Origin of the sequence: Microbispora sp. NPDC046973 (assembly GCF_040644495.1) — a bacterium.
GTDB lineage: Bacteria > Actinomycetota > Actinomycetes > Streptosporangiales > Streptosporangiaceae > Microbispora.
This window is the reverse complement of the sequence record NZ_JBEYWQ010000003.1, coordinates 285,569-341,405: the sequence shown is the minus strand read 5'-3', so window position 1 is coordinate 341,405 and position 55,837 is coordinate 285,569. Positions and strand designations below refer to the sequence as shown.

Below are 55,837 nucleotides of genomic sequence, written 5' to 3'. Positions count from 1 at the left end.
TCCGGCAGCGGGCAGGAGATCAGCGGCGCGGCCGGCGACCTGCTCCTGATCGCGACGGGGCGTCCGGCCGGTCTGGCCGGCCTGTCCGGCCCCGGGTTGGACGTCCTGGCGGCACGGATGCAGGGCCCTGCGCCCCTACACGGCCCGTGAGCGTCGGCGCGGGCCGTCTCACCTGTGGGAGGGACGCTCCATCGGCGGGGGGTCCCCCGGCAGGCGGAGCGTGCGGTGGACCATCTGGTGCAGATGGCTGCGGAAGCGCCACAGCGCGCCGGGATGGTCGTGGTCGTAGCGCCGGCCCGACCGGTCGTACACGCCGCTCTGCACGAAGCTGTGGACGCACCAGATCACCGAGTTGATGGTGTAGTCGACGTCCACGTCGGGGGCGGTGACCAGGGGGGCGATGGTGTCGATCACGAACTGTGCCGCCGGCGCGGCGTACATCGGCTCCAGCTCGGGGATGTCGGTGGCGTCGGAAAGCCACCTGTGGGTGTAGAGCGCCGGATACTCCGGCTGCTTGCGGCAGAAGTCGATGTAGCGGTCGAGGAGCCGGTGCAGGGCGAAGATCTTCTGTTCGGGCGAAGCGCTGACGATGTCCTTGACCCCTTTTTCCAGGACGGCGTTGTGCGCGCTGTTCATGCGATCCATGACCTCGAGGTAGATCTCGCGCTTTTCGCCGAACCGCCGCCTGACGTAGGCCACATCCGTGCCCGCGGCGTCGGCGATCTGCCGCATGTCCGTGCCGTCGTAGCCCAGCCCGGCGAACAGGCGGGTCGCCACCTGGAGAACGCGGTCGGACAGGCCCTCGTCGCCCGTTCCCGTCATGCGGTAGTCGGTTCCCGCCTGGTTCCCCCCTAATCACACACTTGCCCCGGTAGACGCGATCCGGAACTGTTCCGGACGCTCGCCGGCCTTGTGAGGGCGCGCGAGGAGCAGAGATCTTCGTGGCGTCCCGACGCCTACGGAGGTCCCCTCGTGCACCGATCACGCGGTTGGAAGCGTACGTCCGCCCTGTCGGGCTTCCGGAGGGCGGAGTGAACCTCAGGTTCGGGTTGCTGGGCCCGGTCGAGATCAGGAGGGACGGCAGGCCGGTCCCGCTCGGCTCGCCCAAGCAGCGCGCCCTGCTGACCGCGCTGCTGCTCGAGCCCAACCGGGTCGTGTCGATCGACCGGCTGGTCACGGCCGTGTGGGACGAGGAGCCGCCCCGCTCCGCCGTCGCCAACGTCCGCACCTACGTCAACCGCCTGCGAAGCACGCTCGGCGAAGGCGACCGGCTGACGGCTCGGCCGCCCGGCTACGTCCTCACCGTGCACGCCGGTGAGCTCGACGTGATCGAGTTCGCCGACGCCCTGCGGCAGGGCAGGAAGGCGCTGTCCGCCGGGCAGCCGGAGGCGGCGCTGCGGCACCTGTCGGCGGCCCTCGCGCGGTGGCGGGGCGCACCGGCCGAGGACGTGCCCAGGTCGGCGGCGCTCGGCCCGCGCCTGGACGCGCTCGCCGAGCAGCGCTGCCTGGCCCTGGAGGCGCAGGCCGAGGCCCGCCTCATGCTGGGCGAGCACGCCGACGCGGTGCCGGAGCTCCGTGAGACGGTGGCCGCCCATCCCACCAGGGAGCGGCTGTGGGGCAGCCTCATGCTCGCGTTGTATCGCACCGGCGACTCCGCGGCCGCGCTGTCCGCCTATGGGCAGGCGCGCCAGTTCCTGGCGGAGGAGCTGGGCGTCGAGCCGGGACCGGAGCTGGCCGAGCTGCACCGGGGCATACTCAACCGAGACCCCGCGCTCCGGGCGGAACCCGCCCTTCCCGCCCTCGGCCCGTCCCGCGCGGCGCCTGCGCCGGAAGCGAGGCCTGTGCCCGAAGCGCGCCCTGCGCCGGAAGCGGGGCCGAAACGGACACCGGTCGCGGGTCCTGGATGTCTTGTGGGCCGGGATCCGGAGCTGCGGGAGATCGTCGCGGCGATCACCGCCTCACCCCCGCGGCCCGTCGCCGTGCACGGCCAGGCGGGGGTGGGAAAGTCGGCCCTGGCCCTGCATGCCGTCCGGACGGCGGCGCCCGGCTTCCCCGGCGGCGTGTTCCACGTCGACCTGCGGTCCCTTCCCCGGCCCGGTGCGTACGAGACGCTGACCCGGCTGCTGGGCCTGCTGGGGCTGGCGGACGACCGGATCGCTCCGGACCTCGACGACGCGGTGCTCCAGCTCGGGACCGCCACGGCCGGAAGGCGCGTGCTCGTCCTCCTCGACAACGTGACCGACGAGGGGCAAGTGCGCCCGCTGCTCGGCGCCGGTCCCGGCTGCCGGTTCGTCATCACCAGCAGGACGGTGCTCGCGGCGCTCGACGATGTCGATCACCTGCCCCTCGCCCCCCTGAGGGACGACGCGGCGTACGAGCTGCTGGTCCGGCTCTGCGGCCGGGAGCGGGTCGACCCCGAGCAGGTGAGGAGAGTGGCCCGGCTCTGCGACAACCTGCCGCTCGCGCTGGGGATCGCGGGCAAGCGACTGGCGGTCAGGCGGGAGTGGACGCTGGCGGCGTTCGCCGACATGCTGGCCGACGAGGAGCACCGGCTCGACCTGCTGACCTGCGGTGATCTTTCCGTGCGGAGCGCCCTCGACCTCGACTACCAGGCTCTGCGGCGGCGCGGGGGAACGGCGGACGGCAGCGCGCTCGCCCTGTTCCACCGCCTCGGCGAGCGAGGCATGGCCGACTGCGGGTCGGCGACCGCGGCGGCGCTCCTCGGATGCGACCGGCGCACGGCGTGGGCGGCGCTCGGCAGGCTGGCCGATCTCCGCCTGACGACGTCGACGGCTCCCGACCGCTACCGGATGAACGACCTCACCCGCCTGTACGCCATGGAGATCGCCCGAACCGCCGGAAAACGCGAGAGCGGTGATTCGGCAGCCCTCATTTAGGGTGCCGCCGCGAGAGCGGAGCGCCCCTTTGTCCAAGGGGCGCTGTTGTTCAATGGGGCGCTCCGCCGTGCTCGTCTAGCAGAGGTACTGCCACGACGTGCAGTAGCGGCCGCCGGGGATCTCCGACCCGCTGCAGCAGTAGCGCTGGACGCAGGTTGAGCCCTCGTACCAGCAGTTGATCGCCTCCGCGCGGGTGGCCGGAACCAGCCGGGCGACCATCCGGTCCGCCAGCCGCTGAATCGTCCGTGTCATTCAGTTCCTCCTTTTGAAGGACTCCTTTTCGGTGACCGACATTAGGAGTGGCTTCGATCGCGGACGTACCACTGCGATACACGACTTCCTGTATCGGCTTCACCTGGTTCACGCGTTCAACCGCCGGAGCACGACACCCGTGATCCTGCTTTCCGGGAGCAGTCCCCACTGCCGGGAGTCGGTGCTGCACGACGGATTGTCCCCGAGGACGAGCAGCCGCCCCGGTGGCACGCGGGCCTCTCCCAGCGCCTCGAAGCCCGGAGGGATCGGATCCCCCGCCACGGCCGCGGCCCGCTTGATCACCAGGTTCGTGCCGCCGTCGAGCGTGAGGCCCTCCCCCGGGCCCACCCGGGAGATGACGACGATGTCCCCGCGCCGGACGCGCCGAGCCTGCCTGCCAAACCGGCCAGGCCAACCAGGCCGGCCGGGCCGCAGCCTGCGCACGAGGACCCGGTCACCGGGCCGCAGACCGGGCTTCATGCTCTCCCCGTGCACCTCGACGACGCGCAGGGTCCGCCGGGCCGCGGTCACGGCGCCGCCCCCGAGCGCCGATGCGAGCAGGACGAGCAGGACGGGTGTCATCGTGCCCCCGAGAGCCGGTCGCGCGGGGCGCCGGCGTCCCGGTCCTCCCGCTGCCGGTATCCCTCGGCCTGAAGGGCGAACAGATGAGCGTAGATCCCGCCGCGCGCGAGCAGCCCGGCGTGCGTGCCCTGCTCGGCGACCTGTCCGCCGTCGAGGACCACGATGTGGTCCGCGTCGCGCACGGCGCCGAGCCGGTGGCTGATCAGCAGGCTCGTGCGACCGCGGCGGTGCTCCCGCAGGCCCTGGTGGATCTCGTGCTCCGCCTCGGCGTCGAGACCCGAGCTGGGCTCGTCCAGGATCAGCAGGTCCCGCTCGCCCCGCAGGTAGGCGCGGGCGAGGGCGAGCCGCTGCCACTGCCCGCCCGACAGGTGGACGCCCGCGTCGCCGCCGTCCTCCATGGGGTCGGCGAAGACACGGGACAGCATGGTGTCGTACCCCCGGGGCAGGCCGCTCACGACGCCGTGCACGCCCGCCCGCCGGGCCGCCGCCTCGATCCTCCCCCGGTCGTCCATCGCGGCGAGATCGCCCAGGCCGATGTTGTCGGCCGCGGTCAGGTCGTACTCCATGTAGTCCTGGAACACCGCCCCGATCCGCGCGCGAAGCTCCGCCGGGTCCAACTCCCTGAGATCGATCCCGTCCCACAGGACCGAGCCGCGTTCCGGGTCGTACATCCGGCACAGGAGCTTGACCAGCGTGCTCTTGCCCGCGCCGTTCCTGCCGGCGAGCGCCACCGCGGCGCCGTACGGGATGGTCAGGCTGACGCCGCGCAGGGCCCAGGGATGGCCGGGAGAGTAGCGGAACCACACGTCCTTCAGCTCGATTCCCCGGCGCAGCGGGCCCGCGCGCCGGGGCCGGGCCGGCACCGGCAGGTCCGGTTCGGCGTCCAGGACGGCGAGGTAGTGACCGAAAAGCAGCACCTGCTGGTGCGCGGTGACGAGTTCGAGGACGAGGCCGCCGGCCGCCGCCTGGACTCCGGCGACGGCGGCCACGAACAGCGCCACGTCGCCGACCCCGCCCGTGCCGTTCGCCGCGGAGACGAGAACCCACAGCAGGCCGCCCCCGGCCGCCAGCGCGGCCGTCGTGCCGGTGACGGCCTGGACGCCCAGCTCGCGCCGGTCGGTGCGGCTCCGCTCGGCGTTCGCGGCCCGCCGCTGGGCGTTCATGAGCCCGCGCAGGTGCGCCCCGATGCCGAAGAGCCTCAGCTCCTTGGCCGCCTGGACGTTGACGAGAAGCTGGCCGAAGAAGAACTCGCGGCGCTCGACCGGCCCGATGCCCCACAGCATCGCGGCTCGCCGCCGCGACAGCCAGAGCTCCGCGACCAGAGACGGAGCCGCGGCGCCGACCACGAGGACGGCCATCCAGGGGCTTATCGTCACGAGGGAGACGAGGAATCCGGCACCGGTCATCGCCGTCCTGGCGGTGCCCAGGGCCGCGGAGACCACCATGCCCGGGGTCGCCCCGCCGTACTGCTGGGCCATTCTGATCCGGTCGAGGAACGCGGGGTCCTCGAACCGGGCGAGGCCGACGAACCGCTCGGTGGCCCTGAAGAGGCTGTCCTGGGCGACGAGGCCGATCCTGCGCCCGCTCTCGTCCCTGACGTACTGGACGATCTGCGGCCCGAGCGCCGTCAGCACCCCGCACCCGGCGAGCGCGGCGCCCAGAGCCGCCGTCACGCCGGCCCCGTCCCTGCCGTCGGCGATCTCGTCGAGGACCAGCTTGGTGCACCAGGCGATCGTCACCGGCAGGACGGCCATGAGCGTGCTGAGGACGGCGAAGGCGATGGTCAGCGCCCTGCTCGCCCGCCAGGCCAGGCCGAGAGCGGCGGCCACGGCCCGCGCTCCGTCGGTGCCCCGCACCCGCGCCGTCACGCGTGCGCGGGAATCTTGTCGAGGTCCTCCAGGGTGCTCCCGCTGGCGACGACCCTCCCGCTCTCGTCGACCAGGGCGAGGGACGGGAAGCCGTTCACCTGCAGCGCCTTCGTCAGGCCGGTGCCGTGCTTCTCGATCAGCACGAGGGCGACCGGCTCCAGCGTCCGCCGCTGGTCCGCCACCTCCTCTTCCGTGCCGACGAGCACGGCCAGCACGTTGCGGCGTCCTCCGGGGAAGGATCGCGCGCGCTCGGCGAACTGCGGCAGGCGGTCGTGGCAGGCCGGGCAGTCGGGCGAGAAGACGCCGACGAGGACCGGCTCGGTCAGCGTCTCGTCGGAGACCTGGACGCCGTCGGTGCTCTCCGCGGAGAAGCCGCCGATCACCGCCCCGGGTGGGAGCACGATCGACGGGAACGCGGACGGCCTCGCCGTCAGCATCTCCTCGTGCGCCCGCAACCGCCGGATCACCCCGACCGTCAGCACCAGGTCGATCAGGCACAGGACGCCGACGCCCAGGACGAGCGCTGTCAGGAACGGCATGAGGGGCTACCTCCGTCAGGGTGAACTGGTGAAGAGACCGGCGATCTCGCCGATCGCGGACAGCAGGACCGCCGCGGCTCCGGCCGCCAGGGCGACCGCGGCGAGCCCGGCCGGGCCGAGGCCCGCGAGGGCGACTCCGGTCCCGGCGTGGACCGCCCCGGTCCCGGCCTGGATCGCTCCGGCCGCCGCTGCCACGGTGAGCACGGCGTTGCGTGCCATATGACCGGGGCCCACCGGAACGGCCGAGGCGCCGAAGCAGCGGCAGGGAACCCGCCTGCCGCGTCGCAGGGCGACGCCGATGGCCACGGTGAAGGCCACGAGCAGCCCGAGCGCGACGCAGAAACCGGCGAGCACGGTGGGCCGCCAGGCCAGCAGCGGCGCGACGGCGGCCTCGGCGCCGACGACGAGCGCCGCGACAGGCCGGGCCGGCAGGCGCACGAGGGCGCGCGTGGCCACCGTGAACTCCTCGTACGCCGCCCGCCCGCGCAGCTTGCTCACGGCGGACATGAGGAAGACGATCCCCGTGAGCAGCCGGCAGAAGGCGAAGAGATAGGCCACGGGCGTCCTCATCCCTGGTCGGGCGGGCGGGTCGCCCACCACGCTAGGAACCGCCAAGGGACGCCGGATATACGACGGCTACACGCCGCGGTGTATCGAGGACGGACGCCCCGCCCGCCTGGCGATTCCCGCTACTCGCGCATGTGGTGAGCTTTTCGTCGGAAGGTCCTGGGCTCATTCATCCAGGTACGCCTTACGGATCTTGGCCGCGCCGTACGCTCCCCGGGGGTTGCAGACCGGGCATCCACAGGGCGGCCTGCCGTGGGCGTTCGGCAGGTAACGCCACCCGGTCACCTGGTTCACGCCCCTGACGCGGTGGATCTCGCCGGCCTGGATCGGGCGCGGAACCAGCAGTTCGTATCCGCGGGCGTCCTGCTCCGCCGCGATCAGGGCGGCGGCCGCGGCGCTGCCGAGTCGGACCGGCGGGGCGTTGTAGTGGCCCACCCACACCGGCTCGTCATCCGGAATGCGGAAGTGAACGGCCACAAGAGTGCGCTGACCACTGCGCCGCAACTCCCGGCCCCACTGATACGTGATCTGGTAGGAGGGCAGCACCGGCAGGCAGTAGACGCCTGCCACATTGTTCCGCCCGAGGCTGCTGGTACGAATTCCCGCCCGCCGGATCGACCGGACGTTCTTTGCCGGGGTGAGGTGCACGAGCAAGGTCATGGTTCATCCGATCGGTGACAGGGCGGTGTGCGCGAGGCGGCGAACGCGTCCGATGGCCATTGAATCGTGCATCGGCGGGGCTGAAAACCGAATAACGGCATGTCTCTCGGCATTGGCACACCGCCGAAATCAGTTTTCAGGCGGCGGAGGAATGGCCACCGAGGTGTCCGCGCGAATTTGCCGGTGTGATGCGGGGACTGCATCATGGATGGACGTTTCGAGCCGGCGCGGCAATCGGAGTATGGCGGAAACACGGCCTTGGGCGACCGAAGGGCGACGATGAAGGCATTTCTGGTTTTCCTGGGCGTCGCCGCGGCGGGTGCGGTGATCGCGGTTCTCCTGCTGTTGCGGAGCCCGGCGGGCGGCGGCGCGGATGAGGAGCCCGCGGCCTCGGTTGCCACCGCCGCCGTCCCCGCCTCCCCTGTGGCCTCCGCCTCCCCCGCGGCCCGGAAAAGCGTGCTGCTGGATGCCGAGGGCGCCGTCCTCCAAGAGTTCTCCGGCGACTGCGCGGCCGGCGGATATCCCTACCTCTGCCGGTACGTCAGAGAGCGGCTTCTCGCCGAGGACCCGCAACTGCTCACCCGTGACGGCCTGACGATTCAGACGACGATCGACCCGCGACTCCAGCGGGCGGCGCAGCGGGCCGTCGACGCCTACGTCCACCGCGACGACCGGCAGATCGCCACGCAGGTCATGATCGTCCCGGGCGAAGGGGCCGTCAAGGCCATGGTCACCAGCCGTGACCCTGCCGGCGCACCGGGCCTCCATCAGGGCACGACGGCGATGCCCTACGCCCTGGCCGCCGCGCTCGCCGCCGGTTTCCGGTACGACGACGGCTACGTCGTCTCCGACGAGTACCGTGCCCAGCGCTACACGGCGTTCAAGGACTGCGCGGGCCGGGCCGTCGGCGATGTGCGTGTCACCCTGCACAACCGGGAGAAGGGCGGGACCCGGTTCGTCACCCTGCGGTCGGGCACCCAGGGCGCGGTGAACACCTTCTACTTGCAATTGCAGGAGAAGGTCGGCCTGTGCGAGACCGTCAGGATGGCCCAGCGGCTCGGGCTCAGGAGTGCGAATGGGAAGCCGCTCCAGGAGACAGAGACGTTCGCACTGGGGCCCAACGAGGCCGACCCCGTCTCGGTGGCCAACTCGTACGCGAGCCTCGCCGCCCGCGGACGCTTCTGCGAGCCGAGGGTGATCACGGAGATCCGCGACGGCTCAGGCGCCGGACGCCCCTTCCCCGCGCACTGCGTGCAGGTCCTGGACCCGGCGGTCGCCGACGCGGTCACCGGAGTGCTGACGGACGCCCTGGCGAAGAGCTCACTCAAGGGCGTCGGCCGCGAGGCGGCGGGCATGCCCGGCGAGGGCGACATCTACCGCACCGCCTGGTTCGCCGGTTACACCCCCGGTCTGGCCTCGGCCGTCAGCCTCGGCGACTTCCGTGACCCGGTGCGGCACCCGATGGTGGACGTCACCATCGGCGGCCGCCGCTATTCCCACGTCGACGGCACGTCGGTGCCCGGCCTGATCTGGAAGAAGGCGATGACCGAGGCGCTGCACGGAACGCAGGAGGCCCGCTTCGTCCGGCCGGACGCCGAGCGCTTCGGCGGCTGCCGCGACGCCTGCCCGAACTGACCGCCGCCGTCGGCGGAACCGGTCATCAAGACATGCCGAGGCGGCGGCACCGCACCCTTCGAGCTGCTGAGGAGCTGGCGCCATGACCGTGCGCCGGCTCTGATCGCCCGGCGCGGGGCCTTGAGGGCGACGGCGAGCAGGGCGTTCGGCCTCAGCGGCGCATGCTCTCGTCGCTCAGCTCGTCCAGCGGGGTCAGCGCGGCCGAGGCCTCGTCGTGATCCATGCCGGTCGCCTCGAGCAGATCGACGGCGATGGAGCGCAGCTGCGCGATGATGACGTTCGCCGAGAAGCCCAGGTTCTTGGGCCGCTCCCGCGCGGCGACGGCGAGCAACGCCTGCCTGGCCAGCATCGGCTCCCGGCCGGCCCCCAGTTCGAGCTGGAGCAGCAGCGCCGCCTCGGAGACTTCGCGCAGCAACTCGGCCAGCGCGACCGGTGGCGGGCTCGTCTCCCCCATCGCCGCGAGCGTGCGTCGGACCAGAACGCGTGCGTTGCGCAGCGCCAGGTCCACCGGTAGGGCGGCGGTCGTGTACCTGGCCAGTCTCGCCCGGTGATGCCAGCGCAGCGGCGAGATCCTGATGATCTCCTTGCTGTTCTCCAGCGCCGCCGCGAAATCCTCGACCGCGGTCTGGGTCCTGCGACCGCACTCCAGCGCCTCGGCCGCCAGGTCCATATCGCCCTTCTCGATCGCCTCCGCCGCCTGCTCGAGAACGGTGGAGAAGGCGTCGAGCACGCCGGACAGATGTCTGCCCGCGATGGTGAGCGGGCTGGCGGGCAGCAGTGCGACCGCGGCGAGGCCGATGATGCCGCCGGTGAGCGCGTCGGCCATCCGGTCCAGCCCGCCGGCGTCGGCGCCCGGCACCAGCATGGTCACCAGCACCGCGGACGACCCGACCTGCGACACGAACAGCTCGCCGCTGTTCAGCAGCGCCGCGATGGTCATCGCCAGGGCGATCACGAGCGCCAGCTGCCAGGGGCCCGAGCCGATCCAGGACACCAGCAGGTCGCCGATGCCCACGCCCAGACCCACGCCGACCACCAGCTCGGCCACCCTGCGCAGCCGCTGCCCGAGCCCCAGACCCACGCAGATCATCACAGAGATGGGTGCGAAGAGAGGATGGGCGTGGCCGAGCAGATGAACCGCGACGATCCAGGCCAGCGCCGCGCCCACGGCACACTGCGCGATAGAGGGCACGATCAGGCCGAACGTGCCCAGCCGTTTCCGCACCTGATCACCGAGCCACGTTCGCACTCCTCCACGATCGCGGATCTTTATGACATTGGGATCACATTTGCCCCGGATTCTTCTGATTCGAACGATTTTGGCGAAGCTAACCCACGTTGGCACGGCGGGCCGTGCCGAACCGGCGCTGGTAGGCGGCGGGGCTGATCGACAGCTTCCTGGCGAAGACCCGTCGCATGCTCTCGTAACTGGGGAACCCGGCGAGGGTCGCGGCCTGCGTCGCGGTGTGTCCTTGGTCGAGCAGAGCCCTCGCCATGTCGAACCGGATGTTCTCCACGTAGCGGGCCGGTGTCGTGGACAGCTCGTCATGGAAGAGCCGGGTGAGGTGCCGGGTGCTCACGTTGAGGTGTTTCGCGAGTTCACCGAGCGAATGGTCCCCGCCGGGGTTCGCCGTCACCACGTCGGTGATCGTGCGGATCGCCGACGAGCGGGGCGGCGGTCCCTGCAGCGGGGCCGAGAACTGGGACTGGCCACCCGCACGCTGCATGTACACCACCAAGGCACGGGCGACGTCGCGCGCCAGGCCGGGCCCGTGGTCCTCTTCGACGAGGGCGAGCGCCAGATCGATGCCGGCCGTCACCCCTGCCGACGTGTACATCGTGCCGTCACGAACGTAGATCGCGTCGGGCTCGACCCGGCACGTCGGACACCGTGCGGCGAGCTCGTGCGCGACCTTCCAGTGCGTGGTCGCGCGCTTGCCGTCGAGGAGGCCGGCGGCGGCGAGGACGAACGCCCCGGTGCAGATCGACGCGACCCGGCCGGCCACCGCCGCCGGTATCCGTGCGGCGTCCGCCAGCTCGCCGGGGACACGGGCGCGCGGATAGAGATCCGACCCGGCCACCAGTAACGTGCCGAAAGCCGACTCGGCGGAGACGGCGCCGTCCACCGCGATCCGGACCCCGAGGCTCGACGTGACGTCCGCACCGGTCGGCGACAGCAGCACGATCCGGTAGTCGGCGCCGAACCGGTTCGCCTCCTTGAACACCTCCGCCGGACCGGCGACGTCCAGCAACGTCACTCCGTCGTAGACGAGGATCGCGACGCGATGGGGGGCGGCGTCCGCCACTGCGGCTCCAGCGGAGCCGGATCCGCGCGGCGACCGGCCGGATCCCGCCGGCGCTGACCGCTCCCGGGCCGGCGACGAAGGAGGCATGGACACCGTTCATTGGTAGCACATCGTCACCGGAGATCACGGGGAAGCCTCTGGGCGGGACGGTCAGCCGGCGGCGGGCGCCGAAGCCGCCCTCCTGCCACCCCCCGGGTGGCATCGCGCGCCGCGATATCGCCCTGTCCGGATATAGGTGATTCCTGGCCGGACGCAGGCGGCGCCGCACGCCGATCGACGGGGAGCATAGAAGTCGGACACACAGCCCATATCCCGACATAACTCCCGGAAGGTCAGAGGTCATGTCAGAGGTCATCGCGGGGTTGGAGATTCCCGACACGGCGGCGGTCGCCGAAGCGACCACGCTCATTCAGGAGACGACCACCCCCCTCATCTTCCACCACTCCCGGCGGGTCTTCTTCTTCGGCCTGATTCACGCGCACACGCTCGGTGTGGAGCCGGACCCGGAGCTGCTCTACCTGGCGGCCATGTTCCACGACACCGGTCTCCTGACTCCCTTTTCCGACGTCGAGCAGCGCTTCGAGGTGGACGGCGCCGACCACGCGCGCAAGTTCCTCCTGGACCGGGGTTTCTCGGCGGCCGCCGCCGAGACCGTCTGGACGGCGATCGCGCTGCACACGACACCGGGCATCCCCGACCGGATGGCCCCCGAAATCGCGAGCACCTACCTCGGCGTCTTGACCGACGTGATCGGCTTCGGCCTGGACGGACTGGATCGCGATCAGCTGGGCGAAATCCTCGCCGTCCACCCTCGCGGGGACTTCAAGAACGAGTTCCTGCGCGCCTACGTCGACGGGCTCAAAAACCGCCCGGAAACCACGAACGGGACCGTGAACTCCGACGTGCTCGAGCACTTCCTCCCCGGCTTCCGGCGCATGACGACGGTCGAGCGCGTCCTCGGCTCAGCCTGGCCGAGTTGACCGGCGCTGCCGAGCCCTCTTTTCCGACGAACGCAATTGAAAGGATTCGGACATGCGAGCGATCACCGTGCGCGATCGTGCCGCGGGTGTCGGCGGCCTCACCCTGACCGACATGCCTTATCCCCACGCTGCCGAGAACGACGTCATCGTGCGCGTGCACGCCGCGGGCTTCACCCCCGGAGAGCTCGACTGGCCGGCAACGTGGTCCGATCGCGCCGGCCGCGACCGGACACCCAGCATCCCCGGGCACGAGCTGTCCGGAGTCGTGGTCGAGCTCGGCTACGGCACCACCGGCCTCACCGTGGGCCAGCGGGTGTTCGGACTGACCGACTGGGCCCGCGACGGATCCCTGGCCGAATACACCGCGGTGGAGGCCCGCAACCTCGCCCCTCTCGCGGCCGACATCGACCACACCGAGGCCGCCGCGCTGCCCATCTCCGGACTGACCGCATGGCAGGGCCTGTTCGACCACGCCCACCTCACGGCCGGCCAGACCGTCCTCATCCACGGCGCCGCGGGCGGCGTCGGCTCGATCGCCGTCCAACTCGCGCGGGAGACAGGCGCCCGCGTGATCGGCACCGGCCGTGCCGACGACCGCGATGTCGCGCTCGGCCTCGGCGCGCAGACCTTCCTCGACCTGGACGCCGACGATTTGCGGCACGTTGGCGAGGTGGACGTGGCGTTCGACGTGATCGGCGGCGACATCCTCCAGCGATCCACCGAGCTGGTGCGCCCGGGCGGCACCCTCGTCAGCATCGCCATGCCGCCCACCGTGCAGCCCAAGGGCGGGCGCGCCGTCTTCTTCGTCGTCGAACCCGATCGCGCCCGGCTGACCGACCTCGCCCAGCGCCTGCGGGCCGGACGGCTCATGCCCATCGTCGGCGACGTGCGATCGCTTTCCGAAACGGCCTCCGCCTTCGCCCGCCACCGCCGCACGCCCGGAAAGACGATCATCCGGGTCGCGGACGAGCCAGGCCCGTCCCGGCAGCGATGAGATGGACGTACGGAGCACCATGAAGGACCTTGAGCAGGAGCGCGACTTCGGCAGGCTGTTCCAGATGATCACCGGCCACGGGGTGGCGCAGATCATCCGGACGGCGGCGGCCCTATCGATCATCGACCATGTCGCCGGCGGGGCCCGTACCGCCGATGAGGTCGCCGAACGGGCGTCCACCCACCCGGCCACGACCTACCGCCTGATGCGGGCGTGCGCCTCGATCGGGCTGCTCGCCCACGAAGGGCAGGGCAGGTTCGCCACCACCCCGATGGGAGAACTGCTGCGCGAAGGGGTCCCGGGTTCACTGCGCGACACCACCCTCCACCTGGCGGGCTACTCGACCTGGGTGAGCTGGGCGCACCTTCCCGAAGCCGTGCGCGAGGGCAGAACGCAGGTGTACAGGGCACTCGGCATGGACCAGTTCACCTACTTCTCCCGGCATCCCGAGGAGGGCGACGCCTTCGCCTCCAGCGGGTCGAGCATGTCGGAGATCGTGGCCGCCGAGGCGGCGAGCGTGCTCGACCTCTCGGGTGTCTCGACGGCCGTCGACGTGGGCGGTGCCGACGGACGGCTCGTGCTCGGGCTGATGCAGGCCGATCCCGCACTGCACGGCATCGTCCTGGACAGGCCGCATGTGACCGTGGCGGCAGCCCGTGCCGCCGGGGAACTCGGCCTTTCCGACCGCTTCACCGCCGTGGAGGGCGACTTCTTCGACGAGGTGCCCGCAGCGGACCTGTACCTGCTGAAGTGGATCCTGCATGACTGGGACGACGAGGCATGCGTTCGCCTTCTACGCAACTGCCGTGCCGCCGCCCGGCCGGGAGCGCGTGCCGTCGTCTTCGAACTCGTGCTCGGCGAGGTCGGTACGCCGGACTTCGGCGCCGTGGCGGACATGAACATGCTGTCCGTCACCGACGGAGGCCGGGAACGGCACCTGCACGAGTATGACGCCCTGTTCACGGCCGGAGGATGGCGCCGGGTCTCCGCTCGGCTCACTCGCTCACCACTTTGGATCATGGAACTCGAGGCCGCCTGACGCCGTCCCCGTACTGCCGCGGCCGCAATGGTGATCGTGAGTCGGACTATCGAGCGCCGCCGCGCGAAGCCGGCCGCCGCGAAGCGGCCCAGGCCGAGCCCCAGCGCCACAAGCCTTCAGCGGTCGGGCACGACCTGGAGGGGATCCTCGCCCGCCGGCCCGAGCTGAAGGCACTCGCTGATCCCCGTCGCCTTCGCTTCGCGTCGGAGAGGATCTTCTGCACGGGGTGATCGACAGCGTTAGCGGACCGCCGGAGAGAAGGCCACTGCCAAGACGGGGCCGGTGTGGCCGGTGAGGGGGTCGCCGGCGGGCCGGCGGGTGGTCACGTCCCACAGCCGCACCGTCCCGTCGTCACTGGCGGTGGCGAGCAGGTGCCCGTCGGGGTGAAAGGCCACCGCGATGGTGTGGCCGGTGAGGGGGTCGCCTGCGGGCTGGCGGGTGGCCACGTCCCACAGCCGCACCGTCCCGTCACCGTCGCGGGTGGCGAGCAGGTGGCCGTCGGGGTGGAAGGCCACCGCGGTGATGGCGCCGTTGTTGCCAGTGAGGGGGCGGCCTGCGGGCTGGCGGGTGGTCACGTCCCACAGCCGCACCGTCCCGTCGTCGCTGGCGGTGGCGAGCAGGTGCCCGTCCGGGTGAAAGGCCACCGCAAAGACCCTGCTGTTGTGCCCGGTGAGGGGGTCACCGGCGGGCTGGCCGGTGGCCACGTCCCACAGCCGCACCCTCCCGTCGCCGCCGGCGGTGGCGAGCAGGTGGCCGTCGGGATGGAAAGCCACCGCGTTGATCGCGCCGTTGTTGCCGGCGAGGGGGCTGCCTGCGGGCTGGCCGGTGGCCACGTCCCACAGCCGCACCATCCCGTCGTCGCCGGCGGTGGCGAGCAGGTGCCCGTCCGGGTGAAAGGCCACCGCCAAGACGCGATCGGCGTGTCCGTTGAGGGGGTCGCCGGCGGGCTGGCGGGTGGCCGCGTCCCACAGCCGCACCGTCCAGAAGGCATCACCGGTGGCGAGCAGGTGCCCGTCGGGGTGGAAGGCCACCGCCAAGACCCTGCTGCCGTGTCCGGTGAGGGGGTCACCGGCGGGCTGGCGGGTGGCCACGTCCCACAGCCGCACCGTCCCGTCCTCACCGGTGGTGGCGAGCAAGCCTCCCGCCTGAGAGATAGAGATCTTCTCTGATGCGGGCATGGCCGTGGCGGTGAGGTGGTCCACCTGCCGCGCCAGCTCATCGCGCTCCGCCCTTAGGGCGGCGACTTCGCGCGCTAGCTGGTCACGGTCGGCGCGTAGGGCTATGAGCCGGGTCCGTAGCTGGTCAACCCGTCGACGCAACGGATGTGGCTCAGGTTCCCGAGTGCTTCGCCACAGCCGCACAGTCTCGTCGCTGCTGGCGGTGGCGAGCAGGTGCCCGTCGGGGTGGAGGGCCACCGCCCAGACGGGTTCGGTGTGGCCGGTGAGGGGGTCACCAGCGGGCTGGCGGGTGGACACGTCCCACAGCCGCGCTGTCCGGTCGTCGCCGGCGGTGGCGAGCAGCTGCCCGTCGGGGTGGAAGGCCACCGCCCAGACGATGCCGTCATGTCCGGCGAAGGGGTCGCCGGCGAGCTGACGGGTGGCCACATCCCACAGCCGCACGGTCCCGTAACCGTCGCCGGTGGCGAGCAGGTGCCCGTCAGGGTGGAAGGCCACCGCCCGGACCCAATCGCTGTGGCCGGTGAGGGGGTCGCCCACGAGCCTGCGCGTAGCCACATCCCACAACCGCACCATGCCGTCCCTGCCGGCGGTGGCGAGCAGGTGCCCGTCAGGGTGGAAGGCCACCGCATGAACGGGTTCGGTGTGGCCGGTGAGGGGGTCGCCGACAGGCTGATGGGTGGTCACATCCCACAGCCGCGCGGTCATGTCATAGCTGGCGCTGGCGAGCAGCTGCCCATCGGGGTGGAAGGCCAACGCGTCGGCGGGGCCGGCGTGGCCGGTGAGGGGGTCGCCCACGAACCTGCGCGTGACCACATCCCACAGCCGCACCGTGCCGTCCCTGCCAGCGGTGGCGAGCAGGTGCCCATCCGGGTGGAAGGCCACTGCCCGGACCCAATCGCTGTGGCCGGTGAGGGGGTCGCCCACGAGCCTGCGCGTAGCCACATCCCACAGCCGCACCGTGCCGTCCCTGCCAGCGGTGGCGAGCAGGTGCCCATCGGGGTGGAAGGCCACCGCCCGGACCATATCGGTGCCGGTGAGGAGAGGGCCCGCCGCCTGATACAGCTCCAGCGACTCTGCGGAGGGCAGCGTGGCTGGTGCCTTGTGGCTGGCTTCCTCGTCGGCTGTCAGCCACAGGGCACGGAACTCCTCAAGACGGCTGTCGTCCCCAGTGAGTGCCTCGACGATGACCTCCAGCTGGCCCCAGCGCGGCAGCTTCTGGCAGCGGATCACCGTGTGCGCGGTGGTGTGACTGACCGCGTTGTCGGCACGTCGGGCCAGCTCTCGGTAGCTGGGCTTGCCACGGTGCCGGTACAGCTCCTGCAACCGGTCGCGGAGGGCGGCCAGGGCGCCCTGGCCGGGGTCGGGCGATGAGGTGCCGGTCATGGTGGGATCGAGCATCCCAGACCGTCAGAAAACGTAAAGCCGTTTCGGGTGAACTGATCCTCGCACCCGCCCTACCCTCTCACCGGTGGGGTAGAGGGCATCAGGAATCGTCAGCGCTGCAGCTCAGTGGTGTCAGCAGCCGTCAGATGCTGTACGACTTCATCCCGTCTCGTCAAAGATCGAGCGAGATCGTCAACCGGCCTTCAGCGTCCCCCAACCTGGAGTCACGCCGCCGATTCCCCGTCGGCGCCGCCCCGGAACCCGCCGTCTGTGCAGGTGAACAGGGTGACGCGTACCGGCCCGTCGCAACCGTCGCCGGCACCGCGCCACACCGCGGGGCGCACTCCACCTGCGCGAAGGGACGCACCCCATGACGATCCTGTCTCAGCTGACCGCCGTCGGCACCATCGGCGCCCTGCTCCTCGCCATCCTCACGGTGGTCTATGTGTTCTCCGCTGACTCCGGCCGCCGGGCCCGGGCGCTGCGGGTGCTGCGCCTCCTGCTGCGCCGCTGACACCGGCACCAGCCGGTGCCGCCCCTTCCACACCGGCGGGCGGGGGCGGCCCGGCCACCTGGCAGAGCCTTCTGTCCTCAAGTAGTCACTGACGTGCAGAGTGATTGTCTAGGCCGGGAGGGGTCGGCCGACCAGGGCCGCTCCCTCCCGGGAACCATCAACGCCGATGCCCCGGCAAGACCAGCAGGGTGATCGAATTCGCCGGGTACGTCGCTGTTACCCGGCCCTGGTGCACCTTGAGATCGTCACCGCGCACGATCGAGTTGAGATCGGCCGGGCTGTAGGTGAACCGCTGGGCCGTGGCGTTGCCGTGCAGTCCGGCGATCGACAACGGTGAGGTCAGCTCACCGCCGGTCTTGTTGATGACCATCAGGGTCAGCGCCTTGTCGCGCGAGCGCTGCGCCCCGTACACCGCCAGCTGCCCTTGATCGCTGCTGGCCGCCGACACGCTCACGTCGCCGAACCGGCTCCCCGCGCCGTCATAGTTGCGATACATCCGGAACGCGTAGGCGCCGGGCTGCGTCGGCTGGGGTTCGCCCCAGATGGTCGCGAGGTCGAGACCCTCGCGCCCGAAGATGCCGAGAACGTCGGCCTGCGCCAGGGCGCCGTTGATGTCGTCCAGCGCGCCCCAGTTGTACTCGGTGATCGCGGTCTTCGTGCCGGGGTAGTACTGCGCGACCCACTCCTTCATCTTGCGGATGAACTGCAGCGGCGGCGCGTTCACGCCCGTGGGGCCGATCCAGGACTCCTCGACGTACGTCGGGTCCCACAGCGAACGCGTGGACCGCAGCCGCCACGCGTTGGACTCGGGGTCCTTCCCGCCGTTGATCTGCGGGTAGTAGTGCTGGTCGAAGTAGTTGAGCATGCGCTTGCCGCCGTGCGCGTCGCTGTAGTCCTTCATGTTCTTCAGGAACCACTGCGACAGGTTGAGCCCGCCGTGCGCGGCCGCGTCGGCGCCCGGCGCACATCCGTCGACCCCGGACGCGACCCACTCGCAGTATCCCCAGCCGGACGGGCCGAGCACCGCCGCGCTCGGGTCGGCGGCCTTGATGGCCGCGGCGGTCGCGGTGCTCTTGCTGCCCAGTTCGTCGTACGAGACCGCCTCGGGGTGCACGTCGCGATGCGTGGAGTTCCACAACACCGGCTCGTTGTCGAGCTCGTAGATCGACACGCCGCCGCGCGCCGCCGTACCGAACCGGCTCACGAGATGCGACACCATCTCGCCGTCGAACGAGGCGTCCACCGGGATCGAGGTGTCCTCGGGCACCGCCCCGGTGAGGTTCGCGTTGTTGAGCCTGCCGTTGCCGCAGCCGGCGTCCCACTGGTCGAATCCGTCTTGAGCGGGGAACCGGCTGGCAGGGAATCCGCAGGCGAACGGGTGCTGGGCGGGCGAGTCCTTGGCCACCCACCCGCTCATCGGCACGGTGACGACCTGTTTGCTGCCGCGGTCCTGGTTGGTCTTGACGAACGCCTCGACCGTGTTGTCGGGCCCGGCGACGATGTTCTCGAAGTACCAGTCGCTTCCCGTGTTGTACGTGTGGTTCTTGAAGTTGTAACGCGTGCTCGCGTTGCCGCCCCAGCGCGCCACCGGCAGGCCGATCTCGGCGGCGAACGCCGGGTCGGCGCCGTTCATGCCGTAGATGTCCGGACTGATCGCGTGCCGGGCGGCGGACAGGTCCACCGACAACGTAGGACCCGCTGCCGCCGCAGCCGGGTCCAGGGCCGACTGGGCGGTCAACGTCCCCGCCACGAAGGACACCGCTACGCCGAGCGTCGTGGCCGATCGCAGCTTCCGCCGCCGTCGTACACCCATCATCGACGCTCCCGTCAATCAGCCCATCGGTCAACAACCGAGGAGCCTGACCGGACGCTTCACCCGAGTCAAGGCGCTGCAGTCGCGCGGAGACGGGCGGCCAGGCGGTACCAAGAAATCTTGGGCCCCTGACTTGGTGCGTCTCCTGGTCAAGCCTCGGCCGCCCCGTAACGACCCGGCCGCGGTTCAAGAGGACATCCTGAAAGTTGCACACGGCCCACGAATTCGGCCGGTGGCGACTCCACAACTCCTCGACGGGGGCAGGCAGAGCGAAGCGCTCGCGGACCTTGCTGAAGAACATCTCTCGGTGCGGACAACCATCCCGGCCAAGACCGATCAGCCAGCCGACCGCCCCGACCTCCAGACGGCGCTCGTCGGCAAACTCCTCAATCCACACCCGGAACGCCTGGTCTAGGTCTATGAGGGTGGTGTCCAGATCGAAGAGCGCAAGCCGCTGCACGAGAACGCCGTAGTCGGTCACCTACGTTCCACCGCATCAACGCTGCGCCCCCACATGCCACCCCCGCCCGGACACAGTGAACCCCGCCCTCCATGTACGGAAGGCGGAGTTTCTGCATGTCAGGGGCTACTTGAGGAGCTGACGGGCCATGACCATGCGCTGGATCTGGTTGGTGCCCTCGTAGATCTGGGTGATCTTGGCGTCGCGCATCATCCGCTCGACCGGGAACTCGCGCGTGTAGCCGTACCCGCCCAGCAACTGGACGGCGTCGGTGGTGATCTCCATGGCGGCGTCGGAGGCGGCGCACTTGGCGGCGCTGGAGAAGAACGTGAGGTCCTTGACCGGGGTGCCGTGCATGGCCAGCTCCGACTTCGCGGCGGCGGCGTAGGTGAGCTGGCGGGCGGCCTCCAGCTTCATCGCCATGTCGGCGATCATGAACTGCAGGCCCTGGAAGTCGGCGATCGGCTTGCCGAACTGCTTGCGCTCCTTGACGTATCCGAGCGCGTAGTCGAGCGCGCCCTGGGCGATGCCGAGCGCCTGGGCGGCGATCGTGATGCGGGTGTGGTCGAGCGTGGCCAGAGCGGTCTTGAACCCGGTGCCCGGCTCGCCGATCATCCGCGAGGCCGGGATGCGGACATTCTCCAGGATGACCTGGCGGGTGGGCGAGCCCTTGATGCCGAGCTTCTTCTCCTTGGGCCCGAACGAGACGCCCTCGTCGTCCTTCTCCACCACGAACGCCGAGATCCCGCGGGCGCCGGCCGACGGGTCGGTCACGGCCATGACCGTGTAGTACTCCGACACCCCCGCGTTGGTGATCCACATCTTGGTGCCGTTGAGCACGTAGTGGTCGCCGTCGCGCTCGGCCCTGGTCTTCATCGCGGCGGCGTCGGAGCCCGCCTCCGGCTCCGACAGGGCGTAGGAGAACATCGCCTCACCGCGCGCGACCGGCGTCAGGTAGCGCTGCTTGAGCTCCTCCGACGCCGACAGCAGCAGCGGCACGGTGCCCAGCTTGTTGACGGCCGGGATCAGCGAGGACGAGGCGCATGCGCGGGCGACCTCCTCGATCACGATCACGGTCGCGAGCGCGTCGGCGCCCGCCCCGCCGTACGCCTCGGGGATGTGGACGGCGTGCAGGTCGGCCGCGACGAGGTCCTTGTAGACCTCCCAGGGGAACTCCTCGTTCTCGTCGGCCGCCGCGGCACGCGGGGCGATCTTCTCGTCAGCGAGGGCCCGGACCGTCTCACGGAGCATCTCGTGCTCCTCAGCGGGGGCGTAGAGAGGGAAGCTCATAACGCCGATACTAGGACGTCCGACTAGAAAGTTACCAGTCAGTACGACCCCCTCCCTGACAGAACGCCCTGACAGGGACGGGGAAGTACCGGCCGGGCGTCGACCGGGCACGTCCGGAGCCGTACCGTGGGGGCCAAGGCGCCGGTTTGCCCAGGTGGCTCACAGGGCAGTTGACTGGGCCGGTACCATGCCAGATCACAAAGAGTCGGTAAGAGGGGAGCATGCCGTGCCGTACCGCCTCACTGTGCTGGGGACCGGATACCTGGGTGCTACGCACGCGGCGTGCATGGCCGAACTGGGCTTCGAAGTGCTCGGTCTGGACGTGGACCAGAGCAAGATCGAACGACTGCAGCGCGGCGAGCTGCCGATTCACGAGCCCGGACTGCAGGAGCTCCTCCGCCGCAACCTCGACTCGGGCAGGCTGCGCTTCACCACCTCCTATGAGGAGGTGGCGAAGTTCGGCGACGTCCACTTCATCTGTGTGGGCACGCCCCAGAAGAAGGGCGAGCAGGCCGCCGACGTCTCCTATCTCGACGCGGTCGTCGACTCGCTGGCTCCCCACCTCGACCGCGAGTGCCTGGTCGTGGGCAAGTCCACGGTGCCGGTCGGCACCGCCGAGCGCCTCGCGGACAAGCTCGTACGGCTCTCGCCCGCCGGGATGCAGGTCGAGCTGGCCTGGAACCCGGAGTTCCTGCGTGAGGGCTTCGCCGTGCAGGACACGCTCCGTCCCGACCGGATCGTGCTCGGGGTCGCCTCCGAGCGGGCCGAGAAGGTGCTGCGGGACGTCTACGCGCCCCTGGGCGAGGTCCCGATCGTGGTGACCGACTTCCCCACGGCAGAGCTGGTGAAGTCGGCCGCCAACGCTTTTCTCGCCACGAAGATCTCGTTCATCAACGCCATGGCCGAGGTCTGCGAGGCCGCCGGCGGCGACGTCACCCAGCTGTCGCAGGCGCTGTCGTACGACGAGCGGATCGGCGGCAGGTATCTCAACCCCGGTCTCGGCTTCGGCGGCGGCTGCCTGCCGAAGGACATCAGGGCGTTCACGGCCAGGGCCGACGAGCTCGGCGCATCCCAGGCGCTCGCCTTCCTCCGCGAGGTCGACGAGATCAACATGCGCCGTCGCGTCCGGACGGTGGACCTCACCCGCGACATCCTGGGCGGGGCGTTCGACGGCCGCAGGGTCGCGGTGCTGGGAGCGGCGTTCAAGCCCAACTCCGACGACATCCGCGACTCGCCGGCCCTGGACGTGGCCGTGAAGATCGCCGAGCAGGGCGGGCAGGTCACGGTCTACGACCCGGTCGCCCTGACCAACGCACGGGCCGCTCACCCTCACCTCGGGTACGCCGGGTCGGCGCTGGAGGCCGCCCAGGGGGCCGACGTCGTGCTGCTGCTCACCGAGTGGCAGGAGTTCGTCGCCCTCGACCCCGAGGAGCTGGGAACGGTCGTCGCCGTCCGCACGATCGTCGACGGGCGCAACGCGCTCGACGCGGACACCTGGCGCGAAGCCGGCTGGGACTACCGCGCCCTCGGCCGTCCCTGATCTCCCCGCCGACCTCGCCGACCTCGCCGGCCGTGCTCGCCCAGGTACGGCCGGAGCGGCCGAGGAGCGCCGTCACCCCGCCCTGAGGCGGACGAGGGGCAGGAAGAGGTCGTCGACGATCTCGGCGATGACCTCCTCGGAGACCGGCCGCCCGGTCATCAGGAGTTCGTGACGGATCAGGTCGGTCGGCAGGTCCGCCAGTCGCGGAGTGAGGCGCCGAGGGTCGATCTCCCCGCGCGCGGCGGCACGGTCGAGGACCTGCTCCATCAGGCGCGGTCCCCCGCGTTCCGCCAGGAGCCGCTCCCGCAGGTCGGCCATCGTGGACTCGGTCTCCGCGAAGTACTCGCTCATCTGCATGCTCATCACCACGGCCAACTCGCCGCGCCGCTCCGACATCCACCGCAGCAGGGCCATGAGGTCGCCGCGGAGAGATCCGGTGTCGGGCACCGTGAACGGGTTCTTCCGGCCGTAGTGGGCGATCGCGGCTATCGCCATGTCCGCCCGGCCGGCCCAACGGCGGTGGACGACCGGCCTGCTGGTCTGGGCACGCGCGGCCACACCCTCGAACGTGAAGCCGCCATAGCCGACGCTGACCAGTTCGTCCCAGGCGGCGTCCAGCAACGCCTCCTCCAGTTCGGCCCCGCGCCGCCGGGTTGCGGTCTTCTCTGGCACGACTCCCCCTCAAGATGCACGAGCGCATCTTATTGACGGCACAGGATCCAGCGGATTAGATACACTCATGCATCTAATCTTCCTCCGGAGACCGGCATGAGCACACTGCGGCCGTCCGCCGCCCGGGAACGCCTCGACCCGGGATTCGTCCGGCTCTCGCTCGTCATGCTGACCGGCGCCCTCGCCGTCGTCTTCGACACGACGATCGTCAACATCGCACTGGAGACCTTGGGACGGCAACTGCGCGTGCCGGTCTCGACCGTCCAGTGGATCAGCACGGGCTACCTGCTCGCCCTCGGCATGGCGGTGCCGACGACGAACTGGCTGACCGGCCGTTTCGGCGGCAAGAACGTCTGGCTGTCCGCGCTGGCGCTCTTCCTGGCCGGATCCGTCGGCGCGAGCCTCGCTCCGGACGCACCGACGCTCATCGCCTGCCGGGTGGTGCAGGGCGCGGGCGGCGGTCTCATGCTGCCCGTCATGCAGACGCTCCTGGTCCAGGCCGCGAACGGGCGTTCACTCGGCCGCGCCACGGCGGTCATCGCGCTGCCCGCCCTGCTGGGCCCGGTGCTCGGCCCGGTCGCCGGCGGCCTGATCGTCCAGCACCTCGGCTGGCGCTGGATGTTCTGGGTCAACGTGCCGTTCTGCCTGGCCGGGCTCGCGCTAGCCTGGCGCCTCATGCCCGCGGGGGAACGCGACCGCGACGCGGCGCTCGACTGGATCGGCCTGGCCCTGCTGTGTCCCGGCATCGCCGCGATCATCTTCGGGCTCTCCCGGGTCGGCGTCACCGGCGGCTTCGGCCACGCCGAGGTGCTCCTGCCGCTCGGCGCGGGCGCCGCGCTCGTCGCCTGCTTCGCCGTACGAGCGCTGAGGACGCAGGGCACCCCGCTCGTCGACGTGCGGCTGCTGCGGAACCCCTCGTTCGGCGCGGCGAGCGCGTTGATGTTCCTGTCGGGCTTCGTCCTGTACGGCGCGATGCTGCTGATCCCGCTCTACTTCCAGCGCATAGGCGGCAGCGACGCGCTCACGGCCGGTCTCCTGCTCGCCCCGCAGGGCATCGGCGTGCTGCTGAGCAGGGGACCGGCCGGCACGCTCACCGACCGCCTGGGCGCGCGCCCGGTCACCGCCGTGGGCCTGGCGGTCACGGCACTGGGAACGCTGCCGTTCGCCTGGGCCGGACCGCAGACCGAGACGTGGTGGCTCGTCGCCGCGCTGGTCGTGCGCGGCGTCGGCCTCGGCGCCGTGACCATTCCCATCATGACCAGCGCGTACGAGGGGCTCGCCCGTGACCAGGTGCCGCACGCCAGCGTGATCACGAGGACCCTGCAGCAGATCGGCGGCTCGTTCGGCACCGCCGTGCTGGCCGCGGTCCTCGACAGCGAACTCGCCCGTCATCCCGGCGGGCCGTCGGACGCCGCGGCGGCCTTCGGCCACACGTTCTGGTGGTCCGCCGGCTTCACCGTGCTCGCGCTGGCCGTGTCGGCGTGGCTGCCCTCCCGGCTCACCCGCCGCGCGGCGGGCCGCTGACCGCGCCGGGCCTACTGACCGAGTCGGGCCGCCTCGGCGCGCAGGCGCTCGCCCTTGGCGTGTGCCTGGTCTCGCAGCGTGGCCTGGAACTCCTCCATCCGCCGCCGCAGTCCCTCGTCCGACGCCGCCAGGATCCGTACGGCGAGCAGCCCCGCGTTGCGGGCCCCGCCGACGGCGACGGTCGCCACGGGCACTCCGGCCGGCATCTGGACGATCGACAGCAGCGAGTCCATGCCGTCCAGATACTTGAGCGGCACCGGGACGCCGATCACGGGCAGCGGGGTGACCGAGGCCAGCATGCCCGGCAGGTGGGCCGCGCCGCCCGCGCCCGCGATGATCACCTTCAGCCCGCGCCCCGCGGCGCGGGAGCCGTACTCGATCATCTCCGCGGGCATGCGGTGCGCCGACACCACGTCGGCCTCGAAGGACACGCCGAACTCCGCGACCGCCTCGGCGGCCTGCCGCATCACCGGCCAGTCCGAGTCGCTCCCCATGACGATCCCGACGTCAGGCATCCACAGGTCCTCTCAGGCAGGTGACGGCGTGGTGGGCGCGGGCCCGCACCTCGTCGAGGTCGGTCCCGAGGGCGGTGACGTGCCCGATCTTGCGGCCGGGCCGGACGTCCTTGCCGTAGAAGTGGATCTTGATGCCCGGGTCGTTGGCCATCACGTGCTCGTAGCGGGAGTACACGTCGGGGTCGGGCCCGCCGAGCAGGTTGGCCATGACGACGACCGGCGCGGTCATCGACGGCGACCCGAGCGGCAGGTTGAGCACGGCCCGCAGGTGCTGCTCGAACTGCGAGGTGCGGGCGCCCTCGATCGTCCAGTGACCGCTGTTGTGCGGGCGCATGGCCAGCTCGTTGACCACGAGCCCGGACTTCGTGACGAACATCTCGACCGCGAGGAGCCCGGTCACGCCGAGGTCGCGGGCGATCGTGAGCGCGACACGCTGGGCGTCCGCCGCCTCCTCCTCGCCCAGGCCGGGCGCGGGCGCGATGACCTCGACGCAGATGCCGTCCTTCTGCACGGTCTCGACCACGGGATAGCTGACGCCCTGCCCGTGCGAGGACCGGGCGACCAGCACGGCGACCTCCCGCTCGAACGGGACGAACGCCTCGGCCAGCAGGGCCACACCGGTGGCGAGCACCTCACGGGCCTCGTCGGGGGTCTCGCACACCCACACGCCCCGGCCGTCGTAGCCGCCGCGCACCGCCTTCAGCACGACGGGCCAGCCGTGCTCCTCGGCGAACGCCTCGACACCGGCCAGGTCCTCGACGCGGGCCCAGGCCGGGCAGGGGGCGCCGATCGCGGTGAGCCGCTCCCGCATGACCGCCTTGTCCTGCGCGTGGACCAGGGCGTCCGCCCCGGGGTGCACGGCGTGACCGTCGGCGGCCAGCGCCCGGATGTGCTCGGTCGGCACGTGCTCGTGGTCGAAGGTGACGGCGTCGCACCCCTTCGCGAACTCGCGCAGATCGGCGAGGTCGCGGTAGTCGCCGAGCCGGGTGTCCACGATCACCTTGGCGGCGCTCTCGTCACGGGTGTTCGCGAGCACGCGCAGGTCGATGCCGAGCGCGATCGCGGCCTGCTGCGTCATCCTCGCCAGCTGGCCCGCGCCGACCATGCCCACCACGGGCGCGGTCACGGGCGTCGAAGGGGGTACGTTCGGGCTGTTCACGACACGTCAGCCTACCTATTGCGCGGCGCCACCCGGTCAGCCGGATCCCTCGGTGATGTCGGCGAGGACCCGGCGCATGCCGACCGTCGTCATCGTGTTGTCCTTCGCCACCTTGGTGGCCAGCAGCAGGATCTCGCTGCCGGTGACGGTCGTGGCCGCGCCGCCCGTGAAGGCGCGTACGTCGGCGGCCCGGTAGAGGGGACGGACGAGGGAGGAACGGCCCGCGCCCGGCTTCTGGGTGAAGACGACGCGCAGCGCGTGGAACACCAGCGACCCGCCGCCGGGCAGCGCGAGCGCGCGGGCCGGTCCCTCGATGCGCACGTCGGTGGACAGGTGATCGGGACGGACCCTGCCGGGGGCGCGGACCAGTTCCGTGAGAAGGCGGCGCATGGGGTCGCCGGAGGCGAAGCGCACCCCGCTGACCCCGACCCCGTTCACTCCGCCGGGATCGGTCAGGAACGCGACGTGCCGGGTGGGCGCGAGCCGTGCTCCGATGGCCGCGTCCGGGTCGGCCGCGGCGTCGATCACCGCACCGTCCACGCCGCCCTTCACCTCGGGCGCCTTGCCGACGAGCGGGATCGGCCCGGCGCCGAGCCGCCATCGGCCGTCCGCCCGTACGAAGACGAAGTAGGCGGGCTCGGGCTTGCGGGCCAGCACGGCGAACCAGGCGCCGTCCTCGCCGTCCTGCCGGCCGGGCAGCAGGAACTCCGGATCCTGATGGGCCCGGAAGGCGGGCGCGGCGCGGCCCTCGCGGGCGGCCGCGCAGACACGGCTCCCGACGGTGCGCTCCACGCCGGTCGTGAGCTGCTCGATCTCGGCGCAGTCCCGGTCCTTCCAGGCGTCGGACAGGTCGCCGAGGCCGTCTAAGGCCGCCTGCGCGTCGGCCGTGGTGATCTCGACCGTCGCCGGGGACGTGGCGCCCGGCTCGGCCGGGGTCTCGCGTACGCCCTCGGTCCCACACCCCGCGAGCAGGACGAGGCCGAGACCGAGGGCCGTGAGTCTGCGCAACACGAGAAAGGCCACCCCTCCAGAACGCGCACGTCCCCGAACGAAGTGATCCTGGTCGGGCGAGAGCGTAGTGCGAAGAGCACCCGCTCATCCCAGATAGCAGGATTTTTCTTGAAATGTTCTTTGATGACCTGGGACGAAGCGGGCGAAGGTTGCGGCAAGACCCCGATTTGTGCTTGCTACCGGTAGCCTGAGAGGACCTCGCCGCCGACCATGGCCGCCGATCAGGAAGGACCGTGCGGGACGTGCAGTTTCTACGACGCGCCTACGAGCGGTTCGCCGCGCTCATCCACGAATTGATCAAGTTCGGCCTGGTGGGCGCGATCGCGTTCGTCATCGACTTCGGCGGCGCCAACGTGCTGCGGTTCGGCGTCGGCATGGGCCCGCTGTTTTCGAAGGTCATCGCCACGATCGTCGCCGCCACGTTCGCGTACTTGGGAAACCGCTTCTGGACCTACCGGCATCGCCAGCAGAGCGGCCTGGCGCGCGAGTACGTCCTGTTCTTCCTGCTGAACGGCATCGGCCTGCTGCCCGCGCTGCTCGCCATCGGTTTCGTGACGTACACACTGGGCCTGCACGACACGCTGAGCTACAACATCGCCCAGGGCGTCGGCCTGGTGATCGGCACGCTGTTCCGCCTGTGGTCGTACAAGAAGTGGGTGTTCCTGGCGGCCCCGGAGCTGGCCGAGGAGCCCGCCGAGGGGGCCATCGAGAGAGTCGGCGAGAGGGTCGGCGTGCGGCCCCACTCCGACGTGAAGGCGCAGCCCGACCCTCTCACCACCAGCTGAACCGTCAGGCGGGGCCGCTCACGACACGGTGACGTCCGCTGTCGCGGGTGTGGCGTAAGAAGATGGCGAAGGTCGCCGGGCGGCGCTTGACCAGCTCCAGCCGGCCGCCGTCGGCCGCCACCAGGGCGCGGGCGAGGGTGAGCCCCAGGCCCGTGCCGCCTCCCCCGCTCACGCTCCGCTCGAACACCCGGTGGCCGAGGGCCTCCGGAATGCCCGGGCCCTCGTCGGCCACCTCGATCACCACAGACCTGCCCGTACTCGATGTGTTGATCGTCAGCACGCCGTCGCCGTGCTTGAGGGAGTTCTCCAGCAGGGTGGACAGCACCTGGCTGAGCCCGCCGGTCGTGCCGAGCGCGCTGAGACCCCGGTCGCCCGCGAGCACCAGTGACCGGTGGGCCCGGCGGAACGCCGGCTCCCATTCGGTGATCTGCTGCTCCACCACGTCGTCCACGTCGATCGGCTCCGCCTGGGCGTGACGCTGGCGGCGGGCGGCGGCAAGCAACTCGTCGATCACGGCGGTCAGCCGCTCGACCTGCACGACCGCGGCCTCGCCCTCCTCGCGGACCACCTCGGGCTGGTCGGCCGCCGCGACGATCTCCTCCAGGCGCATGCTCAGCCCGGTCAGCGGCGTACGCAGCTGATGGGAGGCGTCGGTCGCGAACTCGCGCTCCCGCGCGAGCAGGTCGGAGATCCGCAGGGCGCTGCGGTCCAGCACCTCGGCCACGAGATCCAGCTCCGGGATGCCGTAGCGGTGCCTGCTCGGCCTCGCGTCGCCCGAACCCAGCCGCTCCGCGATCCTGGTGAGGTCTTGGAGCGGCAGGTTCAGGCGACGCGAGGTGACGGTGGCCAGCCCGATCGCGGCCCCGAGGGCCACGACCGCGAGCGCGATGATGAGCACCAGCCGCGCATGGGTGTCCTGTTGGATCTGGGCCGCGTCGCGGCTGACGCGTACGTAACCGTTCTCGGAGCGCGCCTCCTCAGTCAGATCACGGCCCGCCGGTGGAGGCGAGCCCACGACGATCGGCGGTTTCCCGCGGACGAACACCTGGAGGTATCGGTCCGGGTAGTTCCGCGCGAGCTGGTCCGGACTGATCCCCTGGCCCTGGCTGAGGGAGTACTCCACTCCGAGCAGCAGCCGGCTCGCGTCCGTTCTGAGCTCCTGGGCGACCTCGTCGCTGATCAAGCGCACGACGACCACACCCAGGGGCACGCCTAACAGCAGTACCGCGATGACCGCGACGAGCAGCATGGAGGAAAGCAGGCGCCGGCGCACGTGCTAGCCCCTCCCCCGCGACCGCCCCACGGCGGCTACTCGCGCTCGAAACGGAAGCCGACCCCTCGGACGGTCGTGATGTAGCGCGGCTTGGCCGCGTCGTCGCCCAGCTTCCGGCGCAGCCACGAGATGTGCATGTCCAGTGTCTTCGTCGACCCCCACCAGTTCGTGTCCCACACCTCGCGCATGATCTGCTCGCGGGTGACGACCTTGCCGGCGTCCCGTACGAGCACGCGCAGCAAATCGAACTCCTTGGTGGTCAGGTGCAGTTCCTTGTCTCCCATCCAGGCCCGGCGGGAGTCGGCATCGATGCGGACGCCTTGCACCACCGGGGTCTCCGATGTTCCGCGCCGGAGCAGGGCCCGCACCCGGGCGAGCAGTTCTGCCAGGCGGAACGGCTTGGTGACGTAGTCGTCGGCCCCGGCGTCGAGACCGACGACGGTGTCGACTTCGTCGACACGGGCGGTGAGGATCAGGACCGGAGTCCCGTGTCCCTCCGCGCGAATGCGGCGCGCGACCTCCAGCCCGTCCATCTCTGGAAGGCCGAGGTCGAGAACAATCAGGTCGACGCCCCCCGACAAGGCCCTCTCCAGGGCCTGCGGGCCATCGGGGCTCACCTCCACCTGATAGCCCTCCCGGCGCAGGGCACGCGCCAGCGGCTCGGAAATCGAGGTGTCATCCTCGGCGAGAAGTACGCAGGTCATGGTGCGATCGTAGGACCTTGTGCGATCGTTTCCCGGCTACAGCGCGCCTTTTGACTTGTCGTTGACCCATCAATTGACCTGGGCAAACACTGATAAATCCGGGATAGTCAGCACGCAAGCGACGCGATCTTCCGCCCTATTCTCGACCATTCCGAACTTCGTCGCTGGAAAGCGGATAATGGCATGAAAAACGCCCGCCGAAGCGATGACGACGGGCGTTGTCCATCTGATTTCCCGTGCCGCCGGAAGCGACGGCCCCGAGATGCCGGATCAGCAGAGCGCGGCTCAGGAGGCCGACGGCGGCTCCGCGTACCGCTGGAGGTACAGCTGCTCGCCCAGGCTCTCCAGCAGGCCCAGCTCGGTCTCCAGGTAGTCGATGTGGTGCTCCTCGTCGGCCAGGATGCGCTCGAAGAGCGTGGCCGAGGTGATGTCCCCCCGCTCCCGCATGAGGGCGATGCCGGGCCGCAGCCGCTTGACCACGCCCAGCTCCAGCTCCAGGTCGGCCTGAAGCTGCTCCCTGACGGTCTGGCCGATGTGCAGGGTGTTCAGCTTCTGGTAGTTCGGCAGCCCCTCCAGGAACAGGATGCGATCGGTGAGTTCCTCCGCGTGCCGCATCTCGTCGATGGACTCCGCCCGCGTGATGGCGGCGAGCTTCGTATATCCCCAGTTCTCCTGCAGCTTGGCGTGCAGGAAGTACTGGTTGATGGCGGTCAGCTCGGAGGTGAGCTGCTCGTTGAGCAGCGCGATGATCTCTTTGTCGCCCTGCATAAGCTTCCTCGATCTATGCGCTGGTGACCAAGTCCTCTGACCGTTTCAGGATCGCACAGATCTTCCGGACGCAAGAAGCGCAGTCCCCCCCTGCACCGGTGGCGTCCCGCACCTGGCGAGCCGTCCTCGCCCCTTCGGCGATGCAGTCGTGCACCTCGCTCTCGGTGACGGCGCGGCAGATGCAGACGTACATGTGGGTGGCCTCTCAGGGATCTTCAGGAAGGTTAGGCATACCTAAGATAACCCAGTTTGGTAAGGCTTGCCTATGTGATCCAAGGCACAGAAAAGGGCGGCACTCCGCAAACGGAAGCGCCGCCCCTCGCGCGGGCGTCAGAGCACCACGACCGACCGCAGCACCTCCCCGCGGTGCATCTTGCCGAACGCCTCCTCGACCTGGTCGAGGCCGATGGTCTCGGAGACGAACCCGTCGAGGTCGAGCCGTCCCTGCAGGTAGAGGTCGATCAGCATGGGGAAGTCGCGGCTGGGCAGGCAGTCGCCGTACCAGGAGGACTTGAGCGCGCCGCCGCGGCCGAAGACGTCGAGCAGCGGCAGTTCGAGCCGCATCTCCGGGGTCGGCACGCCGACCAGCACGACGGTCCCGGCCAGGTCGCGGGCGTAGAAGGCCTGCGTGTACGTCTCCGGACGGCCCACCGCCTCGATCACGACGTCGGCCCCGAACCCGCCGGTCAGCTCCCGGATGGCCTCCACCGGATCGGTCTCGCGGGAGTTCACGGTGTGCGTGGCGCCGAAGCCGCGGGCCCAGTCGAGCTTACGGTCGTCGACGTCCACCGCGATGATCGTCCGGGCTCCGGCCAGGTGCGCGCCCGCGATGGCGGCGTCGCCCACACCGCCGCAGCCGATCACCGCGACCGTGTCGCCCCGGGTCACCCCGCCGGTGTTGATCGCGGCCCCGAGGCCGGCCATCACGCCGCAGCCGAGCAGACCGGCGACGGCCGGCTTGGCCGCCGGGTTGACCTTCGTGCACTGCCCTGCCGCCACCAGGGTCTTCTCCAGGAACGCCCCGATGCCGAGCGCCGGGCTGAGCACGGTGCCGTCGGCCAGCGTCATCTTCTGCGCCGCGTTGTGGGTGTTGAAGCAGTACCACGGCCGGCCCCGCAGGCACGCGCGGCACTGCCCGCACACCGCCCGCCAGTTGAGGATCACGTAGTCGCCGGGCTCGACCTCGGTCACGCCCTCGCCGACCGCCTCGACGACGCCCGCGGCCTCGTGGCCCAGCAGGAACGGGAACTCGTCGTTGATGCCGCCCTCCCGGTAGTGGAGGTCGGTGTGGCAGACCCCGCAGGCCTGCACGTTCACGACCGCCTCGCCGGGCCCCGGGTCCGGCACGACGACCGTCTCCAGCGTGACCGCCTCTCCCTTGCCGCGCGCCACCACGCCCTGGACTTCGTACGGCATGTCCTGCACCTCAACTTTCTCGGCTGGATCTCCTCAGAACATACGGCTCCACCACGCCGAGCCCGCGGGCGGGACGGCGGCGGAGTTTGACCAGGTCGACGCCGGGCGCCCCGGCGAGGCCCGCGGCCAGCTCGCTGTCGGCCAGGATCGTGCCGGGCCTGGCGATGGCCGTCAGCCGGGCCGCCAGGTTGACGGTCGTGCCGAAGACGTCGCCCATCGCCGGGAGCACCGGGCCGTACGCCAGCCCGACCCGCACGTCGGGCCCTTCGGCGTCCCGCTTGAGCTCGTCGAGCAGGTCGAGCGCGATGAGGGCCGCGGTCCTCGGATCGGCGGCGGTGAAGAGCACCTCGTCGCCGAGCGTCTTGACCAGCCGCCCGTCGTGGGCGGCGATCACGTCGGAGGCCCGCGACTCGAACCCCTCGACCAGGTCGGCCAGCGCCAGCTCGTCCAGCTCCCGGGACACGCGGGTGAAGGCGACGAGGTCGGCGAACCCGACCCCGAGCCTCGGCCGGGTCGGCGAGACGTCCTCGCCGGGCTCGGCGAGGGAGACCAGCCGGCTCGCGGTCGCGGCGAGCTGGGAGCGCCAGACGTGCACCAGCGTCTGCTCGAAGTCCGGCAGCAGGCGGCTGACCGTGTCCATCACCTGCCGCAGCGCGTCCTCCCCCGGACGCGCGCCGGGCTCGATCAGCGCGTCGACCATGATCTCGGCCTGCCACTGGGCGAGCCGCGCGGTCGTACGGCCGAGGGCCCTGGCCATGCGGATGACGGTCCGCTCGTCGAGCATCTCCGTGTCGAGCAGGTCGCGGATGCGGTGCAGGGCCGCCAGGTCGGCCTCGGTGAACGCCACGGTGTCGTCGGCGAACGTGGCGAAGCCGAGGGCCCGCCAGATCCGCGCCGCGAGGTCCTGCGGGATGCCGGCCGCCTCGGCGACCTGCCTCCGGGTGTACGCCGGCGCCGGCCCCAGGAACAGCGCCCGCATGTCGTCGGCGCCGGGCCGCCCGCTAGTGTCCACGTCCATCTCCCCCGCACGGCGCGCAGGCCGCGCCGCGTTCACTCCCCGTCGATGTTCCCGTCCGCGGCATCCTCCACCAGCCGGAACAGCTCGTGCCGCACACGCTGGATCTGTGGGATGTCGCGGTAGTCGATGTCGCCCTTCTCCGAAGCCGACTCGACCCGGAGCGTGCCGCATCCCAGGATGCGCTCCATGAGCCGCTGGTCGGAGCTCACGCTGCTCACCTTGGCCAGCGGGATGTCGTCCTCCGACTTGTTCAGCACTCCCGTGCTGATCGCGAAGCGGTGCGAGGTCAGCGTGTAGGACGTCGTCACCCAGCGCAGGTAGGGGACGATCGTCCACAGGACCAGCGCCACGAAGGCGACCACGGCCACCGCGCCGCGGGCGTATCCCGCGTACTCGTAGTCGCCCGGGATGAGGACGAAGGCCGCGACGGCGGCGGCCAGCACGACGATGAGGGCGAGGACCGGAAGGATCAGACGCTTCCAGTGCGGATGGAACGATAGAACGACCCGCTCGCCGTCGGCCAGGTATTGATCGGGGAGACCCATGGCGCAAATCGTGACACGATCGCCGGTCGATTGCATGCGTTCGCCTGATCACCCGACAGCCCTGATCACCCGGCAGGCTCAGGACAGCGCGCCGGTCTCCGGCGACGGACGCCGGCGGACGTGGACGACGTCGCCCGCGCTGAGCGTGTGCTCTCCGTCCCCGGCGCGTACGAGCAGGTGGCCGGACGCGTCGACACCGGTCGCCAGGCCGGTCAGCACCCGCTCGCCGGGCAGTTCGACCCTGACCTCCTGACCCACGGTGGACGACCAGGCGAGGTAGGCGGCACGCAGGCCCGAGGCGTCCGCGTCGCCGTCGGCGGCCTTCCAGTCGCGGTAGTGCGACTCGACCTCCCGCAGGATCGCGCGCAGCAGCGGGTCGCGGTCGGTGCAGGCGGCGTTCTCGACCGCGAGGGACGTGGCCCGCTCCACCGGCAGCTCCTCCGGCCGCAGCGAGACGTTGAGCCCCATGCCGACGACCACCATGCGGTCCACCCGCTCGGCCAGGATCCCGGCGAGCTTGCGCTCCCCCACCATGAGGTCGTTGGGCCACTTGAGCCGCACGTCGATCTCCGCGATCCGCCGTACGGCCGAGGCGGCGGCGAGGCCGACCAGCAGCGCCAGCCAGCCCTGCCGGGCGAGCGGCACCTCCGGCCGCAGCAGCATCGAGAACGTCAGCCCCGAGCGCGGCGGGGCGGTCCACGGGCGCCCGAGCCTGCCCCGGCCGGCGAACTGCGACTCCGCGACCAGCACGGCGCCCTCGGCCGGGCTCTCGCGCACGGTCCTGGCCAGATCGGCGTTGGTGGACCCGGTCCGCTCCACGACGCGTACGGACGACCACAGCGAGCCTGGGCGCACCAGCGCCCTGGTCAGCGCGGTCTCGGACAGCGGGGGCCGGTCGAGATCGGCGTACGGCGAGTCGGGCACGCATCCAGGCTATCGGCCTGCGGGCCGCCTCCGCCGTCGCGCCGTCCGTCCATTGGAACCCGCGGGTCCGCTCATCGGCCGGACCGGCCCGCGATCACGGACTCCAGGGCGCGCATCCGCCGGAGCCGGGCGGCGAGCCGGGGGCCGCAGCGCTCGGCCGCCCTCCGGGGTGACGGCCGCCGGCGTCGTCGGGTGGCAGGTAGCCGAAGGCGGCCATCTCGGGAGCGGCGACCTCGGCGACGAGGGCCGCCTCGGCCGGGGTGAGCACCGTGCGCCACAGGTCGGCATCACCAAGCCCGGCATCGCGCCGCTCTCGGGGCCGTCGTCATCGGGCGTCCCGGGTGCCCGCCGGGGTCCGCCACCAGGGGCCGCCGCGCTCGTCGGCCAGGCGCAGCGCCTCGGCGGCGACCTGCTCGGGCGGGATGTCGAGGCAGTCGAGGGCGAAGGGGCAGGCGAACTGGCGGCAGGGCGAGCATGCGGTGGGCACCGTGAGGATCGACGCCGGGCCGAACCGGGGCCGATACTGCTCCACCTGCTCGGTGCCGGCGAACAGCACGACCACGGGCGTGCCGAGCGCGCTCGCCAGATGCGCCCCGCCGCTGTTGTTGCACACGACCACGTCGACGGCGTCGACGAGCGCCGCCAGGACCTGGACGTCGAACCGGCCCGGCAGCAGGACCGCGCCCGGAACCCCGGCGCCGGTGGCCTCGACGAGCGGCGCCTCCCTGGCCGTGCCCGCCACGAGGACCCGCAGCCCGGCGGCCGTGAGCAGCCCGGCCACCCGGGCGAACCGGTCGGCCGGATAGCGCCGCGCGGAGCAGGAGGCCCCCGGAAGGATCAGCGCGCACGGCCGCCTTCCGCGGCCGTCCGCGCGGCCGTCCCCTTCGGGTCCGCCGTCGAGCAGGCGGCGGGCCGTACGGGCCGCCTCGGCGGGCACGCGCACGCGCAGCCTGCCCTCGACCGGAGGGACGCCCACCCGTTCGAGCATGTGCAGCGCGCGATCCACCTGGTGGGTCTCGTCCGGCGGCGAGGGCACCCAGTGGGTCAGTCCCGCCCCGCCGAACTCCTTGGACATGCCGACCCGTACGGGCACCCCGGCGAGCCGGCAGAGGTACGCGGCCGGCCAGGGAGCCTGGGAGAACGAGGTCAGGATCACCGCCGCCTCGTAGCCGCCCCACCCGATCCGCTCGACCAGATCCAGGTCGTCGGTGACCGGAACGTCCTCCCCGCCCGTCTTCTGCCATGAGACCGAGGCGGTGAGCACGCCGTCCACCTCGGGGAGCAACGCGGCCGCGGCGGCGCCGGCGGGGGCGGCCAGCAGGTCGAGCCGGGCGCGGGGAGCGGCCCGCCGCAGCGCACGCAGCGCCGGGCCCGCCATCACGACGTCGCCGAGGTTGTCGGGGCGGATCACGAGCACGCGGGCGAGTCGCCGCCACGGGACCGGTGGGCCTGCGAGCGCCGCGGGATGCTCCATCTCCTGCGCGTACCCCTCGAAAACTGCGCATAAAGCCCCATCAATGCATGGTTTGCCCTGAAAGTCCCTCGGGCACCTCCCCGGCAGCGACGCCGAGGAGGGGGAGGCGTGACCGTGACGGAGGGCGGCCGGATCCGCGTGGCCATGGTCCACGGTCCCGGGCCCGCCGACCGCGACGGCGTCGGCGACTACGTCGAACGGCTCGTCGGCGCGCTCGGCGACGCCGGGGTCGAGGCGGTGGGGGTGCCGGTGGGGTCGCCGGAGGCCCGGTCCCCCTGGCACTGGCTGCCGGCCACGCTCGACGCCGCCCGTCGCGTGCGGCGCCTGCGCCCGGACGTGGTGCATGTGCAGTTCGCCCCTTCGGCCTACCGGTTCTCCGGGCTGCCCGGACTGCTGCCACCCCTGTTGCCGCCCGGAGCGCCGCTGGTGACCACCCTGCACGAGTACGGCTGGTGGGCGGCCCCCGGATGGGTGCCCGGCCCCGTCTGGCGGCCTTTGGAACGCGCCCGCCTGTGGGACCGGGAAACCGGGCGGCTGGTGCCCGCCAGCGCCCTCGTGGTCGTGACGAACGCCTCCCACGCCCGGCAGGTCAGGCGACGCGTCGGGACGGCCGCCGTGGAGGTGCCGCTGGCCCCGAACGTCGTGGACCACGGCGGCGGACGGCGGGCGCGCGTGCGGGTGCGCGACCGGCTCGGCATGGGGCCGGACGACCCGCTGCTCGCCTTCTTCGGATTCGTGCACCCCGTGAAGGGCGTGCGGCAGCTCGTCGAGGCCCTGCCCGCGCTGCGCGCGGCCCGCCCCCGCCTGCGCCTGCTGGTCGTGGGCGGCTTCACCTCCCAGGCGCTGCCGGAGGCCGAGGCCCGGGCCTTCCGCGCGGAGCTGGAGGCGCTGGCCGCGCGGCACGGCGTCGCGGACGCGGTGACGTTCACCGGGCACCTGCCCGCCGCCCGGGTGTCGGAGTTCCTGCACGCGGCCGACGCCGGCGTGCTGCCCTTCACCGCCGGGGTGACGACCAAGAGCGGCGCGCTGCTCACGATGCTGGCGCACGGGCTGCCGACCGCGGTCACCGTGCCGGACGAGCCCGACCCCGCCCTGCCTCTCGGGGAGGCCGTGGCCGTGATCAGGGCCCGCCGCGACCCCGCCGCGATCGCGGACGCCGTCGCGCCGCTGCTCGACGACCCCGGGGCGCGGCGGCGCATGGGCGGGACGGCCCGGCGGCTCGCCGCCCGCCACTCCTGGTCCCGGGTCGCCGCCGCCCACCGCGCGCTGTACGAGACCCTGGCCGGCCCGCGCCGCCCGCTCGGCCGCCCGGATGCGTGAGCCGTACCGGGAGATCCTGGTCGTCGACCTGCTCGGCGGGATCGGCGACCTGGTCATGCTCCTGCCCTCCGTGCACGGCCTGGCCCGCCGCAACCCCGGCGCGTCGCTGCGCGTGCTCACCCACGAGCCCGGCGCCGCCCTCCTGCGCGGCGACCCCGCCGTCACGCGGGTGCTCACCCCCCGCCACGGCGGCGCGGGCGCGGAGCGGGAGGCGGTGGCCGAGGCGCTGGCCGCCCGGCGTCCGGATCTCGCGGTCACCACCACCCGCTACGACGGCATCCCGGATCTCCTCGCCGCCTCGGGCGCCCGCTGCGTCACCGACCTGTGGCGCCGCCCGCCCCCGGACCAACCGGTCGGCGAGCGCTACCTGCGCATCCTGCTCGCCGAGGGCCTGCTGCGGCCCGAGGACGCCCTCGCCCGTCCGGCCGTGCGCCTGACGCCGGCCGAGATCGCGTACGGCGAGAGTGCGCTCGCCCGCCGCCTCCCGGCCGTCACAGCGCGGCCTCCGGTCGTGCTGATCACGGACGCGGGCATGGACGTGAAGCGGTGGCCGGCCGGACACTGGCGGGAACTCGCCGCGCTGCTCGCCCTGCGCGGCCATCCCCTGCTCACGCCCGACGCGCCGCCCAAGCGCGGCGCGGTCGACGCGGTCTTCGGCCCGGAGGTGGCCGCGCTGCCGCGATGCGGCCTGCGCGGGCTCGCCGCGTGCTTCGCCGCGGTGGCGCGTCGCGGCGGGGTGGTCGTGGGCGGCGACACCGGGCCGCTGCGACTGGCCGCGGCGGCCGGAGCGGCCACCGTCGGGCTGTTCGGGCCCACCTGGGCCGGCCGGTACGGCATCGGCGCCGGGAACGGAGCGGGCTCCGCCGACCTGCAGGGACTGCCGGGCTGCCCGCACCGCAGGCCCACGGTCATCACCGAACAGCCGTGCTGGTGGACGGCCGAGTGCCCGCTGTCGCCGGCGGGCCCCGCCTGCATGGCCGACATCCCCGTGGCGTCCGTCGTGCGCGCCGTGACCCGCCTGTGCGCCGCTTCCCCCCGTCTCCCCGGTCTCCCGGGTTCCTCCGCGCGCCACCCGGCGGACGACCGCTGATCCGTGGCGTGGCAGGCTGCGTACGGGATAGAACGGCAGCCATGCCGCCAAGGAGGAACCGACAGATGGAACGGGACGGCGCGGCGCGGCCCACGGCCCGTCTGGGGCCCGTCACGCGGTCACGCGTCCGGAGGGTGTCCGGATCGGCCGTACGCGACCGGCGTGACGACCTCGCCACGGAGGAGCCGCTGGAGATCCGGCTGCTGGCCGGGGGCGAGAGCCGTACGGTGGCGATCACGATGCGGACGCCGGGCGCGGACTTCGAGCTCGCGGCGGGATTCCTGCACGCCGAGGGGATCGCCGGCCCCGGCGACATCGCCGCCATCGGCTACTGCACCGACGAGGATCTGGACCCCGAGGCGCGCTACAACACCGTGACCGTGCGGCTCGCCGCCTCCCGGCTGCCCGACCTCGGCGCCGCGGCGCGCAACTTCCTGACGTCGAGCGCGTGCGGCGTCTGCGGCACGGCGAGCCTCGACGCACTGCGCGACCGCTGCGCCGTGCCGGCGGCGCGCCCGCCGGTCGCCGTGTCCGCCACGACGCTGTACGGCCTGCCCGATCGGCTGCGGGAGGCCCAGGGGGTGTTCGGCAGGACGGGCGGGCTGCACGCCGCCGGGCTGTTCACGCCCGACGGCACGCCGGTCGCGGTGCGGGAGGACGTGGGGCGGCACAACGCCGTGGACAAACTGGTCGGCTGGGCGCTGCTCGGCGGCGGACCCCCCCTCGACCGGCACGTCCTGCTGGTCAGCGGCCGGGTCGGCTACGAGATCATGCAGAAGGCCGCGAGCGCCGGGATCCAGATCGTGTGCGCCGTGTCCGCGCCCTCCTCGCTCGCCGTCGACCTGGCGCGCGAGTTCGGCATCACGCTCGTGGGGTTCCTGCGCGAGGAGCGCTTCAACATCTACGCCTGCCCGGAGCGGATCGAGGTCGAGCAGGCGGCCGAGACGCCGTGATCCGAACCGGCAGTCGGACCGGCCGGGCGCCCGGATCCCGGGCGCCCGGCCGGTCCGTACATCAGCCGGTGTTCTGCAGACCGGCCGCGACGCCGTTCACGCTGAGCAGCAGCAGCGTGGACAGGCGCTCGCGCTCCTCCTCCGACAGGTCGCCCGGCGCCCGCAGCGCCGACAGCGCCCGCAACTGGAGGTGGCTGAGCGCGTCCACGTAGGGGTCGCGGAGCTGCACGGCCCTCGACAGCACCCGCCGGTTCTCCAGCAAGCGGGCGTGGCCGGTCACCTCCAGCACCAGCCGCCTCGTCAGGTCGTACTCCTCGAGGACCTGCTCGGCGAAGTCGCTCCGGCCGCCGAGGGCCAGGTAGCGGGACGCGATCGAGCGGTCGGTCTTGGCCAGCGACATCTCCGCGTTGTCCAGCATCGCGGCGAACAGCGGCCACTCCCGGTAGGCCGAGCGCAGTTCGGCCATGCCGCCGTCGGTGACCACGGCGGCCAGGCCGCTGCCCAGGCCGTACCAGCCGGGGAGGTTGACCCGGGTCTGGGCCCACGAGAACACCCACGGGATGGCCCGCAGGTCGTCCAGCGAGCGGGGCGCGCCGAGGCCGCGCCGCGCGGGCCGGGAGCCGAGCCGCAGGGACCCGAGCTCCTCCAGCGGGCTGACCAGCGCGAACCACTCGGGGAAGCCCGGGGCCTCGGTCAGCGCCCGGTAGGCGCGCTCGGAGGCCGCGGCCACGGTGTCGGCCAGCCGGCGGAACTTCGCGGCCGCCGCGGCCGTGCTCGACTCCACCGCCGAGGTGGAGGCGAGCAGCACGGCGTTGGTGACCTGCTCGATGTGCCGCTTGGCGATGGCCGAGTGGCCGTATCGCGCGAAGATGACCTCGCCCTGCTCGGTGACCTTGAACCGGCCGGCGACCGAGCCGGGGGCCTGGGCGAGCACGGCGCGGTTGGCCGGGCCGCCGCCCCGGCCGAGCGCGCCGCCGCGGCCGTGGAAGAGCGTGAGCGTGATGTCGTTGTCGGCGGCCCAGGCGGCCAGCGCCGCCTGCGCGTCGTACAGGCGCAGGGTGGCCGCCGCCGGGCCGAGCTCCTTGGCCGAGTCGGAGTAGCCGAGCATGACCTCCATGCGCCGCCCGTTCCCGGCGAGCCGCCGGCGCACGGGCTCCAGCTTGACCATGCCCTCAAGGACCCGGGTGGAGTTGTCCAGGTCCTCGCCCGACTCGAACAGGGGCACCACGTCGAGCACCGGGGCGCGGTCGCCCAGGGCGTGCCTGGCCAGCTCGTACACGGCCGCGATGTCGTCGGCCGAGCGGGTGAAGGAGACGACGTAGCGGGAGCAGGCGGTCACGCCGAAGCGCTCCTGGATCCACCCGATCACCCGGATCGTGGCCAGGACCTCCTCGGTGCGCTCCGACAGCGTGCCGGAGGCGATCTCCTCGAGCGCCGCCGCGTGCACCGCCGAATGCTGGCGCACCTCCAGCTCCGCCAGGTGGAAGCCGAACGTCTCGACCTGCCAGATCAGGTGCTGCAGCTCGCCGTACGCCTGCCGTACGGCGCCGGCGCCGCGCAGAGAGTCCTGCGTGAGCCGCAGGTCGGCCAGCAGCTCGGCGGGCACGCGGTAGGCGAGGTCGAGGTCGCGGCGGCGGGTCGCGGCGATCCTGGCCGCCACGAACATCAGCCACTGGCGGTGCGGCTCCCGCGGCGACCGGGTGGCCATCTCCGACACGAGGTCGGGGTGGTCGTCCTCGGCCTGCGCGAGCGCGGCCCGCAGCTCGGCGGACGGCGGCGTGAAGACGCTGGCGAGGGTCAGGGACCTGCCGATGCGGGTGGTGGCGTTCTCCAGCGCGATCAGCACGTGCTCGGCCTGGATCTGGATGGCCTCCCTGGTCACCTTGGCGGTGACGTTGGGGTTGCCGTCGCGGTCGCCGCCGATCCAGCTTCCGTAGCGGATGTACGCCTTGGCCAGCGGCTCCCGCGTGCCGGTGCCAGGCCCGAGCGCCGCGTCGAGCGAGCGGTAGATCAGCGGAACCGTCCGGAACAGCGTCTCGTCGAACGCCGCCATCGCCGTACGGACCTCGTCCAGGGGGTCGAGCTTGGTGTGCCGGAGCTGGGCGCTCCGCCACAGGATGTCGATCTCCTCGAGCAGCCGCCGGTGGGCCTCCTCCCGCTCGGCGGCGCCCCGTCCCGGGGTGTTGTAGGCGTCGAGCTGGGCGCTGATCCGCTGGATGGCGGTGACGATCGCCCGCCGCCGCGCCTCCGTGGGGTGGGCGGTCAGCACGGGCCGGAACTCCAGCCCGTCGATCAGGTCCTGGAGCCGGTCGTCCCCGCGCAGCCGCTGCACGGCCTCCGCGAGGGACTCGCGCAGGGGCACGTCGTCCTTGTCGCGCTGCCGCAGGGTGCGGATGCGGTAGTGCTCCTCGGCGAGGTTGGCGAGATGGAAGTAGCAGGTGAAGGCACGGGCGATCTGCACGGCGCGGTCCACGGGCCATTCGGCCACCAGGGCCGCGACCTCGTCGGCCGTCGTCTCCTGACGCCGGGCCGCGATCACCGCCTTCCGGAGCCGTTCTACGTCGGCGAGGAGGTCGGGACCGCCGTGTTCGGCGATCACCTGACCCAGTAGTCCACCCAATAGGCGCACGTCAGCGCGGAGTTCGTCCGGCATCTCCGCTACGGCGTTGTGTCGTTCGGCAGGAGCGATGGCGGCCATGTTTGGAAGGCTAGCGAATCGCGCTCGGCGGCCCGAGGGCGGTCTCACCAAATGGACTAGACCATTAAAAGCAGCAGGTCAGACCGGTCGCGGCGCCGCGGTCCCGACCGCCTCGGCCGGGGCTTGCGCAGGCGCCCTGAGGCGGCGGGTGAGGTGCTGGGCGAGCCGACCGTGCGCCACCACGATCGCGGCGAACGCGACGATCAGCACGGTGATCGTCGTCAGCTGGCCGTCGTCGGCCAAGAGGATGGTCTTCCCGTCGCCGAGCCCCGTCCTCGCGGCCACCAGCCCCGTCAGCGCGGCGGTCACCCAGCGACCGGCATGCATGATCGCCGGGCGCGCGGTCGCGGTCACCGCGGCCGGCAGGGCCAGCACGACGAACGCGACGAGGATCGCGACCGTGCCCGCCAGGGACAGGCCGGTCGATCCGCCGACGGCCAGCGCGATGCCCCGCATCAGGAGGCGGGCCAGCACCCCGATCACCAGCCCGCTCAGCACCGCCGCGCCCACCGGCGCCCAGATCGCACGGCCCAGCGGCCTGTTTCCGCGCATAATTCCCCCTAGAACGGTCCAAACGGTTATAAGGGGAGGCCGAATCCCCCGCAATCACCGCAATAACTTCGCGACCGCTCTGTTACCGAGCGAGGGTCAGTGATCAGCCTCACGCGGCCCGCGGGCAGCGACGGCTCCGGGGTCCCAATAGAACGGGCGGCGTTCGAGCATTCGCCCGTTCCTGACAGTGATCAATTGCATGATCAGGGTGTCGACTTCCCGGCCGGTGGCACGGGCGCGAAAGCGCACCCGGTTGCGCACGACCACGGTGTCCTCGTCTCCCCAGTGCTCCTGCTCCAGGAACTCCATCGAGTCCCAGACCTCGCTGAAGCGGGCCAGGAACCGCTCCATGCCGTCGTGACCGCGCCACGCACGACCGGTCAGGTGGGGCGGGAGACGGCGGTGAGGAGCTCGGGAAGACGGGCGAAGCCGATGCCGGCGGCGATCCTGCGGCCCGCCCAGGCGGCCGCCACGCCGTACGGCACGGCGAGCGCGGCCCACCAGGCCAGGCCGAACAGGACCGGCAGCACGATCGGAAGCGCGAGCACGCCGGTGACGAGCATCGTGGCGAAGGAGGCCGCGAACGCCTGCCCGCCCTGACCCGGAGCGGCGCTGCTGAAGGCGTTCAGGCGTTCGGGGTAGGTGTACGGCGCGGTCACGCTGGTGAGCGCGCCGACGCCCATGGCGACGCCCAGCACGCCCCAGGCGACCGGCGCCGCGGGGACGGCCCAGGCGGCGTCGCCCGCCACCAGGGCGGCGACCACCGACACCAGGGTCAGCAGCGGCACCCCGATGACCGCCATGGCGAGGTGCCGCCCGGCCAGGTCGGTACGCAGGTCGCGCGGAGTGGAGAACACCATCGCGTTCATCCACAGCGACCTGCCGTCGATCCCGAAGGAGTTGGCCGCCTGCAGCCCGATCACGACGGCCGCCAGGCAGACGGGCCCGACCACGAACTGCAGCCCGTCCATGGCATCCGGCCCCCGCATGGAGAACATGATGACCACGCTCACGAAGAGTGCGACGATCCAGTTCACCCGGCCCCGGGGTTCCCTCGCGGCGTACTTCAGCTCCTTGGCGACGACGGCGCCGAGCATGCCGCCGGGCAGGAACCGGCCGAGCGGGATCCGTCCGGACCGCCGGACGGAGCCGCCGCCCTGGCTGGAGGCGTCGGGCCGCACCAGCGCGTGCCGCAGCGCGGCGATCCACAGCCACCCCAGCACGACGACGGCCATCGCGACGACGATCAGCTCGGCGACGCCGATGAGCCCGCCGTCGGCGATCGCGTGTGCGGCCAGCCCCGGCGGCGTCCACCGCAGGACGTCTCCCGCCGACGCCAGGATCCGCGTGGGGTCGCCGGAGAGCCCCCGGTTGATCAGCAGGTTGGGCAGCTGGAAGAGCAGCACGCCGAAGACGGCGGCGACCGCGAGCAGGTCGCGGCCCCTGCGGGTGCGCAGCACGCCGGACAGCGCGGTGGTCACCAGGCGGGAGGCCGTGAGGCAGAAGGCGAACTGGAGGACCACCGCGGGCACCCCGAGCAGCACCCCGCCCGGCCCGTGGGCGAGCGCGACCACGCCGCCGAACATCGCGAGCAGCGAGGCGAGCGGCCACGGCCCGGTCGCCGACGCGGCCAGCATGCCGGTCGCGAGCTGCCGGGTGGTCAACGGGAACATGGCCAGCCTGGCCGGGTCGAGCGTCTCGTCCAGGCCGAAGGCCATCAGCGGCACGACGATCCACCCGACGGCGAACATCGCGAACCCCACCGCCACGAGGTCGAGGGCGACGTCGGACGGCGCGAACCGGATGAGGGACAGCAGCCCGAACCCCGCGACGGCGGCGAGGAGGGCGGCGCCCAGTGAGAAGGCGAAACCGACCTGCTTGCCGACCTCACCGCGCAGGCCACCGCGCACCAGGCTGAGCTTCAGCCGGACGAACAGCCAGGTCATGCCGGCGACCCGAGCCACGACAGGCCCTCCTCCCCGTTGCCCCGCACGCCGATGATGTCGAGGAACGCCTCGTTGAGGGTGCGGCCCCGCCGTACGTCGTCCAGCGGGCCCTGCGCGACGACGAGCCCCCGGTTCATCACCGACACCCAGTCGCACAGCCGCTCGACCAGGTCCATCACATGGCTCGAGAAGACGACGGTGGAGCCCGAGGCGGTGTATCTGCGCAGCACCTCCATCAGCGTGTTGGCGGAGACGGGATCGACGCCCTCGAACGGCTCGTCAAGGAACAGCACGCCCGGGTTGTGCAGCAGCGCCGCCGCGAGCTCGATCTTCTTGCGCATGCCGGTGGAGTAGTCGACCACCAGCTTGTCCTGCGCCTCGACCAGGTCCATGACCCTGAGCAGCTCGTCGGCGCGCCGGCCGACCTCGTCCAGGGGGATGCCGCGCAACTGGCCGCCGTACATGAGCAGTTCGCGGCCGGACAGTCGTTCGAACAGCCGCAGGCCATCGGGCAGCACGCCGATGTGCGCCTTGACGCTGACGGGGTCGGCCCACACGTCGTGGCCGTCGATCTCGATCCGCCCGCCGTCCGGGCGCAGCAGCCCGGTGACCATGCTCAGGGTCGTCGTCTTGCCCGCGCCGTTGGGACCGACCAGGCCCGCGAAGCTGCCCCTTGGCACGACCAGGTCGACGCCGCCGACCGCCACCTGCTGCCCGAACCGCTTGAACAACCCCTGCGTGCGTACGGCGTCCGTCATGGAGCCCCCATTTGTATGAAGCCGTCGTGAAGCCGAACGAACGGCACCTGGACCGCGTTCCTGTGGACACTTCCCTGCCGGCGACGGCGATCCCGGTGCGCGCGCCCCGGCGCGACCGCGGGGCGCCGGCCTGGTTACCCTGTCGCCCATGGATTCGACGCGACCCGGAGCGGCGTTCGGGACCCGAGGGCCGCTGAGCACACGAGGAAGGGTGAGCGGGCGATGAGCGCCGAACGCGCCCCCGAGATCGACATCCACACCACCGCCGGCAAGATCGCCGACCTGGAGCGCCGCCGGAGCGAGGCGGCCCACGCGGGCTCCGCACGAGCGGTGGAGAAACAGCACGCCAAGGGCAAGATGACGGCCCGCGAGCGGCTGGCCGCCTTCCTGGACGAGGGCTCCTTCGTCGAGTTCGACGAGCTGGCCAGGCACCGGGCGACCGCCTTCGGCCTCGACCGCGAGCGCCCCTACGGCGACGGGGTCGTGACCGGGTACGGCACGGTGGACGGCCGGCCGGTCGCGGTGTTCGCGCAGGACTTCACCGTGTTCGGCGGCTCGCTGGGCGAGGTCTTCGGCGAGAAGATCGTCAAGGTGATGGACCACGCGCTGAAGACCGGCTGCCCGGTGATCGGCATCAACGACTCGGGCGGGGCGCGCATCCAGGAGGGCGTGGTCTCCCTCGGCCTGTACGCCGAGATCTTCAAGCGCAACGTGCACGCCTCGGGTGTGGTCCCGCAGATCTCGCTGATCATGGGCCCGTGCGCGGGCGGCGCCGTGTACTCCCCCGCGCTGACCGACTTCGTCCTGATGGTGCAGGAGAAGTCGCACATGTTCATCACCGGGCCGGACGTCATCAAGACCGTCACCGGCGAGGAGGTGACGTTCGAGGAGCTGGGCGGCGCCCACACGCACAACTCGCGCTCAGGCGTCGCCCACTACGAGGCGTCCGACGAGCAGGACTGCCTCGACTTCGCCAGGGCGCTGCTGTCGTATCTGCCGTCCAACAACATGGACGATCCGCCCGCCTTCGACGTCGAGGCCGACCTGGAGACGACCGACGAGGACCGCGAGCTCGACACGCTGATCCCCGACTCGGCCAACCAGCCGTACGACATGCACACGGTCATCGAGCACGTCCTCGACGACGGCGAGTTCCTGGAGATCCACGCGGGCTTCGCGCCGAACATCGTCGTCGGCTTCGGCCGGGTCGAGGGGCGTTCGGTGGGCGTCGTCGCCAACCAGCCGATGAGCTTCGCCGGGACGCTCGACATCGCCGCCTCCGAGAAGGCCGCCCGGTTCGTGCGCACCTGCGACGCCTTCAACATCCCGGTGCTGACCTTCGTCGACGTGCCGGGCTTCCTTCCCGGCACCGACCAGGAGTGGAACGGCATCATCCGGCGCGGCGCCAAGCTGCTCTACGCCTACGCCGAGGCCACCGTGCCGCTGGTCACCGTCATCACCCGCAAGGCGTACGGCGGGGCGTACGACGTCATGGGGTCCAAGCACCTCGGCGCGGACGTCAACCTGGCCTGGCCCACCGCCCAGATCGCCGTGATGGGGGCGCAGGGCGCGGTCAACATCCTCTATCGGCGCGAGCTGGCCGCCGCCGGCGACCCGGACGCCGCCCGGGCCCGTTTCATCAGCGAGTACGAGGACACGCTGGCCAACCCGTATCTCGCGGCCGAGCGCGGCTACGTGGACGCGGTCATCCGGCCCTCGGACACCCGGGTCCAGGTCGTCCGCGCGCTGCGCGCCCTCCGCAACAAGCGGGCCACGCTGCCCCCGAAGAAGCACGGGAACATCCCGCTATGAGCAGTCGCGAGCCCTACCTCAGCATCGTCCGGGGGGACGCCACCCCCGAGGAGACCGCCGCCCTCGTCGCCGCGCTGGCGGCGCGGGCGGCGGCGCGCGCCCCCCGGCCGCCGGCACCGGGAACGAGCACGGGAAACTGGAGGAATCCGGCGCATCGGCTGCGCCGGGGACTCCCGCACGGCCCGGGGGCCTGGCGCGGGGCCTTCTTCCCCGGCGGGTGACACGTCGTCCGACGCCATCCACGACGACTACGGACCGATTACATCGCCGGAACAGGGTGTCAACTGGCTCAAGAGTTGGGACTATCTAGAAAGCGGGGGAATATAGTCAGCCGATCAACTAGTGACGAGTCCAGGAGGACACCATGGCCATCCCGGACTTCAGCGCACATGGCATTGCCGCAAAGTATGCCGTTCTCGTGGACGTCGGTTACCTTTACGCGGCCGCCGGTGAAGTTCTCTTAGGCGCCAAGGAGCGTAAGGAGTACCGCGTCGCGGCGGACGAGCTGATCCAGGCGCTGCAGAAGCACGCGCTCGAACGCATTCCGGGCGAGCTGCTGCGCGTCTACTGGTACGACGCCGCCCGTGACCGCGTGCCCACCGTGGACCAGCGTGTGATCGCCCAGCTGCCCTGGGTCAAGGTCAGGCTGGGCAACCTGAACGCCCGTGGCCAGCAGAAGGGTGTGGACGCGCAGATCCGCAGCGACCTCGAGGCCCTCGCCCGCCACCACGCCGTGAGCGACACCGTGCTGATCGCCGGGGACGAGGACATGGTGCCCGCCGTGGAGGCCGCGCAGGCGTACGGCGTGCGCATCCACCTGTGGGGGGTCGAGCCGCCGTTCGGGACCAACCAGGCCGAGCGGCTCGTCTGGGAGTCGGACACCGTCGAGATCCTGAGCGCCGACTTCCTGCGCCCGTTCTTCACCCGCGCGCCGGTGCCCGTGCCCGTGCCGCCCACGCCGTCGCCCGCCCAGGTCTTCGCGGGCCGTACGGTCAAGCCGATGCCGCCGAAGGCGCCCGTCGGCCAGGTCGCCAAGCTGGGCCCGGGCCGGCCCCGCGTGGAGGAGGTCGGCGAGCATGTGGCCCAGAAATGGATACTGACGCGAGGCCGCGACAACATCCGCGACCTGCTGCCGGGCCCGCTGCTGCCCACGGTCATCGACACCGAACTGCTCATCGAGGCCGAGAAGGAGCTCGGCCACTCTCTTCGGCCCTACCCGGAGGCGCGCGTGTGGCTGCGCGACGGTTTCTGGGCCCGGGTCTACCGCGAGTTCGACCTCGGGGTCGGCATCTCCAGCAAGTGACGCCGGCGTTCTGATCCAGCGTCCCAGCTCGCGCGGGAGCACTCCAGGCTCACCGCCCGGTCTCGCGCGAGACCCCTCCGCGCTGTCGGGCTCCCAGACGGCCGCGTCCGATTTCCGCCAGCCCGCATCGGTGGCCAGCGCATAACGTCGTCTACGTGACCACACGACAGCTCGACTTCGACGCGTGCTACCTCGCCGTCTCCGCGCGGGACTCCCGCTTCGACGGGCGTTTCTACACGGCTGTCACCACCACCGGGATCTACTGCCGCCCGATCTGTCCCGCCCGCACCCCCGCCCGGGGCAACGTCCGCTTCTACCGGCACGCCGCCGCGGCCGAGGCCGCGGGGTTCCGGCCCTGCCGCCGCTGCCGTCCGGAGCTCAGCCCGGGCGACCCCGGCTGGGACGTCCGCGCCGACCTGGTCGGACGCGCGCTGCGGCTGATCGACGACGGGGTGGCCGACGAGTCCGGCGTCGCCGGGCTGGCCCGCCGCCTGCACGTGACCGAGCGGCATCTGCACCGCCTGTTCGCCACCGAGCTCGGCACCGGGCCGCTCGCCGTCGCCCGCACCCGGCGGCTGCTGCTCGCCAAGCAGCTGCTCACCGAGACCACCCTGCCGATCACCGACGTCGCGTTCGCCGCCGGGTTCGGCAGCGTGCGCCAGTTCAACGCGGCGATGAAGGAGTCGTACGGCTTCGCGCCGGGAGAGCTGCGCAAGACCAACGGGCCGATGCACGAGAAGGGGGGTCCGGTCGCCCTCACGACCGGGCTCACGCTGCGGCTCGGCCACCGCGAGCCGTACGACGCGCAGTCGGTGCTGCGGTTCCTCGGCGCCAGGGCGATCCCCTCGGTGGAGGCGGTCTGCCGGTCGGGGGACGACGTCACGGCCTACACGCGGGCCGTGCCGGGCGGCTCGATCACGCTGCGGCCCGCCGCCGGACACGTCCTGCTCACGGTGCGGACCACCGAGACGCACCTGCTCTCCCGGCTGGTGGCCCGCTGCCGCCGCCTGCTCGACCTCGACGCCGACCCCGGCGCGGTGCGGGAGATCCTCGGTTCGACGTCGCTCGCGCCGCTGGTCGCGGCCCGTCCCGGGCTGCGCGTGCCGGGAGCGTACGACGGGTTCGAGCTGGCGGTGCGGGCGGTCGTCGGGCAGCAGATCTCGGTGGCCGGGGCCCGCACCCTGCTCGGCCGCATCGCCGCCCGGGCCGGCGTCCCCGCCGTCCCCGACAGTCCGGTCGACGAGAACGGGACTCCGGACGCGACCGCGACCGGCCAGGTGCCGTTGCTGTTCCCCACGGCCGACCGGCTCGCCGCGGCCGACCTGGACGGCCTCGGGCTCACCACCCGCAGGGTCGCCACGATCAGGGCGCTTGCCGAGGCGGTGGCCTCCGGCGCGATCGACCTCGACGGCGCGGGCGACCCCGCCGACACCACCGCCGGGCTGCTGGAGATCCCCGGCATCGGCCCGTGGACGGCCGGCTACATCGCGCTGCGCGCGCTGCGCGACCCGGACGCGTGGCCCGAGGGCGACCTCGTGCTGCGCAGGACGATGGAACGGCTCGGCGTCGCCGCGGGCGAGGCCGAACGATGGCGGCCCTGGCGCGCGTACGCCGCGCTCCACCTGTGGAGCCACGCCTCCGACAACCCAGACACCACACCACGAGGACGCAACAGATGATCATCACGCAGACCGTGCCCACCCCGGTGGCCCCCCTCGCTCTGCTCGCCCGCGACGGCGTGCTGGTCGCGGCCGGTTTCACCGCCGACCCCCGCGAGATGTTCGCCCGGCTCTCGCCGTCCCTGCGGGCGCTTCCCCTGCGGGAGGGCGATCTCGGCGACGCGGCCGAGGCCGTGCGGGAGTACCTCGACGGGAAGATCGACGCGCTCGACCGGATCCCCGTGGAGCAGCCCGGCACGCCCACGAGGCAGCGCCTGTACGAGGCGCTGCGCTCCGTGCCCGCCGGGACCACCGTGTCGTACGCGCAGCTCGCGGAGAAGGCGGGGCTGCCGAGGACGGCCGCGCGGGCCGCGGGGTCGGCCTGCGCGCAGAACCTGATCGCGCCGTTCGTGCCATGCCACCGCGTGCTGCCCTCGACCGGCGGCTACGGAAGCTACTTGTACGGCACGCCGGTCAAGGAGTGGCTGGTCGCCCACGAGTCCCGCGCCTGACCTGCCCGCAGGGCCGAGGTCCGGGGGACGGGTCATCCGGCGGAGGGACGCCCGGTCCGCCAGGTGGAGGACCGCCGTGTGCGCCGGGTCGCGTCGCCGGGGGACGCCCGCCCGCTCGCGGTATGGCTACGCTGCGGCCCTACCGCCGACGAGGGGAGCCTCCGGTGACCATCACCCTGGTGATCGCCGACGACCAGGCCATGATCAGGGCCGGGCTGCGGCTGGTCGCCGAGTCCGAGCCGGGGATCGAGGTCGTCGCGGAGGCGGCGGACGGCTTCGACGCCGTGGCGGCGGCCCGGCGGCTGCGGCCCGACGTCCTGCTGATGGACATCGCGATGCCCGGTCTCGACGGAATCGGCGCGGCCAGGCGGCTTCTCGGCGACCCGCGACCGCCGAGGATCGTCATGTTGACGACCTTCAACACCGACGAGAACCTGCACGCCTCGCTGCGGAGCCGGGTGCACGGCTTCCTGCTCAAGACCTCTCCCCCCGAGCATCTGGTCAGGGCGGTGCGGGCGGCGGCGGCCGGCGAGGCGCTGATCGACCCCGCCGTCGCCCCCCGGTTGATCACCGCGTTCGCCGACCTGCCCGAGCCCGGGGCGTACGACGAGCTGGCCGCGCTCACCGAGCGTGAGCTCCAGGTGCTGCGGATGCTCGCCCACGGCCTGTCCAACTCCCAGATCGCGGGGGAACTGCGCATCGGAGAGGCGACGGTCAAGACCCACGTCGCACGCATCCTGCACAAGCTCGGCCTGCACGACCGCGTCCACGCGGTCGTGTTCGCCTACGAGGCCGGGGTGGTCCGGCCGGGACACCGGTCCCGGCCGTGACAAGGCTGTTCGCCGGCGGCTGGCGGCCCTCCCGGCTCGACGTCCTGCTCTCCCTCGCCGAGGCGGTCGCCGGTCAGGTCGAGTCGTTCGGCCGCCGGGGGACGGCCCCCGGCCAGATCGCCGACCCCGTCCCCTACGCGGCGGGCGCGCTCGCCGCCGGGCTGGTGCTGCTCTTCCGGCGCCGGTTCCCCGCGAGCGCGCTCCTCGTGCTGACCGCGATCGGGTACGCGGTCCGGGTGGCGGGCGGCGCCGAGTACTACGCGGCGTGGCACTTCTACTCCACGCTGATCCTCGTCCACACCGTGGCCGGCGCGGCGGAACCCCGCAGCCGCCGAGGGGTCGCGGGGCTCGGGTGCGTGCTCGTCGCGTACGCGCACCTGCAGACGCTGCAGGACAACGACGTCGCCGAGGTGCTCATCGGCGCCATCTTCGTCGGGGTCGCGTACGGCAGCGGCATCCTGCTGCGGCGGCAGGCAGACCGGACGAGACGGCTGGCCGCACAGGCGGCACGGCTCGAAGCCGAGCGCGAGCTGCGCGCGCGGTGGGCGGTGGCCGAGGAGCGCTCCCGCATCGCCAGGGAGCTCCACGACATCGTCTCCCACAACGTGAGCCTGATGACGCTGAACGTGGGCGGGGTGCGCAGGCTCCTCGGGGACGACCGCGCCCGCGAGCGCGGTCTGCTGCTCGCCGTCGAGCAGGCCGGACGCGAGGCGGTCGAGGAGCTCGGGCACATGCTGGGCATGCTGCGCGCCACGCAGACCGACGCGCCGGAGGCGTCGCGAAAGGGTCTCGACCGGGTGGACGAGCTGGTGTCTCAGGTGGCGGAGGCGGGTCCCGTCGTACGGCTGCGCGTCACCGGCGAACGCCGGCCGCTGCCCCCGGGGCTCGATCTTTCCGCCTACCGGGTCATCCAGGAGTCCCTGACGAACGCGCTGAAGCACGCCCACGCCGCGACGATCGACGTCGCCGTTCACTACGCCGTCGACGAGCTGCTCATCGCGGTCGCGAACGACGGGGCGCAGGCCCGCCCCGCCCCGGACGGCGGAGGCGGGCACGGGCTGATCGGCATGCGCGAGCGTACGGCGATGCACGGGGGCGAGCTGACCGCCGGCCCCACCCCGGCGGGCGGATACGAGGTGCGGGCGCGGTTCCCGCTCACCGGCTCCGCCGTCGATCCCGCCGCCGGCGGCTCATCCTGGGAGTGACCCCGCGACCGGCCCCGCCGTCCCGGGCTGACCCGCGCCCTCGTCACGACCGGCGCCCGTTCCCGGCGCGGCGGCCTCACCGGCCCACTCGTCGTCGGTCATGCGCAGCATCCTGAGCCCGATCACCCCGGCGCCGGCCAGATAGAGCAGTCCACCGGCGACCGTGCCCAGCGGGAAGACCGGCGTCCCGAAGACACCCGCGATCAGCGCGAACGGAGCCCACCAGGGCGCGCGCCGGGCGTGGGCGAGCGCGAGGCCCAGCAGGAACAGGCCGGCCAGCCCGGCGAAGCCGGGCAGCTGGAACCCGAAGCGGGCTCCGGCGTCGGCGAACGCCTCGTCCCCGATGCGCGCGCCCTGCTCCGGCGGCAGCGCCCGCTCCAGACGCGCGTAGAAGACGTCGCCGAGCATCAGCGCGGAGAAGTTGACCACGCCGAGCAGCGCCAGACCTCCCGCGAGATGCCCGAACACGACGCCGCGGTGGCGGATCAGGTGAACCATCCCCACGATCCCGGGCACCAGAAGCACCCAGCTCCAGTGCAGGAGCGAGGCGCTGAGCGCGACCTGGCCGGGGTGGCGTCCGTACGCCCCGACGGCGTCGCCGCCCTCGCGCAGCGCCGGGTCGGCGAGCACTCCCGCGACGTAGACGAGCGGGGCGGCGAGCAGGCACAGCCCCGCCGCCCATCGGCGGAACGTGCGCGGATTCGAGAGCACCGGCATGGGAGCTCCCCCTTCTGTCCGGCCCCGGCCGCGGATCGGCCGGGGTCTGGGGAAGGTATGCGCCGGCCCGCGGGCGGGTCGTCCCCCACGGGACCGACCGCCGTTCCACCGATCCCCGTACGCGCGCCCGCGTAGCCGTACGCCTCGCGGGCTGAGGCACGTCAGTCCTTGACGATGCTCTGGACCTCGCCGACGGGCACGTCCCTGGTCGCCGCCACCTGGATCGGGTCGTACGCGAACGGGACGACCTGGCCGCCCTGGTTGCCGTTGCCGGCGACGTTCCAGACGCTCGTCACGGTGAGCGTGTAGACCTTGCCCGGCTGGTCGATCGAGGAGTGCAGGTAGACGACGCCGCACTCGGGCTTGTCGTCTCCGCTCTTGTCGGCGCCCTTCACGTACGGCTTGCCGGTGGCGCCGCATCCCTTGTCGTACACCTCGGCGCGGTCGCCGCTGGTGCCGGACTTGATCTCGAGGTGGTCCGGCGTCGCCGTGACGGTGGCGGACATGACCCCCGGCAGCGTGGCGGTGACGGACCGGGGCGCCGCCTCCGCACCGTCCAGCCACACCCAGGTCCCCAGGTTGACGTAGCTCTTGGCGTCCGGGCTCAGTTTGATCTTCGGCTCCGGCACGGTCAGCGCGGCCCGGGCGATCTGCATGAGCTGCTCCAGCGTGATGCCGCCGGCGGGGGTGGTCCCCTCGGGCACCCAGACGAGCGGCTCGAGTCCGGCGGCGCAGGAGGGTCCGTCCGGGTTGCCGGCGTCGTAGGCGACTCCCCACCACTGACCCTTGTCGCCGATCTTGCCGCCGAACTTGTCGAGATCGACGTCGTAGTCCAGCCCCGCCTCCACCGCCTGCTTCTTCTGCTGCGCCTGGAGGTTGCGCATGTCGTCGGCCGAGCTGTTCGGCTCGTACCAGCAGGGGCGGGGCATCCGGTAGCCGTCGCTCTTGCCGCCGAGGCCGTTGCCGGACAGGCCGACCTTGGAGTTGGTCAGCCTGACGCCGGCCGTGTTGCCCTTCTGGAACGCCTCGCCGTGCGCCCCGACGTCCGGATCGGCGGCGGCGGGTGGCGCGCACACCGCGAGCAGAGCCCCCGCCAGCAGGGACGTCACAGCAATGGCCCTCATCTCACGCACTCCTTCGCGCGCTCGTCCGGATAGTCCGCATGGCGGTAGAGCCGGATCCGCCAGACGCCGTCGTCGCCGTGCCCCAGGCCGGCGGTCTGCAGGAAGACCGCCCGCGGGCGTTTGAGCCAGGCGGGCTGACGGGCCAGCGGGGTGCCCTCCCGGTCGGTCAGCCGCACGCCGGTCAGGTCGACGCAGCCGTCGGCCTCCGCCCCGCGTCCCACGACGGAAGGCACCCGCAGGGCGTAGAGCCTGGCCACGCCCCGGGCCGACTGCCCGTCCTTGAGGAACCCCTGCACCCAGGTGACGGCGTCCATGTAGGCGGACGACTCGGCGTCGATCCCCTTCACGTACGAGCGGTCGCCGCCGGAGGTGCCGACGGCCCGCCACTGTGCCGTGAAGTCGCCGGCGAACGCCTTGATCACGGCCGACCGCTTCGGGTCGGGCTCGAGCGGCCACTCGATCTCGATCGTCAGCCCGGGCGCCGCCGTGACCGTCTCGGTGCCCGGCTGCCGGCCCGGCGTTCCCGAGGCCGCGGCCGCGGCGGGCTCCACGCCGCCGCCCGGGGTGAAGCCGCGGTCCGCGTCCGGCGGGGCGCACGCCGAGACGAGCAGCGTGCAGACCACCAGGAGCAGCGTGCGGGCCGAGGCGAGCGGCGCCGCCGCCGGGGCGAGTCCTGGACGCATCACCGGAGTCCTCCGCAGTACGCGATCCCCCGCCGCCGTCACCATAGGAACGGCCGTCGGGGACGAGCCAGCGCTATGCGTGGATCGGCATGATTCGGAGGGGGACGTCCCTGGCATTGGGGCTCCGATCAGGCGAGACGTGAGGTTCTGAGGTCCGCCGGGTTTCCGAGGTTCGGATTTCTGGGGGTCGGGTTTCTGAGGTCGGGAGAGACCGTCCTGCGCCAGTCGGGCAGCAACTCGTCCATGAGCGCCTCCGTCTCCGGCGCCATCCCGCCGCCGTACGGGTGGGAGGTGGCGCGCCGCAGCAGGCCGTCGACGACCGCCCGCAGCCGGACGGGCTCCCCCGTGGCGTGCGCCGCCCGGAGCAGGTCGCGCCACAGCCCCTCGTCGT

Annotated in this window: 56 protein-coding genes (2 of these 56 cut by a window edge); 21 read left to right on the top strand and 35 right to left on the bottom strand. The window is 72.0% G+C overall.

The window, feature by feature from the left end:
• Positions 1-150: the 3' portion of a maleylpyruvate isomerase family mycothiol-dependent enzyme gene (locus tag ABZ860_RS08735; RefSeq protein ID WP_357217024.1), read on the top strand. 507 nt of this gene lie to the left of the window's left edge; the window shows 150 of its 657 coding nt (coding positions 508-657); its start codon lies off the left edge, out of view; the stop codon is at positions 148-150.
• A gap of 18 nt (positions 151-168) precedes the next feature.
• Here ABZ860_RS08735 and ABZ860_RS08730 read toward each other — a convergent pair whose 3' ends face one another.
• The gene (locus ABZ860_RS08730) at positions 169-822 is read right to left on the bottom strand and encodes a TetR/AcrR family transcriptional regulator (RefSeq protein WP_357217021.1); all 654 of its coding nucleotides are present in this window, start codon (positions 820-822) and stop codon (positions 169-171) included.
• Positions 823-1,031: 209 nt separating this feature from the next.
• On the opposite strand from ABZ860_RS08730, the gene ABZ860_RS08725 reads away from it, so the two are divergent.
• Entirely contained in the window at positions 1,032-2,897 is a 1,866-nt protein-coding gene (locus ABZ860_RS08725) for a BTAD domain-containing putative transcriptional regulator (protein ID WP_357217019.1), read from the top strand.
• A gap of 75 nt (positions 2,898-2,972) precedes the next feature.
• On the opposite strand, the gene ABZ860_RS08720 is transcribed toward ABZ860_RS08725, so the two are convergent.
• The 6 genes from ABZ860_RS08720 to ABZ860_RS08695 form a co-directional block, all read right to left on the bottom strand.
• On the bottom strand, positions 2,973-3,149 hold the full coding sequence (locus ABZ860_RS08720) for a hypothetical protein (RefSeq protein ID WP_179155273.1): 177 nt from the start codon (positions 3,147-3,149) through the stop codon (positions 2,973-2,975).
• Positions 3,150-3,257: 108 nt separating this feature from the next.
• A complete protein-coding gene (locus ABZ860_RS08715; RefSeq protein ID WP_357217016.1) occupies positions 3,258-3,731 on the bottom strand; it encodes a S26 family signal peptidase in 474 nt (157 codons plus the stop codon).
• On the bottom strand, positions 3,728-5,560 hold the full coding sequence (locus tag ABZ860_RS08710) for an ABC transporter ATP-binding protein (RefSeq protein ID WP_357217014.1): 1,833 nt from the start codon (positions 5,558-5,560) through the stop codon (positions 3,728-3,730). The genes ABZ860_RS08715 and ABZ860_RS08710 overlap by 4 nt, the downstream gene beginning before the upstream one ends.
• Positions 5,561-5,595: 35 nt before the next feature.
• Entirely contained in the window at positions 5,596-6,138 is a 543-nt protein-coding gene (locus tag ABZ860_RS08705) for a redoxin domain-containing protein (protein ID WP_357217011.1), read from the bottom strand.
• Between the two features lie 15 nt (positions 6,139-6,153).
• Positions 6,154-6,696, bottom strand: a complete 543-nt coding sequence (locus ABZ860_RS08700) for a MauE/DoxX family redox-associated membrane protein (RefSeq protein ID WP_357217008.1) — start codon at positions 6,694-6,696, stop codon at positions 6,154-6,156.
• A 174-nt stretch (positions 6,697-6,870) separates the two neighbouring features.
• Positions 6,871-7,365 carry a hypothetical protein gene (locus ABZ860_RS08695; RefSeq protein ID WP_357217005.1) on the bottom strand — a complete coding sequence of 165 codons (495 nt, stop codon included), beginning with the start codon at positions 7,363-7,365 and terminating at the stop codon, positions 6,871-6,873.
• Between the two features lie 279 nt (positions 7,366-7,644).
• Here ABZ860_RS08695 and ABZ860_RS08690 point away from each other — a divergent pair, with 279 nt between their 5' ends.
• Positions 7,645-9,000, top strand: a complete 1,356-nt coding sequence (locus ABZ860_RS08690; RefSeq protein ID WP_357217004.1) for a hypothetical protein — start codon at positions 7,645-7,647, stop codon at positions 8,998-9,000.
• A gap of 151 nt (positions 9,001-9,151) precedes the next feature.
• Here the strand turns inward: ABZ860_RS08690 and ABZ860_RS08685 are convergent, their stop codons facing one another.
• Both ABZ860_RS08685 and ABZ860_RS08680 read right to left on the bottom strand, forming a co-directional pair.
• Positions 9,152-10,249 (bottom strand): FUSC family protein, encoded by a 1,098-nt coding sequence (locus tag ABZ860_RS08685; RefSeq protein WP_357217003.1) that lies wholly within the window; start codon positions 10,247-10,249, stop codon positions 9,152-9,154.
• Positions 10,250-10,328: 79 nt separating this feature from the next.
• The gene (locus ABZ860_RS08680) at positions 10,329-11,306 is read right to left on the bottom strand and encodes a GlxA family transcriptional regulator (RefSeq protein ID WP_357217001.1); all 978 of its coding nucleotides are present in this window, start codon (positions 11,304-11,306) and stop codon (positions 10,329-10,331) included.
• A 341-nt stretch (positions 11,307-11,647) separates the two neighbouring features.
• On the opposite strand from ABZ860_RS08680, the gene ABZ860_RS08675 reads away from it, so the two are divergent.
• Genes ABZ860_RS08675 through ABZ860_RS08665 form a run of 3 tightly spaced genes read left to right on the top strand, consistent with a single transcriptional unit; the run spans position 11,648 to position 14,319 of the window.
• Entirely contained in the window at positions 11,648-12,286 is a 639-nt protein-coding gene (locus ABZ860_RS08675; protein WP_357216999.1) for an HD domain-containing protein, read from the top strand.
• A 52-nt stretch (positions 12,287-12,338) separates the two neighbouring features.
• Positions 12,339-13,280 carry an NADP-dependent oxidoreductase gene (locus ABZ860_RS08670; protein WP_357216996.1) on the top strand — a complete coding sequence of 314 codons (942 nt, stop codon included), beginning with the start codon at positions 12,339-12,341 and terminating at the stop codon, positions 13,278-13,280.
• A 19-nt stretch (positions 13,281-13,299) separates the two neighbouring features.
• Complete coding sequence (locus tag ABZ860_RS08665; protein WP_357216994.1) at positions 13,300-14,319, top strand: methyltransferase; 1,020 nt, start codon at positions 13,300-13,302, stop codon at positions 14,317-14,319.
• Positions 14,320-14,558: 239 nt separating this feature from the next.
• Here the strand turns inward: ABZ860_RS08665 and ABZ860_RS08660 are convergent, their stop codons facing one another.
• Positions 14,559-16,880, bottom strand: coding sequence for a WD40 repeat domain-containing protein (locus ABZ860_RS08660; RefSeq protein WP_357216991.1), 2,322 nt, complete (start codon positions 16,878-16,880; stop codon positions 14,559-14,561).
• Between the two features lie 370 nt (positions 16,881-17,250).
• On the opposite strand from ABZ860_RS08660, the gene ABZ860_RS08655 reads away from it, so the two are divergent.
• Positions 17,251-17,394 (top strand): hypothetical protein, encoded by a 144-nt coding sequence (locus ABZ860_RS08655; protein WP_357216988.1) that lies wholly within the window; start codon positions 17,251-17,253, stop codon positions 17,392-17,394.
• 157 nt (positions 17,395-17,551) lie between these two features.
• On the opposite strand, the gene ABZ860_RS08650 is transcribed toward ABZ860_RS08655, so the two are convergent.
• Complete coding sequence (locus ABZ860_RS08650) at positions 17,552-19,144, bottom strand: glycoside hydrolase family 44 protein (RefSeq protein WP_357216985.1); 1,593 nt, start codon at positions 19,142-19,144, stop codon at positions 17,552-17,554.
• 25 nt (positions 19,145-19,169) lie between these two features.
• Between ABZ860_RS08650 and ABZ860_RS08645 the strand changes: the two genes are divergently transcribed.
• Positions 19,170-19,622 (top strand): hypothetical protein, encoded by a 453-nt coding sequence (locus tag ABZ860_RS08645; RefSeq protein WP_357216983.1) that lies wholly within the window; start codon positions 19,170-19,172, stop codon positions 19,620-19,622.
• A gap of 171 nt (positions 19,623-19,793) precedes the next feature.
• Here ABZ860_RS08645 and ABZ860_RS08640 read toward each other — a convergent pair whose 3' ends face one another.
• On the bottom strand, positions 19,794-20,957 hold the full coding sequence (locus ABZ860_RS08640; RefSeq protein ID WP_357216980.1) for an acyl-CoA dehydrogenase family protein: 1,164 nt from the start codon (positions 20,955-20,957) through the stop codon (positions 19,794-19,796).
• Between the two features lie 226 nt (positions 20,958-21,183).
• On the opposite strand from ABZ860_RS08640, the gene ABZ860_RS08635 reads away from it, so the two are divergent.
• The gene (locus ABZ860_RS08635) at positions 21,184-22,497 is read left to right on the top strand and encodes a UDP-glucose/GDP-mannose dehydrogenase family protein (RefSeq protein ID WP_357216977.1); all 1,314 of its coding nucleotides are present in this window, start codon (positions 21,184-21,186) and stop codon (positions 22,495-22,497) included.
• A gap of 72 nt (positions 22,498-22,569) precedes the next feature.
• On the opposite strand, the gene ABZ860_RS08630 is transcribed toward ABZ860_RS08635, so the two are convergent.
• A complete protein-coding gene (locus ABZ860_RS08630) occupies positions 22,570-23,169 on the bottom strand; it encodes a TetR/AcrR family transcriptional regulator (RefSeq protein ID WP_357216974.1) in 600 nt (199 codons plus the stop codon).
• A 96-nt stretch (positions 23,170-23,265) separates the two neighbouring features.
• Here ABZ860_RS08630 and ABZ860_RS08625 point away from each other — a divergent pair, with 96 nt between their 5' ends.
• Positions 23,266-24,693: an MDR family MFS transporter gene (locus tag ABZ860_RS08625; protein WP_357216971.1), complete on the top strand. Its 1,428-nt coding sequence runs from the start codon at positions 23,266-23,268 to the stop codon at positions 24,691-24,693.
• A gap of 11 nt (positions 24,694-24,704) precedes the next feature.
• On the opposite strand, the gene purE is transcribed toward ABZ860_RS08625, so the two are convergent.
• From purE to ABZ860_RS08610, 3 genes are read right to left on the bottom strand one after another with little or no spacing between them, the layout of a single operon-like run.
• A complete protein-coding gene (purE, locus tag ABZ860_RS08620) occupies positions 24,705-25,208 on the bottom strand; it encodes a 5-(carboxyamino)imidazole ribonucleotide mutase (protein WP_357216969.1) in 504 nt (167 codons plus the stop codon).
• Positions 25,201-26,367: a 5-(carboxyamino)imidazole ribonucleotide synthase gene (locus tag ABZ860_RS08615; protein ID WP_357216966.1), complete on the bottom strand. Its 1,167-nt coding sequence runs from the start codon at positions 26,365-26,367 to the stop codon at positions 25,201-25,203. Before ABZ860_RS08615 ends, purE begins: the two co-directional genes overlap by 8 nt.
• A 36-nt stretch (positions 26,368-26,403) precedes the next feature.
• Entirely contained in the window at positions 26,404-27,378 is a 975-nt protein-coding gene (locus tag ABZ860_RS08610) for a hypothetical protein (RefSeq protein WP_357216963.1), read from the bottom strand.
• A 242-nt stretch (positions 27,379-27,620) separates the two neighbouring features.
• Between ABZ860_RS08610 and ABZ860_RS08605 the strand changes: the two genes are divergently transcribed.
• Positions 27,621-28,163 (top strand): GtrA family protein, encoded by a 543-nt coding sequence (locus ABZ860_RS08605; protein WP_357216960.1) that lies wholly within the window; start codon positions 27,621-27,623, stop codon positions 28,161-28,163.
• A gap of 4 nt (positions 28,164-28,167) precedes the next feature.
• Here the strand turns inward: ABZ860_RS08605 and ABZ860_RS08600 are convergent, their stop codons facing one another.
• From ABZ860_RS08600 to ABZ860_RS08555, 10 genes are all read right to left on the bottom strand, one after another.
• The gene (locus ABZ860_RS08600; RefSeq protein WP_357216958.1) at positions 28,168-29,436 is read right to left on the bottom strand and encodes an ATP-binding protein; all 1,269 of its coding nucleotides are present in this window, start codon (positions 29,434-29,436) and stop codon (positions 28,168-28,170) included.
• Between the two features lie 35 nt (positions 29,437-29,471).
• Entirely contained in the window at positions 29,472-30,140 is a 669-nt protein-coding gene (locus ABZ860_RS08595) for a response regulator transcription factor (RefSeq protein ID WP_030451323.1), read from the bottom strand.
• 285 nt (positions 30,141-30,425) lie between these two features.
• A complete protein-coding gene (bfr, locus tag ABZ860_RS08590) occupies positions 30,426-30,908 on the bottom strand; it encodes a bacterioferritin (protein ID WP_357216955.1) in 483 nt (160 codons plus the stop codon).
• 13 nt (positions 30,909-30,921) lie between these two features.
• Positions 30,922-31,101: a (2Fe-2S)-binding protein gene (locus ABZ860_RS08585; RefSeq protein WP_079316362.1), complete on the bottom strand. Its 180-nt coding sequence runs from the start codon at positions 31,099-31,101 to the stop codon at positions 30,922-30,924.
• A gap of 137 nt (positions 31,102-31,238) precedes the next feature.
• Positions 31,239-32,324 (bottom strand): S-(hydroxymethyl)mycothiol dehydrogenase, encoded by a 1,086-nt coding sequence (locus ABZ860_RS08580; protein WP_357216953.1) that lies wholly within the window; start codon positions 32,322-32,324, stop codon positions 31,239-31,241.
• A 10-nt stretch (positions 32,325-32,334) separates the two neighbouring features.
• Positions 32,335-33,336, bottom strand: a complete 1,002-nt coding sequence (locus tag ABZ860_RS08575; protein WP_357216951.1) for an adenylate cyclase regulatory domain-containing protein — start codon at positions 33,334-33,336, stop codon at positions 32,335-32,337.
• Between the two features lie 38 nt (positions 33,337-33,374).
• Entirely contained in the window at positions 33,375-33,887 is a 513-nt protein-coding gene (locus ABZ860_RS08570) for a PH domain-containing protein (RefSeq protein ID WP_357216948.1), read from the bottom strand.
• A 78-nt stretch (positions 33,888-33,965) separates the two neighbouring features.
• Positions 33,966-34,811 (bottom strand): biotin--[acetyl-CoA-carboxylase] ligase, encoded by an 846-nt coding sequence (locus ABZ860_RS08565; RefSeq protein ID WP_357216946.1) that lies wholly within the window; start codon positions 34,809-34,811, stop codon positions 33,966-33,968.
• Positions 34,812-34,905: 94 nt separating this feature from the next.
• Positions 34,906-35,079 (bottom strand): hypothetical protein, encoded by a 174-nt coding sequence (locus ABZ860_RS08560; protein ID WP_357216944.1) that lies wholly within the window; start codon positions 35,077-35,079, stop codon positions 34,906-34,908.
• 57 nt (positions 35,080-35,136) lie between these two features.
• Positions 35,137-36,285 carry a glycosyltransferase family 9 protein gene (locus ABZ860_RS08555; protein WP_357216941.1) on the bottom strand — a complete coding sequence of 383 codons (1,149 nt, stop codon included), beginning with the start codon at positions 36,283-36,285 and terminating at the stop codon, positions 35,137-35,139.
• A gap of 108 nt (positions 36,286-36,393) precedes the next feature.
• Between ABZ860_RS08555 and ABZ860_RS08550 the strand changes: the two genes are divergently transcribed.
• The 3 genes from ABZ860_RS08550 to fdhD all read left to right on the top strand — a co-directional run bounded on the left by ABZ860_RS08550 (position 36,394) and on the right by fdhD (position 39,648).
• On the top strand, positions 36,394-37,605 hold the full coding sequence (locus ABZ860_RS08550; protein ID WP_357216938.1) for a glycosyltransferase family 4 protein: 1,212 nt from the start codon (positions 36,394-36,396) through the stop codon (positions 37,603-37,605).
• Complete coding sequence (locus tag ABZ860_RS08545; RefSeq protein ID WP_357216935.1) at positions 37,598-38,695, top strand: glycosyltransferase family 9 protein; 1,098 nt, start codon at positions 37,598-37,600, stop codon at positions 38,693-38,695. Before ABZ860_RS08550 ends, ABZ860_RS08545 begins: the two co-directional genes overlap by 8 nt.
• A 65-nt stretch (positions 38,696-38,760) precedes the next feature.
• Complete coding sequence (fdhD, locus tag ABZ860_RS08540) at positions 38,761-39,648, top strand: formate dehydrogenase accessory sulfurtransferase FdhD (protein ID WP_357216933.1); 888 nt, start codon at positions 38,761-38,763, stop codon at positions 39,646-39,648.
• A gap of 61 nt (positions 39,649-39,709) precedes the next feature.
• Here the strand turns inward: fdhD and ABZ860_RS08535 are convergent, their stop codons facing one another.
• The 5 genes from ABZ860_RS08535 to ABZ860_RS08515 all read right to left on the bottom strand — a co-directional run bounded on the left by ABZ860_RS08535 (position 39,710) and on the right by ABZ860_RS08515 (position 45,602).
• Positions 39,710-42,346 (bottom strand): phosphoenolpyruvate carboxylase, encoded by a 2,637-nt coding sequence (locus ABZ860_RS08535; protein WP_357216930.1) that lies wholly within the window; start codon positions 42,344-42,346, stop codon positions 39,710-39,712.
• Between the two features lie 78 nt (positions 42,347-42,424).
• Entirely contained in the window at positions 42,425-42,898 is a 474-nt protein-coding gene (locus ABZ860_RS08530) for a hypothetical protein (protein WP_357216927.1), read from the bottom strand.
• Between the two features lie 96 nt (positions 42,899-42,994).
• Entirely contained in the window at positions 42,995-43,282 is a 288-nt protein-coding gene (locus ABZ860_RS08525; RefSeq protein ID WP_357217610.1) for a nuclear transport factor 2 family protein, read from the bottom strand.
• Positions 43,279-44,862 (bottom strand): hypothetical protein, encoded by a 1,584-nt coding sequence (locus ABZ860_RS08520; RefSeq protein WP_357216924.1) that lies wholly within the window; start codon positions 44,860-44,862, stop codon positions 43,279-43,281. The genes ABZ860_RS08525 and ABZ860_RS08520 overlap by 4 nt, the downstream gene beginning before the upstream one ends.
• Positions 44,841-45,602 carry an ABC transporter ATP-binding protein gene (locus ABZ860_RS08515; protein ID WP_357216921.1) on the bottom strand — a complete coding sequence of 254 codons (762 nt, stop codon included), beginning with the start codon at positions 45,600-45,602 and terminating at the stop codon, positions 44,841-44,843. Before ABZ860_RS08515 ends, ABZ860_RS08520 begins: the two co-directional genes overlap by 22 nt.
• Positions 45,603-45,824: 222 nt before the next feature.
• Here ABZ860_RS08515 and ABZ860_RS08510 point away from each other — a divergent pair, with 222 nt between their 5' ends.
• The 7 genes from ABZ860_RS08510 to ABZ860_RS08480 all read left to right on the top strand — a co-directional run bounded on the left by ABZ860_RS08510 (position 45,825) and on the right by ABZ860_RS08480 (position 52,922).
• Positions 45,825-47,414, top strand: coding sequence for an acyl-CoA carboxylase subunit beta (locus ABZ860_RS08510; protein WP_357216919.1), 1,590 nt, complete (start codon positions 45,825-45,827; stop codon positions 47,412-47,414).
• Positions 47,411-47,635 (top strand): acyl-CoA carboxylase epsilon subunit, encoded by a 225-nt coding sequence (locus ABZ860_RS08505; protein WP_357216917.1) that lies wholly within the window; start codon positions 47,411-47,413, stop codon positions 47,633-47,635. The genes ABZ860_RS08510 and ABZ860_RS08505 overlap by 4 nt, the downstream gene beginning before the upstream one ends.
• Before the next feature lie 197 nt (positions 47,636-47,832).
• The gene (locus ABZ860_RS08500; protein WP_357216914.1) at positions 47,833-48,717 is read left to right on the top strand and encodes an NYN domain-containing protein; all 885 of its coding nucleotides are present in this window, start codon (positions 47,833-47,835) and stop codon (positions 48,715-48,717) included.
• Between the two features lie 155 nt (positions 48,718-48,872).
• Complete coding sequence (locus ABZ860_RS08495; RefSeq protein WP_357216911.1) at positions 48,873-50,396, top strand: Ada metal-binding domain-containing protein; 1,524 nt, start codon at positions 48,873-48,875, stop codon at positions 50,394-50,396.
• On the top strand, positions 50,393-50,887 hold the full coding sequence (locus ABZ860_RS08490) for a methylated-DNA--[protein]-cysteine S-methyltransferase (RefSeq protein ID WP_357216908.1): 495 nt from the start codon (positions 50,393-50,395) through the stop codon (positions 50,885-50,887). The genes ABZ860_RS08495 and ABZ860_RS08490 overlap by 4 nt, the downstream gene beginning before the upstream one ends.
• A 164-nt stretch (positions 50,888-51,051) precedes the next feature.
• Positions 51,052-51,717: a response regulator transcription factor gene (locus ABZ860_RS08485; RefSeq protein ID WP_357216905.1), complete on the top strand. Its 666-nt coding sequence runs from the start codon at positions 51,052-51,054 to the stop codon at positions 51,715-51,717.
• Positions 51,714-52,922 carry a histidine kinase gene (locus ABZ860_RS08480; RefSeq protein WP_357216902.1) on the top strand — a complete coding sequence of 403 codons (1,209 nt, stop codon included), beginning with the start codon at positions 51,714-51,716 and terminating at the stop codon, positions 52,920-52,922. The genes ABZ860_RS08485 and ABZ860_RS08480 overlap by 4 nt, the downstream gene beginning before the upstream one ends.
• Here the strand turns inward: ABZ860_RS08480 and ABZ860_RS08475 are convergent.
• The 4 genes from ABZ860_RS08475 to ABZ860_RS08460 form a co-directional block, all read right to left on the bottom strand.
• Entirely contained in the window at positions 52,908-53,639 is a 732-nt protein-coding gene (locus ABZ860_RS08475; RefSeq protein ID WP_357216899.1) for a hypothetical protein, read from the bottom strand. The genes ABZ860_RS08480 and ABZ860_RS08475 overlap by 15 nt on opposite strands.
• A gap of 161 nt (positions 53,640-53,800) precedes the next feature.
• On the bottom strand, positions 53,801-54,763 hold the full coding sequence (locus ABZ860_RS08470) for a hypothetical protein (protein ID WP_357216897.1): 963 nt from the start codon (positions 54,761-54,763) through the stop codon (positions 53,801-53,803).
• The gene (locus ABZ860_RS08465; protein WP_357216895.1) at positions 54,760-55,446 is read right to left on the bottom strand and encodes a hypothetical protein; all 687 of its coding nucleotides are present in this window, start codon (positions 55,444-55,446) and stop codon (positions 54,760-54,762) included. Before ABZ860_RS08465 ends, ABZ860_RS08470 begins: the two co-directional genes overlap by 4 nt.
• A 128-nt stretch (positions 55,447-55,574) precedes the next feature.
• Positions 55,575-55,837, bottom strand: partial view of a bacterial transcriptional activator domain-containing protein gene (locus tag ABZ860_RS08460; RefSeq protein WP_357216892.1) — the end only. The gene runs 3,088 nt beyond the window's last position; only the last 263 of its 3,351 coding nucleotides appear in the window; the start codon falls outside the window, past its right edge; its stop codon occupies positions 55,575-55,577.

Bases quoted from the DNA above. Each gene is read 5' to 3' on its own strand.
- ABZ860_RS08660 (WP_357216991.1), bottom strand. From the start codon at position 16,880: ATGACCGGCACCTCATCGCCCGACCCCGGCCAGGGCGCCCTGGCCGCC.
- ABZ860_RS08595 (WP_030451323.1), bottom strand. From the start codon at position 30,140: ATGACCTGCGTACTTCTCGCCGAGGATGACACCTCGATTTCCGAGCCG.
- ABZ860_RS08695 (WP_357217005.1), bottom strand. From the start codon at position 7,365: ATGACCTTGCTCGTGCACCTCACCCCGGCAAAGAACGTCCGGTCGATC.
- ABZ860_RS08510 (WP_357216919.1), top strand. From the start codon at position 45,825: ATGAGCGCCGAACGCGCCCCCGAGATCGACATCCACACCACCGCCGGC.
- ABZ860_RS08505 (WP_357216917.1), top strand. From the start codon at position 47,411: ATGAGCAGTCGCGAGCCCTACCTCAGCATCGTCCGGGGGGACGCCACC.
- ABZ860_RS08655 (WP_357216988.1), top strand. From the start codon at position 17,251: ATGACGATCCTGTCTCAGCTGACCGCCGTCGGCACCATCGGCGCCCTG.
- bfr (WP_357216955.1), bottom strand. From the start codon at position 30,908: ATGCAGGGCGACAAAGAGATCATCGCGCTGCTCAACGAGCAGCTCACC.
- purE (WP_357216969.1), bottom strand. From the start codon at position 25,208: ATGCCTGACGTCGGGATCGTCATGGGGAGCGACTCGGACTGGCCGGTG.
- ABZ860_RS08625 (WP_357216971.1), top strand. From the start codon at position 23,266: ATGAGCACACTGCGGCCGTCCGCCGCCCGGGAACGCCTCGACCCGGGA.
- ABZ860_RS08555 (WP_357216941.1), bottom strand. From the start codon at position 36,285: ATGGAGCATCCCGCGGCGCTCGCAGGCCCACCGGTCCCGTGGCGGCGA.
- ABZ860_RS08475 (WP_357216899.1), bottom strand. From the start codon at position 53,639: ATGCCGGTGCTCTCGAATCCGCGCACGTTCCGCCGATGGGCGGCGGGG.
- ABZ860_RS08690 (WP_357217004.1), top strand. From the start codon at position 7,645: ATGAAGGCATTTCTGGTTTTCCTGGGCGTCGCCGCGGCGGGTGCGGTG.
- ABZ860_RS08670 (WP_357216996.1), top strand. From the start codon at position 12,339: ATGCGAGCGATCACCGTGCGCGATCGTGCCGCGGGTGTCGGCGGCCTC.
- ABZ860_RS08545 (WP_357216935.1), top strand. From the start codon at position 37,598: ATGCGTGAGCCGTACCGGGAGATCCTGGTCGTCGACCTGCTCGGCGGG.
- ABZ860_RS08715 (WP_357217016.1), bottom strand. From the start codon at position 3,731: ATGACACCCGTCCTGCTCGTCCTGCTCGCATCGGCGCTCGGGGGCGGC.
- ABZ860_RS08675 (WP_357216999.1), top strand. From the start codon at position 11,648: ATGTCAGAGGTCATCGCGGGGTTGGAGATTCCCGACACGGCGGCGGTC.
- ABZ860_RS08470 (WP_357216897.1), bottom strand. From the start codon at position 54,763: ATGAGGGCCATTGCTGTGACGTCCCTGCTGGCGGGGGCTCTGCTCGCG.
- ABZ860_RS08730 (WP_357217021.1), bottom strand. From the start codon at position 822: ATGACGGGAACGGGCGACGAGGGCCTGTCCGACCGCGTTCTCCAGGTG.
- ABZ860_RS08490 (WP_357216908.1), top strand. From the start codon at position 50,393: ATGATCATCACGCAGACCGTGCCCACCCCGGTGGCCCCCCTCGCTCTG.
- ABZ860_RS08585 (WP_079316362.1), bottom strand. From the start codon at position 31,101: ATGTACGTCTGCATCTGCCGCGCCGTCACCGAGAGCGAGGTGCACGAC.
- ABZ860_RS08640 (WP_357216980.1), bottom strand. From the start codon at position 20,957: ATGAGCTTCCCTCTCTACGCCCCCGCTGAGGAGCACGAGATGCTCCGT.
- fdhD (WP_357216933.1), top strand. From the start codon at position 38,761: ATGGAACGGGACGGCGCGGCGCGGCCCACGGCCCGTCTGGGGCCCGTC.
- ABZ860_RS08535 (WP_357216930.1), bottom strand. From the start codon at position 42,346: ATGGCCGCCATCGCTCCTGCCGAACGACACAACGCCGTAGCGGAGATG.
- ABZ860_RS08720 (WP_179155273.1), bottom strand. From the start codon at position 3,149: ATGACACGGACGATTCAGCGGCTGGCGGACCGGATGGTCGCCCGGCTG.
- ABZ860_RS08465 (WP_357216895.1), bottom strand. From the start codon at position 55,446: ATGCGTCCAGGACTCGCCCCGGCGGCGGCGCCGCTCGCCTCGGCCCGC.
- ABZ860_RS08705 (WP_357217011.1), bottom strand. From the start codon at position 6,138: ATGCCGTTCCTGACAGCGCTCGTCCTGGGCGTCGGCGTCCTGTGCCTG.
- ABZ860_RS08515 (WP_357216921.1), bottom strand. From the start codon at position 45,602: ATGACGGACGCCGTACGCACGCAGGGGTTGTTCAAGCGGTTCGGGCAG.
- ABZ860_RS08665 (WP_357216994.1), top strand. From the start codon at position 13,300: ATGAAGGACCTTGAGCAGGAGCGCGACTTCGGCAGGCTGTTCCAGATG.
- ABZ860_RS08530 (WP_357216927.1), bottom strand. From the start codon at position 42,898: ATGCGCGGAAACAGGCCGCTGGGCCGTGCGATCTGGGCGCCGGTGGGC.
- ABZ860_RS08580 (WP_357216953.1), bottom strand. From the start codon at position 32,324: ATGCCGTACGAAGTCCAGGGCGTGGTGGCGCGCGGCAAGGGAGAGGCG.
- ABZ860_RS08570 (WP_357216948.1), bottom strand. From the start codon at position 33,887: ATGGGTCTCCCCGATCAATACCTGGCCGACGGCGAGCGGGTCGTTCTA.